At 65.0% G+C, this 56941-nt stretch carries 50 protein-coding genes (1 of these 50 cut by a window edge); 15 read left to right on the forward strand and 35 right to left on the reverse strand.

Annotation, left to right across the window (positions count from 1 at the left end; translation table 11 throughout):
* The first annotated feature begins 600 nt into the window (after nt 1-600).
* On the forward strand, nt 601-1011 hold the full coding sequence (locus tag CKO40_RS14720; RefSeq protein WP_200346986.1) for a hypothetical protein: 411 nt from the start codon (nt 601-603) through the stop codon (nt 1009-1011).
* 50 nt (nt 1012-1061) lie between these two features.
* On the opposite strand, the gene CKO40_RS14725 is transcribed toward CKO40_RS14720, so the two are convergent.
* The 4 genes from CKO40_RS14725 to CKO40_RS14740 form a co-directional block, all read right to left on the reverse strand.
* Nucleotides 1062-2036: a Nudix family hydrolase gene (locus CKO40_RS14725; RefSeq protein ID WP_200346987.1), complete on the reverse strand. Its 975-nt coding sequence runs from the start codon at nt 2034-2036 to the stop codon at nt 1062-1064.
* Between the two features lie 45 nt (nt 2037-2081).
* Nucleotides 2082-3281 carry a bifunctional glutamate N-acetyltransferase/amino-acid acetyltransferase ArgJ gene (argJ, locus tag CKO40_RS14730; RefSeq protein WP_200346988.1) on the reverse strand — a complete coding sequence of 400 codons (1200 nt, stop codon included), beginning with the start codon at nt 3279-3281 and terminating at the stop codon, nt 2082-2084.
* Nucleotides 3282-3302: 21 nt separating this feature from the next.
* A complete protein-coding gene (gene secA / locus CKO40_RS14735; RefSeq protein ID WP_200346989.1) occupies nt 3303-6152 on the reverse strand; it encodes a preprotein translocase subunit SecA in 2850 nt (949 codons plus the stop codon).
* Nucleotides 6153-6571: 419 nt separating this feature from the next.
* Nucleotides 6572-7492, reverse strand: coding sequence for a M23 family metallopeptidase (locus tag CKO40_RS14740; RefSeq protein ID WP_200346990.1), 921 nt, complete (start codon nt 7490-7492; stop codon nt 6572-6574).
* A gap of 305 nt (nt 7493-7797) precedes the next feature.
* Here CKO40_RS14740 and CKO40_RS14745 point away from each other — a divergent pair, with 305 nt between their 5' ends.
* Entirely contained in the window at nt 7798-8238 is a 441-nt protein-coding gene (locus CKO40_RS14745) for a DciA family protein (RefSeq protein ID WP_200346991.1), read from the forward strand.
* A 38-nt stretch (nt 8239-8276) separates the two neighbouring features.
* On the opposite strand, the gene lpxC is transcribed toward CKO40_RS14745, so the two are convergent.
* The 17 genes from lpxC to CKO40_RS14830 form a co-directional block, all read right to left on the reverse strand.
* Entirely contained in the window at nt 8277-9188 is a 912-nt protein-coding gene (gene lpxC, locus CKO40_RS14750; RefSeq protein WP_242477066.1) for a UDP-3-O-acyl-N-acetylglucosamine deacetylase, read from the reverse strand.
* 226 nt (nt 9189-9414) lie between these two features.
* On the reverse strand, nt 9415-10569 hold the full coding sequence (gene ftsZ, locus CKO40_RS14755) for a cell division protein FtsZ (RefSeq protein ID WP_338074183.1): 1155 nt from the start codon (nt 10567-10569) through the stop codon (nt 9415-9417).
* A gap of 106 nt (nt 10570-10675) precedes the next feature.
* Nucleotides 10676-11896, reverse strand: a complete 1221-nt coding sequence (gene ftsA / locus CKO40_RS14760; RefSeq protein WP_200346994.1) for a cell division protein FtsA — start codon at nt 11894-11896, stop codon at nt 10676-10678.
* Nucleotides 11897-11919: 23 nt separating this feature from the next.
* Entirely contained in the window at nt 11920-12705 is a 786-nt protein-coding gene (locus CKO40_RS14765) for a cell division protein FtsQ/DivIB (protein ID WP_200346995.1), read from the reverse strand.
* Entirely contained in the window at nt 12698-13663 is a 966-nt protein-coding gene (locus CKO40_RS14770; RefSeq protein WP_200346996.1) for a D-alanine--D-alanine ligase, read from the reverse strand. The genes CKO40_RS14765 and CKO40_RS14770 overlap by 8 nt, the downstream gene beginning before the upstream one ends.
* Complete coding sequence (gene murB, locus CKO40_RS14775) at nt 13660-14547, reverse strand: UDP-N-acetylmuramate dehydrogenase (protein ID WP_200346997.1); 888 nt, start codon at nt 14545-14547, stop codon at nt 13660-13662. The genes CKO40_RS14770 and murB overlap by 4 nt, the downstream gene beginning before the upstream one ends.
* The gene (murC, locus tag CKO40_RS14780) at nt 14544-15977 is read right to left on the reverse strand and encodes a UDP-N-acetylmuramate--L-alanine ligase (protein ID WP_200346998.1); all 1434 of its coding nucleotides are present in this window, start codon (nt 15975-15977) and stop codon (nt 14544-14546) included. The genes murB and murC overlap by 4 nt, the downstream gene beginning before the upstream one ends.
* A complete protein-coding gene (murG, locus tag CKO40_RS14785) occupies nt 15974-17050 on the reverse strand; it encodes an undecaprenyldiphospho-muramoylpentapeptide beta-N-acetylglucosaminyltransferase (protein WP_200346999.1) in 1077 nt (358 codons plus the stop codon). Before murG ends, murC begins: the two co-directional genes overlap by 4 nt.
* On the reverse strand, nt 17035-18300 hold the full coding sequence (ftsW, locus tag CKO40_RS14790; protein ID WP_200347000.1) for a putative lipid II flippase FtsW: 1266 nt from the start codon (nt 18298-18300) through the stop codon (nt 17035-17037). The genes murG and ftsW overlap by 16 nt, the downstream gene beginning before the upstream one ends.
* On the reverse strand, nt 18297-19685 hold the full coding sequence (gene murD / locus CKO40_RS14795; protein ID WP_338074184.1) for a UDP-N-acetylmuramoyl-L-alanine--D-glutamate ligase: 1389 nt from the start codon (nt 19683-19685) through the stop codon (nt 18297-18299). The genes ftsW and murD overlap by 4 nt, the downstream gene beginning before the upstream one ends.
* The gene (gene mraY / locus CKO40_RS14800; RefSeq protein WP_200347002.1) at nt 19685-20767 is read right to left on the reverse strand and encodes a phospho-N-acetylmuramoyl-pentapeptide-transferase; all 1083 of its coding nucleotides are present in this window, start codon (nt 20765-20767) and stop codon (nt 19685-19687) included. Before mraY ends, murD begins: the two co-directional genes overlap by 1 nt.
* A gap of 2 nt (nt 20768-20769) precedes the next feature.
* The gene (locus CKO40_RS14805) at nt 20770-22197 is read right to left on the reverse strand and encodes a UDP-N-acetylmuramoyl-tripeptide--D-alanyl-D-alanine ligase (RefSeq protein ID WP_338074185.1); all 1428 of its coding nucleotides are present in this window, start codon (nt 22195-22197) and stop codon (nt 20770-20772) included.
* Nucleotides 22198-22309: 112 nt separating this feature from the next.
* A complete protein-coding gene (locus CKO40_RS14810; RefSeq protein WP_200347003.1) occupies nt 22310-24085 on the reverse strand; it encodes a peptidoglycan D,D-transpeptidase FtsI family protein in 1776 nt (591 codons plus the stop codon).
* Nucleotides 24078-24377 (reverse strand): cell division protein FtsL, encoded by a 300-nt coding sequence (gene ftsL, locus CKO40_RS14815; protein WP_200347004.1) that lies wholly within the window; start codon nt 24375-24377, stop codon nt 24078-24080. The genes CKO40_RS14810 and ftsL overlap by 8 nt, the downstream gene beginning before the upstream one ends.
* Nucleotides 24374-25306 carry a 16S rRNA (cytosine(1402)-N(4))-methyltransferase RsmH gene (rsmH, locus tag CKO40_RS14820; RefSeq protein WP_200347005.1) on the reverse strand — a complete coding sequence of 311 codons (933 nt, stop codon included), beginning with the start codon at nt 25304-25306 and terminating at the stop codon, nt 24374-24376. Before rsmH ends, ftsL begins: the two co-directional genes overlap by 4 nt.
* 74 nt (nt 25307-25380) lie before the next feature.
* Nucleotides 25381-25833, reverse strand: a complete 453-nt coding sequence (gene mraZ, locus CKO40_RS14825) for a division/cell wall cluster transcriptional repressor MraZ (protein ID WP_200347006.1) — start codon at nt 25831-25833, stop codon at nt 25381-25383.
* A 602-nt stretch (nt 25834-26435) separates the two neighbouring features.
* Nucleotides 26436-27017, reverse strand: coding sequence for a CIA30 family protein (locus CKO40_RS14830; protein ID WP_200347007.1), 582 nt, complete (start codon nt 27015-27017; stop codon nt 26436-26438).
* A 218-nt stretch (nt 27018-27235) separates the two neighbouring features.
* On the opposite strand from CKO40_RS14830, the gene CKO40_RS14835 reads away from it, so the two are divergent.
* The 3 genes from CKO40_RS14835 to CKO40_RS14845 all read left to right on the forward strand — a co-directional run bounded on the left by CKO40_RS14835 (nt 27236) and on the right by CKO40_RS14845 (nt 31413).
* Complete coding sequence (locus CKO40_RS14835; protein ID WP_200347008.1) at nt 27236-27733, forward strand: methyltransferase family protein; 498 nt, start codon at nt 27236-27238, stop codon at nt 27731-27733.
* A gap of 150 nt (nt 27734-27883) precedes the next feature.
* A complete protein-coding gene (locus CKO40_RS14840) occupies nt 27884-30520 on the forward strand; it encodes a circularly permuted type 2 ATP-grasp protein (protein WP_200347009.1) in 2637 nt (878 codons plus the stop codon).
* On the forward strand, nt 30520-31413 hold the full coding sequence (locus tag CKO40_RS14845; RefSeq protein WP_200347010.1) for a transglutaminase family protein: 894 nt from the start codon (nt 30520-30522) through the stop codon (nt 31411-31413). The genes CKO40_RS14840 and CKO40_RS14845 overlap by 1 nt, the downstream gene beginning before the upstream one ends.
* A gap of 72 nt (nt 31414-31485) precedes the next feature.
* Here the strand turns inward: CKO40_RS14845 and CKO40_RS14850 are convergent, their stop codons facing one another.
* The 8 genes from CKO40_RS14850 to CKO40_RS14885 all read right to left on the reverse strand — a co-directional run bounded on the left by CKO40_RS14850 (nt 31486) and on the right by CKO40_RS14885 (nt 39877).
* Nucleotides 31486-32388 carry an EamA family transporter gene (locus CKO40_RS14850; protein ID WP_200347011.1) on the reverse strand — a complete coding sequence of 301 codons (903 nt, stop codon included), beginning with the start codon at nt 32386-32388 and terminating at the stop codon, nt 31486-31488.
* 3 nt (nt 32389-32391) lie between these two features.
* Nucleotides 32392-33909, reverse strand: coding sequence for a hypothetical protein (locus tag CKO40_RS14855; RefSeq protein WP_200347012.1), 1518 nt, complete (start codon nt 33907-33909; stop codon nt 32392-32394).
* 54 nt (nt 33910-33963) lie between these two features.
* Nucleotides 33964-34644 carry an ABC-type transport auxiliary lipoprotein family protein gene (locus CKO40_RS14860; RefSeq protein ID WP_200347013.1) on the reverse strand — a complete coding sequence of 227 codons (681 nt, stop codon included), beginning with the start codon at nt 34642-34644 and terminating at the stop codon, nt 33964-33966.
* Entirely contained in the window at nt 34629-35747 is a 1119-nt protein-coding gene (locus tag CKO40_RS14865) for an MlaD family protein (RefSeq protein WP_200347014.1), read from the reverse strand. Before CKO40_RS14865 ends, CKO40_RS14860 begins: the two co-directional genes overlap by 16 nt.
* Nucleotides 35748-35762: 15 nt before the next feature.
* Nucleotides 35763-36536 carry an ABC transporter ATP-binding protein gene (locus tag CKO40_RS14870; protein ID WP_338074186.1) on the reverse strand — a complete coding sequence of 258 codons (774 nt, stop codon included), beginning with the start codon at nt 36534-36536 and terminating at the stop codon, nt 35763-35765.
* Between the two features lie 131 nt (nt 36537-36667).
* Nucleotides 36668-37486: an MlaE family ABC transporter permease gene (locus CKO40_RS14875; protein ID WP_338074187.1), complete on the reverse strand. Its 819-nt coding sequence runs from the start codon at nt 37484-37486 to the stop codon at nt 36668-36670.
* Nucleotides 37487-37505: 19 nt separating this feature from the next.
* Nucleotides 37506-39143 carry a bifunctional GNAT family N-acetyltransferase/carbon-nitrogen hydrolase family protein gene (locus CKO40_RS14880; protein ID WP_200347016.1) on the reverse strand — a complete coding sequence of 546 codons (1638 nt, stop codon included), beginning with the start codon at nt 39141-39143 and terminating at the stop codon, nt 37506-37508.
* A gap of 437 nt (nt 39144-39580) precedes the next feature.
* Nucleotides 39581-39877 (reverse strand): hypothetical protein, encoded by a 297-nt coding sequence (locus tag CKO40_RS14885; RefSeq protein WP_242477067.1) that lies wholly within the window; start codon nt 39875-39877, stop codon nt 39581-39583.
* Between the two features lie 239 nt (nt 39878-40116).
* On the opposite strand from CKO40_RS14885, the gene CKO40_RS14890 reads away from it, so the two are divergent.
* Both CKO40_RS14890 and CKO40_RS14895 read left to right on the forward strand, forming a co-directional pair.
* Nucleotides 40117-41223, forward strand: a complete 1107-nt coding sequence (locus CKO40_RS14890) for an HD domain-containing phosphohydrolase (protein ID WP_207173669.1) — start codon at nt 40117-40119, stop codon at nt 41221-41223.
* The gene (locus CKO40_RS14895; protein WP_200347017.1) at nt 41223-43799 is read left to right on the forward strand and encodes an ATP-binding protein; all 2577 of its coding nucleotides are present in this window, start codon (nt 41223-41225) and stop codon (nt 43797-43799) included. Before CKO40_RS14890 ends, CKO40_RS14895 begins: the two co-directional genes overlap by 1 nt.
* Nucleotides 43800-43924: 125 nt before the next feature.
* Here CKO40_RS14895 and CKO40_RS14900 read toward each other — a convergent pair whose 3' ends face one another.
* Together CKO40_RS14900 and CKO40_RS24415 are read right to left on the reverse strand one after the other, a co-directional pair.
* Nucleotides 43925-44794, reverse strand: a complete 870-nt coding sequence (locus tag CKO40_RS14900; protein ID WP_200347018.1) for a crotonase/enoyl-CoA hydratase family protein — start codon at nt 44792-44794, stop codon at nt 43925-43927.
* Between the two features lie 613 nt (nt 44795-45407).
* A complete protein-coding gene (locus CKO40_RS24415) occupies nt 45408-45617 on the reverse strand; it encodes a putative toxin-antitoxin system toxin component, PIN family (protein WP_242477072.1) in 210 nt (69 codons plus the stop codon).
* Here CKO40_RS24415 and CKO40_RS24420 point away from each other — a divergent pair.
* Together CKO40_RS24420 and CKO40_RS14910 are read left to right on the forward strand one after the other, a co-directional pair.
* Complete coding sequence (locus CKO40_RS24420) at nt 45519-45878, forward strand: hypothetical protein (protein ID WP_242477068.1); 360 nt, start codon at nt 45519-45521, stop codon at nt 45876-45878. The two genes, CKO40_RS24415 and CKO40_RS24420, sit on opposite strands and share 99 nt — an antisense overlap.
* A complete protein-coding gene (locus CKO40_RS14910) occupies nt 45865-46143 on the forward strand; it encodes a helix-turn-helix domain-containing protein (RefSeq protein WP_200347020.1) in 279 nt (92 codons plus the stop codon). Before CKO40_RS24420 ends, CKO40_RS14910 begins: the two co-directional genes overlap by 14 nt.
* Before the next feature lie 196 nt (nt 46144-46339).
* Here CKO40_RS14910 and clpB read toward each other — a convergent pair whose 3' ends face one another.
* The 4 genes from clpB to CKO40_RS14930 all read right to left on the reverse strand — a co-directional run bounded on the left by clpB (nt 46340) and on the right by CKO40_RS14930 (nt 52712).
* Complete coding sequence (gene clpB, locus CKO40_RS14915; RefSeq protein ID WP_200347021.1) at nt 46340-48937, reverse strand: ATP-dependent chaperone ClpB; 2598 nt, start codon at nt 48935-48937, stop codon at nt 46340-46342.
* 195 nt (nt 48938-49132) lie between these two features.
* Nucleotides 49133-49522 carry a CBS domain-containing protein gene (locus tag CKO40_RS14920; protein WP_200347028.1) on the reverse strand — a complete coding sequence of 130 codons (390 nt, stop codon included), beginning with the start codon at nt 49520-49522 and terminating at the stop codon, nt 49133-49135.
* A 226-nt stretch (nt 49523-49748) separates the two neighbouring features.
* Nucleotides 49749-51272, reverse strand: a complete 1524-nt coding sequence (locus CKO40_RS14925) for an SDR family oxidoreductase (RefSeq protein ID WP_200347030.1) — start codon at nt 51270-51272, stop codon at nt 49749-49751.
* Between the two features lie 387 nt (nt 51273-51659).
* Nucleotides 51660-52712: an alpha/beta fold hydrolase gene (locus CKO40_RS14930; protein ID WP_200347032.1), complete on the reverse strand. Its 1053-nt coding sequence runs from the start codon at nt 52710-52712 to the stop codon at nt 51660-51662.
* Between the two features lie 238 nt (nt 52713-52950).
* On the opposite strand from CKO40_RS14930, the gene CKO40_RS14935 reads away from it, so the two are divergent.
* From CKO40_RS14935 to CKO40_RS14960, 6 genes are all read left to right on the forward strand, one after another.
* The gene (locus tag CKO40_RS14935) at nt 52951-53466 is read left to right on the forward strand and encodes a L,D-transpeptidase family protein (RefSeq protein WP_242477069.1); all 516 of its coding nucleotides are present in this window, start codon (nt 52951-52953) and stop codon (nt 53464-53466) included.
* Between the two features lie 64 nt (nt 53467-53530).
* A complete protein-coding gene (gene lptM, locus CKO40_RS14940) occupies nt 53531-53761 on the forward strand; it encodes an LPS translocon maturation chaperone LptM (protein WP_200347036.1) in 231 nt (76 codons plus the stop codon).
* Between the two features lie 11 nt (nt 53762-53772).
* Entirely contained in the window at nt 53773-55023 is a 1251-nt protein-coding gene (gene lysA, locus CKO40_RS14945; protein ID WP_200347038.1) for a diaminopimelate decarboxylase, read from the forward strand.
* A complete protein-coding gene (locus tag CKO40_RS14950; protein WP_200347039.1) occupies nt 55020-55691 on the forward strand; it encodes a class I SAM-dependent methyltransferase in 672 nt (223 codons plus the stop codon). The genes lysA and CKO40_RS14950 overlap by 4 nt, the downstream gene beginning before the upstream one ends.
* Nucleotides 55691-56521: a diaminopimelate epimerase gene (gene dapF / locus CKO40_RS14955; RefSeq protein ID WP_200347041.1), complete on the forward strand. Its 831-nt coding sequence runs from the start codon at nt 55691-55693 to the stop codon at nt 56519-56521. Before CKO40_RS14950 ends, dapF begins: the two co-directional genes overlap by 1 nt.
* On the forward strand, nt 56518-56941 hold the 5' portion of the coding sequence (locus CKO40_RS14960; RefSeq protein ID WP_200347043.1) for a DUF484 family protein. The gene runs 278 nt beyond the window's last position; the window shows 424 of its 702 coding nt (coding positions 1-424); the start codon lies at nt 56518-56520; its stop codon lies beyond the right edge, outside the window. Before dapF ends, CKO40_RS14960 begins: the two co-directional genes overlap by 4 nt.

Here is a 56941-nt window from a genome sequence, read left to right on the forward strand (position 1 = left end):
CAGTGGATGAAAGCGCATGGCTATGCCTAAAGCGTCGTGTGCTCCCTTCTTGTGAATCGCCTAGTGCGGACCCGCATGCTAGGTGGTGTGGGGAGGGCGGGCTAAACACCCGCCCTTACCCGATTATTGGTCGCACGGCCGCCACGGTGTCTGCGCAGCGCGACATGGAAACTACCCATTGAGAACCTGCTGGTGTGCGCTATGCTGAGTCTGTAGGCAACAGTTGTGTTGTCTTTTGTACGCACGTCTTCGAGGTTGCAGCCGAGTCATCGACCAAGCATCGCGAGGCGGCGTTGATTTCGCAGTCGGCCGCGCTTAGATCGCGACTGATCTCAGCCATAGAGGCCTCAGTAATGACCCCGAAACAGAGCCATACCTTGTGGCACCTCAGGCGCCAAGGACTCCAATCCGAGGCGGAAGTCGCCGAACGTGCGTGGTCCAAAGGTCGAGAGTACATTCCCGACGAGCGGTCTCCGTTGAAGCGTGATACGCGGGACTTGATCGAACAGTGCAATTGGGAGTTGGTGGCCGCCGTTGCTTGACATGACGTCGCGTGATGCGATCGTGACGATTCCCTAGGCCCGCCTGGCCGCAACGCTGATGCAAGAGGGCTATCTTGTCCTCGAGACTGATCCGGAGCGACCAGGTCTCATCGTCGTCGGGGCGCTGACCAGCGTTCCGCAACGGATTGATGAAGGATGTCGATTCGCCGCCTGGTTCGGTGATCTCGATGCGGCGCTGATGCACCTGCATGAGGCGCTGCGGCGCTCCTTGGCTCAGCTTGAGCCACGCTGCTATCGCGTTGGTCTGATCGACGCGATTGCTGCGGCTGATGCAATCGACCTCGAGCATCGGCGAATCTTCATCGATCCGGAGTTCGCGGAGTCCACGCAGCTCAACGCAAAGATCGATTCGCTGCGACAGCGCCACCAGCGACTTGATCGTTGGCTCAACACGGTCGGGCTCGTTGCGGCCGCCTTGCTCGCGATTTGGGGCCTGCTCCCGCTCTAGAGGCGTGGCGGGCCGTGTCAAGGGGCTGAAAGACCGTTCAACTGCCGATTCTAGGAGGAACGGCTCCAGAATCCGCTGATTCCGGCAACGCCCTGCGCACCATGTCGCCAGGCGATCTGCAGGTCAGGGTCGCCGACGCCTCCGAGGGCGTAGACCGGCAGCGGTGCCGGGTCGACGAGCTCCGCGAACCGTTTCCATCCGAGTGGTTCCGACTCTGGATGACTGCGCGTTGGGCAGACCGGGGAGAGCAGCGCGTAATCGAGGCCGAGCGTGGCCGCTCGTGCCAGCGTGTCCGCATCATGGCAGGAAGCCCCAATCAGGCAGCGGCCGAGATCGGGGCGCTGATCCAATGCAAGCAGCCGTTGCTCGCTCAGGTGTAGCCCGTCCACTGGGAGACGGGTGGCAAGCTCGACCTCGCAGTTCACCAGCAGGAGGGCGCCCATCCGGCGGCAGAGTGCGGCGCAGCGCCGGGCGAGGTCCGCATAGCGGTCGGTGTCGAGCCAAGGGGCACGCAGCTGGACGATTGGCACACCGGTCCGTGCGAGTCTCTGCTCGAGATGCATCAGGAAGGCATCCGGTGCCGCTGGTGCGGCGCCTGTGATCAGGTATCGGCTCGGCAACCGGAGTGCACTGATGACGGGCCTGTCTGCGGCTGGGAAGCGGTCAGCATCCATCTCCTCCGGCGTCAGCCACTCGAGTGGCTGGCCCTCTCGGCCTTGCGGGATACCCTGGTAGTCGAGCACCTGGTGGATATCGAGCAGGACGCGGCGGTCTCGGTAATCATGCGATAGTCGGATCAATGGCCTGGAGACACAGACCTGGATGCCGAGCTCTTCTGCGAGCTCGCGCCGCAGCCCTTGCTCGACCGACTCGCCGGATTCGAGCTTACCGCCGGGAAATTCCCAGAGCCCACCCTGATGTGCAGCCTCCGGGCGCTTAGCGATGAGCACCCGGCCCTTGGTGTCGTTGACGATGCCGGCCGCGACATGGATCACGACCTTGCTTGCGGCGGGCGGGATGCTCATCGGGCGGCCTGGCCTCGGGGAGGCCACTGCGATGATTGAGAACGGTCAGGTCCGGTACTCGGCATTGATGCGGACATAATCATAGGACAGGTCGCAGGTCAGCAGATGCGCGGCGGCGTGACCTCGGCCGAGCCTGACAGCGATCGTGAAACTGTCCCGACCCATGACGGCCCGACCCGCGGCCTCGGTATAGTCGGGGTCACGCCCGCCGTTGGAGACGATGCACAGGTCGTCGAGATCGATCCGCACGCGATCGATATCCAACGCTTGCAGTCCAGCACGGCCGACCGCGGCCAATATCCGCCCCCAGTTGGGGTCGCTTGCGAACAAGGCCGTCTTGACCAGGGGCGAGTGCGCGATGGTATCGGCCACCTGGCGCGCCTCGATGACATCCCGTGCCTCGGTGACCTCGATGCGGACCAGCTTGGTGGCCCCTTCCCCGTCGCGCACGATCGCACTGGCGAGCTCGTCGCAGACCGCATCGAGGGCCTGTTGGAATGCGGCGACCTCGGGCTCGGTTGCGTCCTCGAGCGGGCTATTGCCGAGGGTTCCAGCTGCGACCAGCACACAGGCATCATTGGTCGAGGTGTCGCCGTCGATGCTGATGGCATTGAACGAATGCGCGACGGCCTGGCGCAGGCATCGTTGCAGCACGGCGTTGTCGACGCTGGCATCGGTCGCGATGAAGGCGAGCATGGTCGCCATGTCGGGCCGGATCATCCCAGCGCCCTTGGCGATGCCGGTGATGGTCGCGCGCCGCTCGCCCAGAATGCATTCCCGCGTGACCCGCTTTGGCCGCGTGTCCGTGGTCATGATCGCGCTGGCGGCGCTGTCCCAGTGGGCCTCGTCGAGAGTCGTGACGGCCAGCGACAACGCATCGGTGATGCGCTGGACGGGAAGGTATTCGCCGATTACGCCGGTCGAGAACGGGAGCACCTGCTCGGGTGCGCTGCCGGTGAGCGCGGCCAGCGCATTGCAGCAGGCGCGGGCGTCGTCGAGGCCGCGGCGGCCGGTGCCGGCGTTCGCATTGCCGGCATTGATCAACAGCCAGCGCGGCGGGGCCAGCGCCAGATGCTCGCGCGCAACCACAACCGGGGCGGCGCAGAAGGCGTTGCGGGTGAAGGCCGCGGCGCAGCGGCTGCCTTCCGGTAGCTCGATCAGCACCAGGTCGTCTCGATCCTGATAGCGAATCCCGGCCGGCACCGCGGCGACGCGCACGCCGCCTATCCTGGGGTTATCGGGCATGCTCAAGAACAGCGTGCGGCCTTAGGAGACGCGTCCGCAGCATTGCTTGTACTTCTTGCCGGAGCCACAGGGGCAGGGCTCGTTGCGACCCACCTTGCGTCCGTCACGGACGAACGGCTGCTGGCTCTCGTCGCTGGCCGGGCCGTCCGCGGTCGCCGCCGCACGCGGCTGACGCGCCCTGTCCGCCTCGGGTCGGGGCGCTTGCTTGGCCGCCGCAGGTAGGCCGTCGAAGGTCTCGTGCTTGAACTGGAACTCGGCCGTGCTCGGCCCCTGCGGCAGGATGTCCTCCGGCATCTGCAGCTGCATCCGCGCGAGCGTCTTGACCACGTCCTGCTTGATGCTGGCGAGCATCGCCGAGAACATCTCGAAGGCCTCGCGCTTGTACTCCTGCTTCGGGTTCTTCTGCGCATAGCCGCGCAGATGAATCCCTTGGCGCAGATAGTCCATCTGCGCCAGATGGTCCTTCCACTGGGTGTCGAGCGTCTGCAGCATGACCGCCTTCTCGATCTGGCGCATCGTCGCCGGCCCGACCAGCTTCTCCTTCTCGACCGCATAGCCTTCGAGCTGGGCGGCGATGCGCTGGCGCAGGGTCTCCTCGTGCAGCTCGTCGTCCACATCGAGCCACTGCTGGATCGGCCAGCTACCGCCGAAGGCGTCCTCGAGCGCGGCGCTCAAGCCCGGCACGTCCCATTGCTCTTCGAGGCTTTGTGGCGGGATGTAGGTGCTGATGAGCTCGTTGAGGACGTCGTGGCGCATCGCGCTGATGGTCTCGGAGACGTCATCGCCGTCCATCAGCTCGCGCCGCTGCTGATAGATCACCTTGCGCTGGTCGTTGGCGACGTCGTCGTAGTCGAGCAACTGCTTGCGGATATCGAAGTTGCGGCCCTCGACCTTGCGCTGGGCGTTCTCGATCGCCTTGGTCACCCAAGGATGCTCGATCGCCTCGCCTTCCTGCATGCCGAGGCGCTGCATCATGTTGGCGACGCGCTCGGAGGCGAAGATCCGCATCAGGTTGTCCTGCAGGGACAGGTAGAAGCGGCTCGAGCCCGGGTCGCCCTGGCGCCCGGAGCGCCCGCGCAGCTGATTGTCGATGCGCCGGGATTCGTGCCGCTCGGTGCCGATCACGTGTAGGCCGCCGGCCTTGATGACCTGGGCATGGCGCTTCCTCCAGTCGGCCTTGATGCGTCCGCGCTCCTCGTCGCCGGAGGCCTTCTCGAGCTCGGCGTCGAGGTTGCCGCCGAGCACGATGTCGGTGCCGCGCCCGGCCATGTTGGTGGCGATGGTGACCGCACTGGGCTCGCCGGCGCGGGCGATGATGCCGGCCTCACGCTCGTGCTGCTTGGCGTTGAGGACCTCGTGCGGGATCTTCGCCTCGTGCAATTTCTTCGAGACCAGCTCCGAGGTCTCGATCGACGCGGTGCCGACCAGCACCGGCTGACCACGCTCGACGCAGTCGCGGATGTCCTCGATGATCGACTGGTACTTCTCGTCCTGGGTCAGATAGACCAGATCGCCGCGGTCGTCGCGGACCATCGGCATGTTGGTCGGGATCACCGAGACCTCGAGGCCGTAGATCGACTGGAACTCGAACGCCTCGGTATCGGCGGTGCCGGTCATGCCGGCGAGCTTGGTGTAGAGCCGGAACAGGTTCTGGAAGGTGATCGACGCCAGCGTCTGGTTCTCCTGCTGGATCGGCACGCCTTCCTTGGCTTCGACCGCCTGGTGCAGGCCTTCGGACCAACGCCGGCCGGGCATCGTCCGCCCGGTGAACTCGTCGACGATGATGATCTGGCCGTCGCGGACGATGTAGTCGACGTTCTTCTGGAATAGCGCATGCGCCCGCAGCGCGGCATAGACATGGTGCATCAGCACGATGTTGCCGGCGTCGTAGAGGCTCTCGCCCGCGCCGAGCAGGCCCATCTCGGTGAGGTGGGCCTCGACCTTCTCATGGCCCTCTTCGCTGAGATAGACCTGGCGTGCCTTCTCGTCGACCGAGAAGTCGCCGGGACCGAAGTCGGGCTGGCCTTCCTCGTTGGTGATCGGCTCCTGCCGGGTCAGGCTCGGGATGATCCGGTCGATCTTGGTGTAGAGGTCGGTATTGCCCTCGGACGGCCCGGAGATGATCAGCGGTGTGCGCGCCTCGTCGATCAGGATCGAGTCGACCTCGTCGACGATCGCATAGTACGGGTCACGCTGCACGCGCTGCTCGGGCGTGAACGCCATGTTGTCGCGCAGATAGTCGAAGCCGAACTCGTTGTTCGTGCCGTAGGTGATGTCGGCATGATAGGTCTCGCGGCGCGTGCAGCGGCGCAGGTGGCGGTAGCCTTCCTGCTCGCCGGGCTCGTAGCTCGGGTCGAACAGGAACGAGGCGCTGTCGGGTCCGAGACCGCCGGAGCTGTTGATCACGCCGACGCTCAGGCCGAGGGCGTGGTAGACCTGTCCCATCCAGGCCGCGTCGCGGCGGGCCAGATAGTCGTTGACGGTGACGATATGCACACCCTTCGCGGGCAGTGCGTTGAGGTAGGCAGCCAGGGTCGCGACCAGGGTCTTGCCCTCGCCGGTGCGCATCTCGGCGATCTTGCCCTTGTGCAGGACCATGCCGCCGACGAGCTGGACGTCGAAGTGGCGCATGTCGAGCACGCGCTTGGCGGCCTCGCGAACGACCGCGAAGGCCTCGGGAAGCAGGTCATCGAGCTCGGCGCCTTCGGCGAGCCGCTCGCGGAAGACGCCGGTGCGTGCGCGCAGCTCGTCGTCGGAGAGCTTGGCAAGACCGTCCTCGAGCGCATTGATCTGCTCGGTGGACTTCATCAGCCGCTTGACCAGACGCTCGTTACGGCTGCCGAAGACCTTTCGGAAAAGGCGTAGGGCCATGATTCAGGCTCTTTAAGGTAGTAGGCAGAAGAATTAGCGAAATGATACCGGAGTCCTGGCGCTGTCGCAGATCAGACTGGCGAGTTGGCGCTAAAGCCAAGACGCCGACGGCTCGACAAGCCGAGCCGCCGGCGTCTTCAGGGGCTGTGTCTGAGGCCCGATCCGTCGCAAGCAGATGCTGGTCAACGTCTAAGGCATCCGCTCCCAGTCACAGCCTATCGACCAACCCTGGTGCGCTTTGTTTCCGCACCGTGAGACATTAGGCGATTGCCGGAAAAGCTCGTACCGAATTGCGCAGGATGTTCGTTTGCCTTCGAGGAGCGTCGCCGGGAGCATAGCCGGGCTATGTGACCGGCGGCGCGACGAAGAAGGCGAGCGAAAAGACCAGCAAGGCGGTATGAGCTTTGACAGAAATCGCCTTAGAGGCGGGCCAGCCGGGAAGGCTCGCTTAGGTCGAGATAGCGGATTGGGTCGATGGCCTCGCCGTCCCGGCGGACCTCGAAATGCACGTGCGGACCGGTCGAGCGTCCGGTCGACCCGAGCTTCGCGATGATCTGGCCTTTGGTGACCAGTTCGCCCTCGACGACCAGATTGCGTGAATTGTGCGCGTAGCGCGTCTCCAGGCCATTCGCGTGACGGATCTCGACGATCTTGCCATAGCCGCTCTTGCGGCCCGAGAAGATGACGAGGCCGTCGGCCATCGCAACGATATCGGCACCGTGCTTGCCGGCGATGTCGATGCCCTTGTGCATGCTACGACGGCCGGTGATCGGGTGACGGCGCAGCCCAAACTTCGAGGTGACGACGCCGCCGCTGGCGAGGGGCCAGCCATCGGGGACCACATGCTCCTTGAGGTCGCGTTCCATGATCAGGGTCTCGAGCAAGACCAGCTTGCGCTTGCGGTCTTCGAGCTCGGCCAGGACCTTGGTCAGGTCATGGATCACCTCGTCTGCGCGGTTACCCCTTATGCCGGTCTTCGTGGCGCCGCCACCAGAGGGTGCTGGCTGCCAAAAATCGAATTCTTCGCCGTCGAGGCCGGCCATCTCGACAAGTCGTTGGCCGAGGGCGTTGATTCGGATGATCTCGGCCTGCATCTGCCCAACACGGGCAGCGATACTATCCAGATCGGCCTCGGTCTCCTCGCTCAAGTCGGGACTGCGGTGAGGCTGCGAGGCCAGGTGCGTCAGTACGGTCTCGATGTCGGTTGCGGGTGCTGAGGTGAAGCGATACTTGCCGAGCAAAAAACCGGTGGTGCCGGCGAGGAACGCGATGAGCACCACGGCAAGCATCGCCATCGAGCTGTAACCGGATTGGGAGGAACTCTGTTTGATGCGTGGCATCATTTCTCCGAACAGTGATGGTCAGAGGGGCGAGATAGGGAGGCGCAGAACCCCGCGTCCTTCCCAAATACCGGGCAAGGAAGCGAGGCGCAGGCCCTGTCGCCCGCAGACTGCGCTCCCTGCCTAAGGCGATTTCTGTCAAAGCTCATACCGCCTTGCTGGTCTTTTCGCTCGCCTTCTTCGTCGCGCCGCCGGTCACATAGCCCGGCTATGCTCCCGGCGACGCTCCTCGAAGGCAAACGAAAATCCTGCGCAATTCGGTACGAGCTTTTCCGGCAATCGCCTAAGCGCGTCGGCCTTCGGTCATGGCGAAACAGACGATCCATATTCGACGGCATTTGCGAGCGAGCACCCCGGTCGCCGCGCTGCTTGACGAAATCGAGCAACGCGAACAGCTGCTGCGGATGATTCGCAATCACTTGCCGCGAGAAGTGGGCACACATTGCCGTCAAGTTGCATTGGTTGATGGCGAGCTCACACTCTTCGTGGAATCGCCCATCTGGGTCGATCGCCTTCGCTATCGCTGTGCTGATCTGGTTAGTGGTCTTTTGGCTGACGGCCTCGAGGTCGAGCGTTGTCGAGTTCGGGTACTGCCGGACAGCCGGCCGTCGGTGCCCGTACAGCAGGGGTCATCGCGGGATCTGTACGGGGATGATGAGCCGACAGGGGCGGATCAGCCGAGCTCACCGCTTGCGCGTGCCCTCTTACGACTGGCAAGAACACTTGGCCGAGCGTCGGAGACATGATCAGGGTGCGCGAGCGGGGTTGCGATAGGGCGGTCGGCTCAGAGGGCAGGCGCTGGCTGGCCGTAGCGAATCGGCAGCTGCTGAGCGTCGTCGAAGGTCACCTCTTCCCATGCCGACTGATCGGCCAACAGCGCACGGAGCAGCCGATTGTTCAATGCGTGGCCGGACTTGTGGCCCCGGAACGCGCCGATCAGCGGGTGGCCGAGTAGATAGAGGTCGCCGATGGCGTCCAGAATCTTGTGCTTGACGAATTCGTCCTCATACCGCAGGCCGCCGTCGTTCAAGACGCGAAAGTCGTCGACGACGACCGCGTTGTCGAGGCTGCCTCCAAGCGCGAGGTTCTGTTGTTGCAACGCCTCGATGTCGCGCAAGAAACCAAACGTACGCGCTCGACTGACCTCCTTGACGAATGAGGTTGTCGAGAAATCGATGCTCGCCTGCTGCAGCCGAGACGCAAAGGCCGGATGATCGAAATCGATCGAGAATTCGACCTTGAAACCGTTGAACGGGTCGAAGCGCGCGTATTTGTCACCATCGTTGACGCGCACTGGCTGCTTGATCGAGATAAAGCGCCGCGGACGGTTCTGTTCTTCGATACCGGCTGATTGCAGCAAGAAAACGAAAGGCGCGGCGCTTCCATCCATGATCGGGACCTCGGCCGCACTCAGATCGACATAGGCGTTATCGATCCCGAGGCCGGCAAAGGCCGAGAGCAGATGCTCGACGGTCGAGACACGCACCTCACCATCGGTCAGTGTCGTCGAGAGGCGAGTGTCTCCGACATTGAGCGGCGTGGCCTTGATGTCGACAACCGGGTCGAGATCGGTCCGACGAAAGACGATACCAGTGTCGGCGGCTGCCGGTCGAAGCGTCAGGTAGACCTTGTCGCCGGTGTGCAGACCGACGCCGGTCGCCCGGATCACGTTCTTGAGCGTTCGCTGGCGGATCATTGGCGCTCCTCCGAGCGTTGCGGAAGCCGGCGCTAGAGCGCCGGCCCGCATCGTTTGACGTTCGCTGCAGCACGCCGCCCAAGTCCGTCCTTAGGGCGTTGGCGTCATGCACCTCTTGATACCGGTGCATGTTAGGGTTTTCCCGGATTTTTATCAAGTACTCGCCCTGATTGCAAGTGAACCGTCTGATTTGCATCCAATAATCCACACTAGGGATTGTCCTAGATCAATCCGCCTGCCGGCGCAGAAATGCCGGAATGTCCAGGTAATCGAGATCAGCAGCGGTCGCTTCACCGCCGCCTCCGGCCGCTCGTTTGTTGCGGATGTAGGCAGGCTGATCCATATCCTGGTAATCCGGCGCGGCGCTGTCGCGATGATCGGTTTCGACCAACCGCATCTTGGGCTCGCCGCCGCGCGCTGCGAGCCGTTCCGCTCGGCGGTCTCCGAGGCCGGTGGCGACGACCGTGACGCGCAGTTCCTCCTCCAGATCCGGGTCGATCACGGTCCCGACCACCACCGTCGCATTGTCGTCGGCGAAGTCGCGCACGGTGTTGCCGACCTCGTCGAACTCGCCGATGGTCAGGGTCATGCCGGCCGTGATATTGACGAGGATACCGTTTGCGCCGGAGAGGTCGATGTCTTCCAGCAACGGACTGTTGATGGCCTTCTCGGCGGCCTCTCGAGCACGATTCTCGCCAGTGGCCGAGCCGGTGCCCATCATCGAGACCCCCATGCCCGACATGACGGTCTTGACGTCGGCGAAGTCGACATTGATCAGGCCCGGTCGGGTGATCAGCTCGGCAATGCCCTGGGTCGCATTCAGCAGCACGTCGTTGGCGGCACTGAAGGCGTCGAGCAGTGACATCTGCTTGCCGAGGACCGCGAGCAGCTTGTCGTTCGGGATCGTGATCAACGAATCGACGTGCTTCTCGAGCTCGAGGATGCCGTCGAGCGCAACCTTGGCGCGTTTCCCGCCTTCGAATATGAAAGGCTTGCTGACGACCGCGACGGTCAGGATACCGAGCTCGCGCGCGACCGAGGCCACGATCGGTGCGGCGCCGGTGCCGGTTCCGCCGCCCATGCCCGCGGTGATGAAGACCATGTCGGCGCCCTCGAGCACGTCCTTGATGCGGTCGCGGTCCTCTTCAGCAGCGCGGCGGCCGACATCCGGATCGGCCCCGGCCCCGAGACCTTTGGTGATGCCGGCGCCCAATTGCAGGATGGTCTTGACGGCGACATTGTCCAATGCCTGCGCGTCGGTGTTGGCGCAGATGAAGTCGACCCCTTCGATGTTCGCCGCCGCCATATGATTGACCGCGTTACCGCCGCCGCCGCCGACGCCGACGACCTTGATGACGGCATTCTGGGTTTGTGTATCCATAAGCTCAAAGCTCATATCGGTTACCTCGAGGATTTGCTGTGGTGGTCTGCTGCAACTGCTCGTCATCCCCTCGGGCGGCGGGGACCTGTTTGCCCGTGGGTCATGGTCAGAAACTGCCGCTCAACCAGCCGCGCAGGCGCCCCCAAAGGCCCGCGCGTTGGTGCTCGGCAGCGCCTGAGAAGCGATGCTCTTTGGCGTAGATCAGTAACCCGACCCCGGCGGCATAGACGGGGTCAGCGATGGTGTCTTCCATCCCTGTGACGGACTGGGGAAGGCCGAGTCTTACTGGCATGTGGAAGACCTCCTCGGCCAGATCCACGATGCCCTCCATCTTTGCGCTGCCGCCGGTCAGCACGACGCCGCCGGCGATCAGTTCTTCAAAGCCACTGCGGCGCAGCTCGCTCTGGAGTAGGCTCAGCAGCTCCTCATAACGCGGCTCGATGACCTCTGCGAGGGTCTGACGGGAGAGCTGCCGCGGTGGTCGCTCGCCGATGCTGGGGACCTCGATGTTCTCTTGGGCGACCTGCGAAGGCAGCGCGCAGCCGTGCTGGATCTTGATCGCCTCGGCGTGCTGGGTCGGGGTGCGGAGTGCCACCGCGATGTCATTGGTGACCTGGTCGCCGGCGATCGGGATGACCGAGATGTGGCGGATCGCGCCGTCGGTGAACACCGCGAGGTCAGTGGTGCCGCCACCAATATCGATCATGCAGACCCCGAGCTCCTTCTCGTCGTCCTTGAGCACCGCGAGCGACGAGCTGAGCTGGCCGATCACGAGATTATCGACCTCGAGGCCGCAGCGGCGGATACACTTGACGACGTTCTGCGCCGCGCTGACTGCGCCGGTGACCATGTGCACGCGCGCCTCGAGTCGCACGCCGCTCATCCCGATCGCTTCGCGGATGCCGTCTTGATCGTCGATGATGAATTCCTGCGGCAGGATATGCAGGATCTTCTGATCAGCCGGGATCGCGACCGCGCGCGCTGCGTCGATCACGCGGTCGACGTCGCTCTGGTTGACCTCGTGGTCCTTGATCGCGGTCACGCCGTCGCTGTTGCGGCTGCGGATATGGCTGCCGCCGATGCCGGCATGGACCGAATGGATCTCGCAGCCCGCCATCAGCTCGGCCTCTTCGACGGCGCGCTGGATCGATTGCACGGTCGATTCGATGTCGACGACCACGCCCTTCTTGAGGCCGTGTGTCGGGTGTGTGCCGACACCGATGACCTCGATCGTGTCGTCGGGCCTGATCTCGCCGACCAGAGCGGCGACCTTGGAGGTGCCGATGTCGAGGCCGACGACCAGGTTCTTCTCATTGCGTCTTGCCATGCAGATCCGCTCCGTTTGAATAGTCAGTTGGCCGCAACGCGTTTCGGACCGCCGCCAGTGGCGCCGCTTGGCAGCCAGCGGACCGCCAGCCCGTTGCTGTAGCGCAGATCGAGTCGGGTTGGGATGCCGATCGCCTCGATCTGCCCGTAGGCGGCGATCAAGCGCCCGAGTCGCTGCTCGACGTCGTCGGTGCCGAGCAGGACCTCGGTGCCGCCGAGCAGTTGGATCGACCAGTCGCCGCGTGCGTCGCGATGGACGCCGTCGACGATCAGCCCGAGCTCGAGCAGCCGCGGTCCCCAGTCGAGAAAACGGTTCACGACCTCCGGTGCCATTGCGTCGTTGTTGGCACCGAGACGGGCCAGGCCTGCGGGCAGACGGCCGTCCGTCGGCCTGAACACGATTCCACTCTCGGTTACCAGGCCGGTCTCGCGCCAGCGCGCGATGGCGTTGTGCTCGCGCACGCTGATCTGGATACGATCGGGCCAGAACCGCCTTACTGTCGCCTCGGCGACCCAGGGAAGCGCTCGCACTTGGGTCCGTAAGCTACTCAGGTCCTGGGTCAGGATGCCGCCGGCGATCTCGTCGCTGACCGTCTGCTGAAGGGCCTCGCGTGACAGACCGTGCATCTCGCCCTCGATGCTGACGACCCTGATCGGCAGCAGCAGCGGTTCCCATTGCTTCAGGACCCAGCCTGCGCCGAGGAGGCCACCAATCAGCGTTAGCGCCAGCAATAGGCGGACGAGCAACGCCCCTCTACTCAGCGGTGGCCGCTCAGGCGATGCGGGCATGGTCGTGCTGTGCTCAGTCATCGGCCGCGCTCTCCCGGAGACTGGTCTCGAGGATACGGAGGCAGAGCTGTTCGAAGTCGATACCGGCGGCGCTTGCAGCCATGGGTACGAGACTGTGGTCGGTCATGCCCGGGATGGTGTTGACCTCCAGCAGTTTGGGTGCTCCGGCTTCGTCGAGCATGAAGTCGACCCGTCCCCAGCCGCTTGCTCCAACACTGCGAAACGCCTGCAGACAGAGGCGTTGATACTCGGCCTCGAGCGCCTGCGGTAGCCCGCAGGGGCATCGATAGGAGGTGCTATCGGCCTGGTACTTCGCCTCGAAGTCATAGAAGCTGCGAGGCGTTTCCAGCCGGATCAGCGGCAGCGCCTGCTCGCCGAGGATGGCGCAGGTGTACTCGGCGCCGCTCAGCCAGCGCTCGGCGATCACGACGGCATCGAGCTCGCTAGCCGCGGACCAGGCGCTGGCTAGCTCGTCCGGGCCATCGGCGCGCGCCATCCCGAGACTGGAGCCCTCATGCGCAGGCTTGACCATCAGTGGGAAACCGAGTGCGGCGGCTCGCTTCAGGTCGGTCTCGCCGTGGATCAGTGCAAACTCGGCCGTCGGCAGGCCGGCGCCTCTCCAGACCAGCTTGGAGCGATACTTGTCCATGCCGATGGCCGAGCCGAGCACCCCCGAACCGGTGTAGGGCAGCCCAAGGCCTTCCAGGGCGCCCTGGATCTGGCCGTCCTCGCCGCCGCGACCATGCAGGATGACGAAGGCGCGATCGAAGCGCGCCGGGTCAAGGGCCTCGAAACAGGCGCTGCCGGGCACCTCGGCCGGATCGACAGGAGTGACGTCGAGGCCGAGGCGCTCGAGCGCCGCGAGGACCGCATGGCCGCTCTTGAGCGAGATCGCCCGCTCGGCCGAGGTGCCGCCAAGGATCAGGGCAATGCGGCCATAGCGGGATGGATCGACTGCGAATGCGTCCGCAGATGTCATTGGAATGCCCCCATCCGGCGGACTTCGGTTCGCAAACGGATACCGCTGCGGCGCTCGACCTCCACCTGGACCAGATCAATCAGTCCAGCGATGTCCGTCGCGCTGGCATCGCCGAGATTGACGATGAAGTTGGCATGCTTGCTCGAGACCTCGGCGCCACCGAGCCGGCGACCCTTCAGTCCGGCCGCCTCGATCAACCGCGCGGCATGATCGCCGGGCGGGTTGCGGAAGACCGAGCCGCAGCTCGGCAGGCCCGTGGGCTGAGTTGCGGCGCGGCGGTCCAGCAGCGCGCGAATGCGTGCCTGTGCGGCGTCGGTGTCACCCGGGCTGAGCAGGAGGTCGGCGTCGATGAACCACTCGTTCGGCGGTCCCTCGACCTCGCGGTAACCAAACCGGAACTCGGAATGACCTCGCGTTCGAATCTGTCCTGCGCGATCGATCGTGCGCACCTGTTGCACGAGCGGCCAGGTCTCTCCGCCCCAAGCGCCGGCGTTCATCGCCAAGGCGCCGCCCATCGTCCCTGGAATGCCGGCCAAGAACTCGGCACCGACCAGCCCTTGACGGGCCGCGAAGCGGGCGACCTTGGCGCAGCTAGCGCCGGCGCCGATCCGCAGGCCGTTCGGGGGCCGGGCGGCGATCGTGCTCAGACAGCCCTGGGTATGGATCACGGTCCCGCGCACACCGGCATCGCCAATCAGCAGGTTGCTGCCGAGGCCCAGCCAGAACAGCGGCTCACCGCGCTCAAGGCCCGCCAGGAAGGCGGCAAGGTCGGCCTCGTCAGCCGGACGATAGAGACGGTCGGCCGGACCGCCGACCCGCCAGCTCGTGTACCGGGCCAGCGGCTCGTTCAGACGCAGTTCACCGCGCAGGCTGGACGCCGTCATCGCCTCACCTCGCTGAGCAGCGCTGGCAGCTTGGCTGCGAACTGCCCGATGTCACCGGCGCCGGAGATGAGCAATAGGTCCTCGGGCGCGAGCAACCCGCCGAGCAACGCGGGGATGTCGTGCAGCGCCTGCACGAACACCGGCTCAACCTGGCCGCGCGAGCGCACCGCGCGACTCAGACTGCGTCCATCGGCACCGGCGATGGGCTGCTCGCCGGCTGGATAGACCTCGCAGAGCACCAGCACGTCGACCTCGGAGAGGACCTGCACGAAGTCCTCGAACTGCTCCTGCGTCCGTGAATAGCGGTGGGGCTGGAATACCAGTACCAAGCGCCGATTCGGCCAGCCGCCGCGCGCGGCCTCGATGGTCGCCGCGAGCTCGCGCGGATGATGCCCGTAGTCGTCGATCAGCGTGATCGCGCAGCCGTCACCAAGGGTGCAATCGCGGACTACGAAACGTCGTCCGACGCCGGCAAAGGCAGCCAAGGCCTGCTGGATGGCGGTCTCCTCGACCCCGATCTCGAGCGCGACCGCGATCGCCGCGAGCGCATTGCGCACGTTGTGGATGCCGGGGAGATTGAGCTCGACTGGAAAGCTCAGCTCGGCCTCGGCGTGCTGGACCTCAAAGCGCATGCGCAGCCCGTCCTGCTGCACGCCCAGGGCGCGGACATCGGCATCGGCATGGGTGCCGTAGGTCAGCACCGGACGCGAGATCGATGGGATCAGCCCGGCGACTTCAGGGTCGTCGATGCAGAGGACCGCCAAGCCGTAGAACGGCAGATGGTGGATGAAGGCCCTGAAGGTGCTGCGCAGGCGATCGAAATCGTTGTCATAGGTGCGCATGTGGTCGGCGTCGATATTGGTGACGACCGCCAACATCGGTTGCAGGTAGAGGAACGAGGCGTCGCTCTCGTCGGCCTCAGCGATCAGATACTTGCTGCTGCCCAGGCGGGCATTGGCGCCAGCGCTATTGAGCAGGCCGCCGATCACGAAGGTCGGGTCCAGATTGGCCTCGGCCAGCACGCTGGCGATCAGGCTCGTCGTCGTGGTCTTGCCGTGGGTGCCGGCGACGGCGACGCCGAAATAGAAGCGCATCAGCTCCGCGAGCATCTCGGCCCGACGCACAATCGGCGTCCGCGCCGCACGCGCTGCTTCGATCTCGGGGTTGTGCTCGTCGATCGCGGTCGAGACCACGACGGCGTCAACGTCGCGGATCTGCTCGGCGCGATGGCCCAGATAGCACTGCACGCCGAGTCCCTTGAGGCGGCGCACGCCCTCGTTCTCGCGCAGATCCGAGCCCTGGACCTCATAGCCCAGGTTGGCCATCAGCTCCGCGATCCCGCTCATCCCGGCGCCGCCGACCCCGATGAAATGCAGTCGGCGCATGCGGCCCATCTGGGTGGCGCTATGGATCAGGTGCGCGGCATTCATCGCGCCACCTCCAGGCAGGCATCGGCAATCTGTCCAGCGGCGTCCGGCATCGCCTTGGCGCGCGCGGCCTCGGCCATCTGCAGCCGCCGTTGCGGATCAGCGAGCAGCGGCTCCAGCAGCGCCTCGAGGCGCTCGGCGGTCATCTCGCGCTGCAACAGCACCTCTGCCGCACCGGCGTCACTGAGCCAGCGGGCGTTGCCGACCTGATGATCATCGACCGCATGCGGGTAGGGGATGAAGATCGCTGGCAGTCCGACCGCCGCGAGCTCGGAGACCGTCAGCGCACCGCTGCGGCAGATGACCAGGTCGGCCCAGGCATAGGCGTCCGCCATGTCGGCGATGAACGCTGTCACCTCGGCCTCGATGCCGGCAGCGCGATAGGCCGCTTGTGCCACCTCGAGGGTGCGCTCGCCGGCTTGGTGGCGGACCTGCGGGCGGAGCGGCTCAGGGAGCAGCGCAATGGCCTTCGCGACGGTCTCATTCAATGCCAGCGCGCCCAGCGAGCCGCCGACCACGAGCAGGCGCGCTGGCGCGCGGCGGTTGGCAAAGCGCTCGGCAGGTGAGGGGAGCGCCGCGATCTCGGTCCGCACCGGGTTGCCTGTCGTGATGGCACGGCGCGCTGCCGGGAAGCTGTTCGGGAAGGCCTGGAAGACGCGGTCAGCGATCCGGGCGAGCCATTGGTTGGTCAGACCAGGGACACTGTTCTGCTCCTGGATCACCAGCGGACGCCGCTGCAGCCGCGCCATCAGGCCTCCGGGTCCAGAGACGAAGCCGCCCATGCCGAGCACCGCGGCCGGATTGCGCCGGCTGAGGATGCCTGCGGCCTCGCCAAGCGCTCCGGCGAGACGCAACGGGGCCATGATCAGGGTCCGCAGGCCTTTGCCCCGCAGACCGGCGACCGACAGCCACTCGATCGCGAAGCCATGCTCTGGGACCAGGCGCGCCTCGATCCCGGCGCGGGTGCCGATCCAGACCACATCGGCCCCTCGCATGCGCAGGGCCTCGGCCACCGCGAGCGCCGGGAACACGTGACCGCCGGTGCCGCCGGCCATGATCGCTATGGTCGGCGCCATCGCAGGCCTCCGGGCGGTAGCATGCTGCGGCCGACCCCAGCCTCGGGCAGCGGTTGCACCGCCTTGCGTCTCAGCTCGAAGTCGATCCGCAGCAGAACGGCCGCCGCAATGACGGACACGATCAGCGCATTGCTCCCGTAGCTGATGAAGGGCAGGGTCAAGCCCTTGGTGGGCAGGAGCCCGGTATTCACGCCGGCATTGATCAGCGCCTGCATCCCGAGCAGCAGTCCAATGCCGTGTGCGACATGGGCGGAGAACTGCTCGCCGAGCGCATGCGCCCTGCTCCCGATCGCAAAGGCGCGCCAGGTGATGAATGCGAATGCGGCGATCACCAGCAGGACCCCGACCACCCCGAGCTCTTCGCCGATCACCGCGAGCAGGAAGTCGGTATGCGCTTCAGGCAGATAGAACTGCTTCTGGATGCCGTTGCCGAGACCGACCCCAAACCATTCGCCACGCCCCATTGCGATCAGGGCATGGCTGAGCTGATAGTCGGTGTTGAAGGGGTCGTCGAACGGGTTGATGAACGAGGTCACCCGTTGGAGCCGATAGGGCTCGATCCAGATCAGGAGCGCCAAGCCGCCTGCGATACCGATGAACAGCAACGCAAACGGCCACCAAGCGGCACCTCCGAGCCACAGCAGCCCCATCACGGTCGCCAGCAGCACAGCGGTCGTGCCGAAGTCCGGCTGCACCATGATCAGGCTGGCGGCAAAGCCGATCAGCAGCATCGGCCTGACGAAGCCAAGCAGCGAGGTGCTGACCTCGAGCTGCCGCCTTACCAGGTAGCCCGAGACGTAGATGATCGCGAAGAACTTGATCAGCTCCGATGGCTGCAGGTTGAATGGGCCGAGCGGTATCCAGCGGGTGGCGCCATTCGCGGTGCGGCCGATGCCTGGAATCAGCACGAGCAGCAACAATGCGCAGCTGAGCAGCATCAGCCAGATACCGGAGCGCTCCCAGACCTGCACCGGGATGGCGAAGCAGATCAGGCCAAACAGCAGCGCCAGGCAGAGCGCAATGCCGTGTCGGAGCACGAAGAAGAACGGCTCGCTGTAATCGCGCGCCGCGATCGGCAGCGACGCGGATGCGACCATCACGAAGCCCAGTCCCAGCAGCGCGAGTACCGCGACCAATAACAGCCTGTCGAGCGATGCCTCGTCGAGATCGCGGCGGCGCTGGCGTCCGCGGGCTGCCGACGCATGGGTCCGAGCGAGGGCCGAACTGAGGGTGGCGCCCGGGCTGTTCATGGCTCCAGCTCCTCGACCGCGGCGGCGAAGATGCGGCCACGCTGCTGAAAATCATCGAACATATCGAAGCTGGCGCAGGCGGGTGAGAGCAGGACTGCGTCGCCGGGCTGGGCGAGCTCGGCAGCGACCTGCACGGCCTGCTCCATGCTGCTGGCATGGTGCAGCGGCACTGTTTCGGCCAAGGCGCGCTCGAGGAGCGGCGCATCGCAGCCGATCAGCACCACAGCGCGGGCGCAGTCGCGCACGATTGGCGCCAGCGCCGAGAAGTCCGCCCCCTTGCCGTCACCGCCGGCGATCAGCACCGCGCGGGCATTGCGAGTTGAACGCTCGTCCGACGCGACGATGCCGGCAAGCGCGGCCGTGGTCGCGCCGGGGTTGGTGCCCTTGGAGTCGTTGATCCAGCGCACGCCGCGGCGCTCGGCTACCAGTTCGCTGCGATGCGGAAGCCCGGTGAAGACACGCAACGCCTCGCAGGCCGACGCGGGGTCGACGCCCGCGGTTTCCGCCAGCGCGAGTGCGGCCAAGCCGTTGGCAAGGTTATGTCGACCCGGCATCCGGACCTCGGCGGCCGGCATCAATAGGCGCCCACCGCGCGCGATCCAGGCCTCACTGTCCTGCTCGACGAGGCCGTAGTCCTGATCTCTGGCCGGTGGCGATAGCGAGAAGCCGATCCTGTCAGCGATCCCATCGGCGAGGGCGGCCGCGACCGGGTCATCACGATTGATGACGGCGTGCTCGGCATGGGCGAAGATGCGCCTCTTGGCCGCTGCATAGGCGCCGAGGCTCGGATAGCGGTCGAGATGGTCTGGCGAGAGGTTGAGCACCGTGGCCGCGCGCAGGTGCAGCGACGCGGTGGTCTCGAGCTGGAAGCTCGAGAGCTCGAGCACGAGCCAGTCTGCATCAGCATCCAACAGGTCGAGCACGGGGAGACCGAGATTGCCGCCGACCGCTGCCTGGATGCCGGCCTGCCGCAGCATCTGGCCAACCAGGGTGGTGACGGTGCTCTTGCCGTTGGAGCCAGTGATCGCGATCGCGGGTCTGTTTGATGTGCGGGCGAACAGCTCGACGTCCCCGATGAGAGGGATGCCACGCTCAGCGGCGCGCTGCAATGCGGGCGTGCTGATCGGGACGCCCGGGCTGACCACGATCTCGTCGGCGGAGGTCAACAGGGTGTCGTCGAAGCCGCCGAGCATCACGGCCACGTCCGGGAGCTCCTGCTGCAATCGCCCCAACGCCGGCGGCTGGTTCCGGGAATCCAAGACCGCGACCTCAGTCCCTTGCCGGTGCAGCCAGCGCGCGCACGAAAGACCGGTGGCCCCGAGTCCGACGACGACCGTCTTGCGTTTGACGGCGCGGCTGCCGTCCGCTTCTGGTGCCGGGGTCATCATCGGATCTTAAGGCTCGCAAGACCCAACAGGACCAGCACCACGGTGATGATCCAGAAACGCACGATCACCCGCGGCTCTGGCCATCCCTTGAGCTCGTAGTGGTGATGCAGCGGCGCCATCCGGAAGATGCGCTTACCGGTCAGCTTGAACGAGGCGACCTGCAGCATCACCGACAGCGTCTCGAGCACGAAGAGACCGCCCATGATGAAGAGCACGATCTCTTGCTTGGCGACCACCGCGACCGCGCCGAGCGCGGCCCCAAGCGCGAGTGCGCCGACGTCGCCCATGAAGACCTGAGCGGGATAGGTGTTGAACCAGAGGAAGCCCAGTCCAGCCCCGGCCAAGGTGCCGCAGAAGATCACGACCTCTCCGACGTCCGGGACATACGGGATCTTGAGATAGGTCGCGATCTCGATGTTGCCGGCGGCATAGACCATGATGCCGAGTCCGCCGGCGACCATCACCGAGGGCAGCACGGCGAGGCCATCGAGCCCGTCGGTGAGGTTCACCGCATTGCTGGAGCCGACGATCACCAGATAGGCAAACAGGACGAACCAAGGCCCGAGCTGGATGCTGACCTCCTTGAGATAGGGCACCAGCAGCGCCGTCTCGCCGGCCGTTGAAGCGCTCAAGTAGAGATAGAAGGCCGCTGCGAGTCCGGCCACGGTCTGCCAGAGATACTTCCACCGGGCCGCCAGGCCTTTCGGGTCGCGCAACACCAGCTTGCGGTAGTCGTCCAGGAGCCCGATTGCACCGAAGGCCATCGTGGTCAGCAGCACCACCCAAACGAAGCGGTTGTTCAGGTCCGCCCAGAGCAGCGTGCTCACCGCGATCGAGACCAGGATCAGGGTCCCGCCCATGGTCGGTGTGCCCGCCTTCGAGAAATGGCTCTCGGGACCATCGCTGCGAACGGTTTGCCCGACCTTGTAGGTGCTCAGCCAACGGATGAGTGGGCGGCCGATCAACAGCGAGATCGCCAAGGCGGTGAGCGCGCCGAGGATGGCCCGCAGCGTCAGGTAGCGGAAGACGGTGAAGCCGCTCTCGAATTGGCTCAGCCAGTCGGTCAGTAACAACAGCATGCTCAGGCGCCCTCCATGCGCGAGGGATGCGTGCACAGCGCGTCGGCGACCCGGTCCATCGCCGAGGCGCGCGACCCTTTGACCAGCAGGAGGTCCTGCTCGCTGGTCTCGGCAAGCAGGGTCTCGATCAACGCATCCTGATTCGCGAAGTGGCGGCCCTGGTCGCCGAAGCCCTCGGCGGCGTGCCGACTCAACGGGCCGACTGCGTAGAGCGCATCGATGCCTTCAGCGCGGGCGTTGGCGCCCATCTCGCGGTGCACGGCCGCGCTGTCCGGGCCGAGCTCGCCGAAGTCGCCGAGCACCAGCAGATGGCGACCGCCGTCACCTGCCTCGATTGCGGTCAGCACACTGACAGCGGCCAGGAGCGAGTCGGGGTTGGCGTTGTAGCTGTCGTCGATCAGTCGCGCGTTCGCGCTTGTGCGTCGCGGTTGCAGCCGGCGCGGAACCGGCACCAGCTGCTCGAGGCCGCTGCGGATCAGTACCGGGTCGATGCCGAGCGCGGTGGTGCCGGCGATCGCGGCGAGCGCGTTGCGCACATTGTGCGCTCCGGCCAATTGCAGGCCGATCTCGAGCGGGGCGCCGTCGATCGATGCAGTAAAGCGGGTGCGAAAGCCCTTCTCATCCCAGATCTGCGTGATGGCCTGCTCATCGGCCCGCACTTGGGCAGTTGGTCCGGTGCCGAAGGTGAGCAAGGGCCGCCCCTCGGCCAACTCCTCCCAGAGCGGGGTCCAGGGCACATCGGCCATGACCACGAAGGTGCCGTTCGCGGGCAGTCCGCGCGCGATCTCGCCCTTGGCGTGGGCAACCCCCTCGACACTGCCGAAGCCCTCGAGATGCGCGCGGCCGGCGTTGGTGATCAGTGCCACATCGGGGCGGGCGATATCGGTGAGGTAGCCGATCTCGCCATGATGGTTGGCGCCCATCTCGAGGATCAGGTAACGCTCATCGCGCGCCGCGAGCAATGTCAGCGGCATGCCGATATCGTTGTTGAGATTGCCTTGGGTGGCTCGAGTCGGCCCAGCTTGCGCCAGGATCGCCGCGGTCATCTCCTTGACGGTGGTCTTGCCGTTGCTGCCGGTGATTGCGATCAGCCGGGCATCGATCCGGTCACGCCAGGCTGCGGCGAGCTGGCCGAGCCCGAGGCGGGTGTCGTCGACGAGCAGCTGTGGAAGCCTGCCGTCGACGCGCCGCTCGACCATCGCCCCCACGGCTCCGTTGGCTGCTGCGTCGGCCAGGTAGTCATGGCCGTCGAAGCGCTCGCCGCGAAGGGCGATGAACAGCTGGCCACGACAGTCGCCCCGGCTGTCCGTGGTGACCCCTTCGAACGGCAGATCATCGCCAAGGAGCTGCCCCCCGATCGCCTGTGCCGACTCGCCGATCGTCCACATCGCCGTTCTGGTGGTCTGTTCTTGATCCGTACTTTGGGTCATTCGGACCGCCCTCGCGCCACTGCGCGGATCAGCCATTGCGCCTGTGCACGCCCTGCAAGGGCCTGCAGCCGCGCTTGAAGAGGGCCTCCGCCCGGCGCTGTCATCGACGCCTTCATCGCCCCGTCTCCGCGCTAGAGGTCAGGATCAGCGGATGCTTGGGGTCGTCAGGCGGTATGCTGTAAAGACGCAACGCAGCCGGCATCACATTGGCAAAGGTGGGTGCCGCGACCAGACCTCCGTAGTAATCCTCTCCGCCTGGCTCGTCGATCATCACCACCATGACGAAACGCGGCTGGCTGACTGGAGCCATGCCGACGAAGACCGATTGGTATTTGCCGTCGACATAGCCCTGCGGGGTTGCCTTCTTCGCGGTGCCGGTCTTGCCCGCGACCCGGTAGCCGGGGATCGCCGCTCGGCGGGCCGTGCCGTCCTGAGACACCACGGCCTCCAGCATGAGCCTGACGCTCTTGGCTGTTTCCGCCGCGAAGACGCGCTCACCCTCCGGGACGCGGTCCCGTCTGAACAGGGTGATCGGGCGACTGATGCCATCCGCTGCGAGGATGGCGTAGGCCTGGGCCAGCTGCAGAGTGGTGACGTTCAGACCGTAGCCGAAGGCAAGGGTCGCGTGCTCAAAGTCTGACCAGCCATCGTAGTGCGGGAGAAAGCCGGTCCGTTCGCCTGGGAAGCCGGCCTCCGTCTTTGACCCGAAGCCAATACGCCGATACAGATGCCAAAGGACCGATTGATCCATCTGTTGGGCGATCTTGACGATGCCGACATTGCTCGACTTGGCGATGATGCTGGTGGTATCGAGTTGGCCAAGGTTGCGGTAATCGCGCACGCGGTTGCGACCTACGCGCAAGAAGCCCGGGTCGGTGTCGATCCGGGTGTGCGGATGCACGACGCCGCGCTCGAGGGCGGCGGCGACCACGAAGGGTTTGATCGTCGAGCCGGGCTCAAGCACATCGGTCAGCGCGCGGTTGCGGCGCTGCTCGGCTGACTCGCGCCGGGGCTGGTTGGGGTTGAACGAGGGTTGGTTGACCAGTGCGAGGATCTCGCCGGTACGCACGTCCAGCAGCACTGCCGAGCCGCCGACGGCCCGATGCGTCTCGACGGCGCGCTTGAGCTCGCGGTAGGCGAGAAACTGTAGGCGCTGATCGACGCTGAGCACGATGTCCTCGCCGTGGGCGGGTGCGCGCAACTGCTCGACCTCTTCGACGATGCGTCGATGGCCATCCTGGATCACACGCCGTTTGCCGGGAGTGGCCTGGAGCTCGTCGTTGCGCATCAGCTCGATGCCTTCCTGCCCTTGATCATCGATCCCGGTGAACCCGATGAGCTGGGCAAAGATCTCGCCGCCCGGATAGAAACGGCGATATTCGGTCTCCATGCCGATGCCGCCGAGCCGATAGGTTTCGACGACGTCCTCGACAGCGCGCGCGCAATAGGGCTCGACCCGGCGCTTCAGGTACATGTAACGGCGCCCTTTCTCGGCGTCATCGCGAATCCTGGCTGCGACCTCGGCCTGCGGCTCCTCGAGCGCACGCGCGAGCGATGCGAGGGCGTCAGGGCGCTCGATCAGCAACTGCGGATCGGCCCAGATGGTCGAGACCGCGGTGCTCATTGCCAGCGGCTCGTTGTGGCGGTCCATGATGACGCCCCGTCTGGCCGGGATCTCGCGGTCGCGTAGGAAACGCTTCGCTCCTTGATTCTTGAGGAAGTCGGTCTCGACGACTTGGCGATAGAAGGCGCTTGCCGTGACGGACGCGAACGCCGTCAAGAGCAGCAGTCCCACGACCAGGCGTCTGCGGGTAAAACGCGGTGCCCGAGCGGTCGCACGGTCGGTTGGCCGGGCGTGAGAGGTGCGTTGGAAGTCAGCCCTAGTCATTGGCGGTGACCTCAACCACACGGAGCTCGCCGGCACGCGGGAGGTGCATCTTCAACGAGCGTCTTGCGGTCTGCTCCACGCGTGTGTGGGTACTCATTGCGGCCTCCTCGATACGCAGTCGGCCCCATTCGACGTCGAGCGCGTCACGCGCAGCGCGCACCGCCTGCAGGTCGACGAATTCGCTCCGCGTCAGATACTTGACATAGACGACGGCCGTTGCGCTGGCGACGACCGCCAGGCCGAGTAGGCCGATCCCGAGGAGTTGCGCGACGCCCCAACCGCTCGTGTTCATGGGCAGCGCTCCGCGACGCGCATGACCGCGCTTCGGGCACGCGGGTTCAGTGCGATCTCGGATGCATCCGGATGGATGGCGCGGCCGAGCACGCGCAACCGGCGGGGCAGCTCGTTGTCGCGCACCGGCACCCCTTTGGGTATCGCCGTCCCTTGCGCCTGCTCGCGGATGAAGCGCTTAACGATCCGATCTTCGAGCGAGTGAAAGCTGATCACGACGAGCCGGCCGCCGCCAGCGAGCAGGTCACAGACCTCGGCCAGGAAGGCGCGCAGCTCATCGAGCTCGTTGTTGATCCTGATTCGGATGGCCTGAAAGCTGCGTGTGGCCGGATGCTTGCCCGGCTCGCGCGTTGGCACGCTGCGCTCGATCAGTGCGGCGAGCTGGCCGGTCCTGGTGATGGCGTCCGCCGAGCGCGCCGCGACGATGGCGCGTGCAATTCGGCGCGCGAAACGCTCTTCGCCAAGCTCTTTTAAGACCTGCGCGATCTCCTGCTCGCCCGCTGCTGCAAGCCAGGCCGCGGCGGTGGGTCCAGCGCCGGGGTCCATGCGCATATCGAGCGGTGCGTCCTGATTGAAGCTGAAGCCGCGCTCGGCGGCGTCGAGCTGTGGCGATGAGACACCGAGATCGAGCAGGACGCCGCTGATGCGGCCCGCCCAGCCGCGCGCACGCGCAAGGCTGGGCAGCGCTGTGTAGCGCGCTTGTTCCAATTCAAACCGCGAGTCGTTCTGGGCGAGCACCGCGCCAGCATCGACGGCCTCAGGATCACGGTCCACAGCCAAGAGCCGCCCAGCGGTGCCAAGTCGGTCTAACACCGCGCGCGCATGACCGCCGCGGCCGAAGGTACCGTCGAGATAGATGCCATCTGCTTTGACTGCCAACGCTTGCATGCTCTCTGCCAATAGAACCGGTTTGTGCTCGTGCGACGTCATTGCTTGCGTAGTTCCCTCGCGCGGCGGCGTGGGCATGGTCTTCCGCGGGGAGACCGTTGGTTTCGTTTTGTCCGCTAGAACGAGAACGACGCTGTCTCCGGGTTTTCAGCCAGGCGCGAGAGGTCGACCTCCTCGGCTTCCTTGATCGTGGCCTGCCAAGCGGCCTCATCCCAGACCTCGAAGCGGTTGACCATGCCGACCAGGGCGACGCGCTTATCCAACGACGCGTATTCGCGCTGCGCTGGCGTCAGCAGCACCCGCCCCTGTGCATCCATCTCCACATCGTTGGCGTAGCCGATGAGTAAACGCTGCAATGCAGTGGTTTCCTTGAGGTGTGCCGGCATTGCGTTGAGCTTGCGTTCGAGCTCGGCGAAACCGGGCTCCGGATAGATCAGTAGGCAGCGCTGCGGGTGGGCGGTGATCACGAGGTGGGAATCACAGAGATGCGCAAGCCGTTCGCGCTGGCGCGACGGGATCGCGAGACGCCCTTTGGCGTCGAGGTTGAGAAATTGTGTCCCCCGAAACATGACCGGCCCCCCTCAGGCGGTCATCCCCCCTAAAACTCCACCTTCCCCCACTTTTTTCCAATGTTAAGAGGGGGGGCTGCTGCGGTCAAGCCGCTGACTCAGATTTTTTCTTTGCATGACAAGGCAATTAGGAGACTTTTCAAACGTTGTTTTTAACCTGCGATTAACCTTGTTTTTCTGAGACCTAGCGCGCTTCGTTCAATCAGGCGCTGACATACCGGCCCTACTGGCTTGGATGAAAGGGGCCGAAGGAGAGTCTTTGGCGCGAGGAGAGGCAACCGAATTCCCTTATGAGAGAACCGGTTGCGGCGGACTCTTTGAGTGGTGCCTATAATCGGCCGGAAGGAGGCAGCGCGGAATCCAGTCGCCGATCTGGGACTGCTCTTAGGCGATTTCTGTCAAAGCTCATACCGCCTTGCTGGTCTTTTCGCTCGCCTTCTTCGTCGCGCCGCCGGTCACATAGCCCGGCTATGCTCCCGGCGACGCTCCTCGAAGGCAAACGAACATCCTGCACAATTCGGTACGAGCTTTTCCGGCAATCGCCTTAGCGCCCCCTGTTACCGGCCACTGCTATGGCAGTGGCCGAACAGAGGCCTGTCGGCCTACTGTGCAGGTGGGTCTTGGTAGAAACCGATCTCGGCGATGCAGATGTCGGCGGACATCGCGCGTCCGATGGCGACGATGCCGAGGCGTTTGAGCCGCGCCGGATCGAGTGCCGGCACGAGCCGATGAGGATGGAAGGAGGCGAACGGCAGTCGATGCTCCTGCCACGCTGGTCCGGCCGTCATTGTCGCGCGGTAGGATTGCCAAGGAAGTCGCGTCGCGGGGGTCTTCAGGTGGACGTTGTACTCGGCATCGTTACCGCGCGCAACGAGGCGCACGCCATCGAATGCGCTGGCGTCGAGCAGGCCGGACCGACTGAGATCGAGATTGATCTGTACGAAGCCGCCGTTGTTCTCGAGACTGACGGCTCCACTCAGACAGAGTGCTCGTTGGCCGTCGACACTGCGGCGCTGCATCCGTGCATCGGAGACGCCGCCCATCACGCGATCGGTGACGAGGCGCCAATCGGTGCCGAGCCGCGAGGATGACGACTCGTCGTTGAAGTCGTCGATGAGGCCGTCGTTGTTGCCGGTCAGTGGGGCAGAGATCACGAGGAGGACGAGGGCGGCTAACTTGCGCATGACCACAGTTTGCGCAACTCGGCTGGATTGGTCCAGCGCCTGGTGAGCGTCAGCGAGTCGAGTCCTGCTGATGCGCGTCCCGAGGGGGCCGGGCAGGCCGCGGGCCGGGCCGGATCCTGACCGTTTCGTGGTCGGGGTGATAAATGGATGCGGGCGTGCTGTTCCGGCCGATGCGATACTGCGCCGATACGCTTGATGATCCGATAATGGAGCCCTTCATGAACGAACCCCGTGAGCAGCCGGGCCTCGGCCGGCGCGGTGAGATGCTCGTCGCGATCCAGTTCGTGCTGATGATCGTCTTTGCAGCGACCCCGGTCTGGCAGCCGGTTCTGTCATCATCACTGCTGTCCGATCTTTGGCTGATGCGGGTGATCCTCGCGACACCCTTTGCGCTGATCGCGCTGGCGCTCGGAGCGATGGGCTCCCACCACATCCGCGACTACCTGACGCCGCTGCCGTATCCGGTCGATCACAATCAGCTGATCCAGCATGGCGTCTACGGGATCGTGCGCCATCCCCTCTACTCCAGCCTGCTGAGTGCAGCCTTGGCCTGGATACTGTACTCGTTGAGTCTGTCCCACCTGCTGCTTCTGATCATTGGCTTCCTGTTCTTCGATTTGAAGGCGCGCAAAGAGGAGGCCTGGCTGACGGAGCGGCATCCTGAGTATCGCGAGTACGCCCAACGTGTCGCCAAGTTCATCCCCTATCTCTACTAGCCTCTCTCCTAGTCGGAGGGCCGCTGCGGGTTGCGCCGCACGCGCGCTGGACTGGGCTGGCATGGTCGAGTGCAGCGTCGCGTCATTCCGATTCGAGGCGGGACGGAGCCCCAGGACGCTGCCGCCCGTTGAGCGGCTACGGATAGGCTGATGGGACCCTCGCGTATCCAGGCGTCCGAGACCCGGCCACTGGTGGACGGCTATCGGCCTGCCGCCGGTCAGTTCGATGAGATGCGGACCAGTGATGGCGGGCTGCGCCCGCACTGGCAGTACCTGATCGATGCCCTGCGCGCGCTCGGTGCTGACGGGATCGACGGCCGCTGGCAGGAGGCGCGGCGGCTGGTGCGCGATAATGGCGTGACCTACAATGTCCATGGCGATCCCCAGGGTATGTCGCGGCCTTGGGAGCTGGACCCGCTGCCGCTGCTGATTCGCGGCGATGAATGGGCCAGCCTCGAGCGCGGACTGATCCAGCGCGCCGAGCTGCTGAACGCTGTGCTGTGCGACCTCTACGGCGCGCGCTCGCTGATCAAGAAGGGCGTACTGCCGCCGGAGCTGGTCGACGGGTTTCCCGGTTATCTCCTGCCCTGCTACGGCGCCCCGATGACCGATGATCGGCCGTTGGTGCTCTACGGCGCTGATCTGACCCGCGATGCGACCGGGGCCTGGCGTGTGATCGGGGATCGCACCCAGAGCCCGTCCGGCAGCGGCTATGCGCTCGAGAATCGGATCGTGCTCTCGCGCGTGATGCCGAGCGTCTTCCGCGACAGCCATGTGCACCGGCTGGCCGGTTTCTATCGTTCGGTGCGGCGCGCGATGGGCCGAATCGCGCCGGGGCAGGATGATCACGCCCGGATCGCAGTGTTGACCCCCGGGCCGCGCAACGAGGCCTATTTCGAGCACGCCTATCTGGCCAACTATCTCGGTTTCAGCCTGGTGCAAGGCAGCGATCTCTCGGTCCGCGACGGGGCCTTGTGGCTGCGCACCCTCGGGCGCTTGGAGCGGATCGATGCGCTGCTGCGCCGTGTGGACGATGGCCGCTGCGATCCGCTCGAGCTCAACGAGGACTCGCTGCTTGGCGTGCCCGGGATGCTGCAGGCCGTGCGCACCGGTAACCTGGCAGTCGCGAACGCGCTCGGCAGCGGGGTGCTCGAGCATCCGGGCCTGACCGCCTTCCTGCCGGCGCTGTGCGAGCATCTCCTCGGCGAGTCGCTGCTGCTGCCGAACCTCCAGACCTGGTGGTGCGGTCGACGCGAGGCACGTGATTTCGTGATCGCGAACCTGGATAGCTTGGTGATCAAGCCCGCCGACGGACCGGTGGGGCAGCGCTGTCTGTTCGGTGCCAAGCTCGACCGGGCGCAACGCGCCGAGCTGGTCGCGGCAATCCGACGCGAGCCGCATCGCTACGTCGCGCAGGAGCAGGTCCAGCCGTCGACGGCGCCGGCCTATATCGACGGGGCGTTGGCGCCGCGTCCCTTTGTCCTGCGCAGCTTCCTGGTCAGCGAGCAGGAGGGCTACGCGGTGATGCCGGGCGGTCTGAGCCGGATCGCGCTCGACCCCGAGACGCCGATGATCTCGAGCCAGCTCGGCGGGCTCGGCAAGGATACCTGGGTGCTCGCGAGCGAGCCCGAGCGTCAGGAGACCCTGATCGTCGCCCCGGATGCCAATGCCCCAACCAGTTTCCCGGCGGTGGTGCAGGAGAGCGAGGTCTCGTCCCGTGTGGCCGACAACCTATTCTGGATCGGCCGTTACGCCGAGCGCGCCGAAGGTCTGGTGCGGCTGCTGCGCATCCTGATCATCCAGCTCACCGAGCGCCCCATTGTAGCCGACGAGGGAGATGCCAGCTCCTGCCTGCGTCTGTTGTTGGCGGCGCTGACCCACCAGAGCCAGACCTACCCCGGCTTCATCGGCGAGGGCGCTGAAGCGCTGTTGCAGCAGCCGGTGCCAGAGGTCCTGTCGCTGATCAGCGATCAGCGGCGAGCCGGCGCGTTGCCTCAAACCCTGCAGGCCTTGGGGCAGGCGGCTTGGTCGGTGCGTGAGCGTCTGTCCAATGACACCTGGCGGGTGACGAACGATATCGAGCGCCGGCAGCGTCTGCTGACCCAAGTACCGCCGCGCGGTCTCGGCCGGGCGCTCGATCTGCTGGACCCGCTGATCACCTCGCTGGTCGCCTTTGCGGCGCTGACGCAGGAGAACATGACCCATAACGAGGGTTGGCATTTTCTCGAGACCGGCCGGCGCTTGGAACGCGCCTCGCATACGGCGTCGCTGCTGCGTGCGACGCTCGTCAGCGTGACGCCGGAGCCCGGCGAGTCGATCCTGATCGAGTCGGTTCTCGGGGTGACCGACAGTCTGATCACCTATCGTCGCCGGTATCAGGCCGGTACCCGGGTCGGGGCCATGTTGGACCTGGTGTTGCAGGATGAGGCGAACCCGCGCTCGGTTGCCTACCAGGTTGCGCGGTTGGCAACCTTGGTCGACGAGATGCCGAGAGACAGTCTGTCCGGGCGGCGAACACCGGCCCAACGGACGTTGCTGCGCCTGCTGACCGAGCTGCGACTGGCGGAGCTGGATCACTTGGCGCGCCCGAGCGAGGGCAGCACGCTGCGCGATGCGCTCGATGGCTTATTGGCCAATGTCGGGTCTTCGATCAGTGCGCTCTCGAATGCGATTACGGCCCAGTATTTCCGCCACGAGGAGCAACCACACCACCTGATCGGGCAGCGTCCGGAGGCGTGCGCGGCTGCGGCGCATGGATGCCGCGCAGACGAGGCAGGAGGGGGCTGATGAGGTATCAGGTCAAGCACGTGACCCGCTACGGCTATGGAGGGCCGGTCTCGCTTTGCCACAGCATTGCTCACCTGAAGCCGCGCGAGACCCTCTACCAGCGGTGCGTGGCGGCCAATCTGCGGATCAATCCCTGGCCTTCGGTGGTCCGTGAGCACCGCGATTTCTTCGGCAACCGGGTCAATTATTTCTCGGTACAGCAATCCCACCTGGAGCTCGAGGTGACTGCGACGGCCGAGGTCGATGTGCAGTCACCGCGCTGGCCGGTCGCCAAAGAAACCTTGCCCTGGGACCGGGTACGTAGTCAGCTGCAAAGCACGAGCTCCGCTGAAGGTCTGACCGCGCGGCTGTTCGCACTGCCTTCACCGGCTATCGTGCTCGATCCGGCAGCGGCCGATTACGCGCGTGAATCGTTTCCGCGAGGCCGGCCTTTGCTCGAAGCGGCCTTGGATCTGGTCCGCCGTATCCACCAGGACTTCGATTACGACCCGACCTCGACGACGGTCGTCACACCGCTCTCCGAGGTGCTCGCATCGCGGCGCGGTGTCTGTCAGGACTTCGCGCATCTGGCGATCTCGGCACTGCGGGGTCTCGGGCTCGCGGCCCGCTACGTCAGTGGTTACCTGGAGACCTTGCCGCCGCCGGGGCAACCCAAGCTGCGCGGCGCCGATGCCTCCCATGCGTGGCTGGCGGTCTATCTACCCGATGCAGCGCAAGGGGGCTCCTGGATCGATCTCGACCCGACCAACGACTGTCTGATCAGCGATCAGTACATCACCACCGCGATTGGCCGCGACTATCAGGATGTGACCCCAGTGCGCGGCGTCTTCTATGGTGGCGGTGAGCATAGCCTCGCCGTTTCGGTCGATGTCGATCGGGTCGATCCGGGTTGACCGACGCGGTGCCGATCTGGCATCGATGTCCCCTCACGCAGCGGTTCCCCGCAGCGTGCTGCGTGCTCGGGGCTACAGCTGGGTCAGCACGAACAACCCCAGCAGCATAATGGCGCTGCCGGCCAGTTTGACGCGGGTGCTGCCTTCGTTGAAGTACCAGCGTCCGATCAGGACCGAGAATAGGCCTGCGGTGCGCTTGACCGCCATCGCATAGCTGGCAAGCGTCATGCTCAGCGCGATCTGGTCGGCTAGGCGCATCAAAGCGAACAGGACGCCGAGCAGCAGCAGCGGTTTCACCTGGCGGATGAGCTGGGGCGGCAGCACCTCGCGATAGAAGCGGCGGTCCTGGATGCTGAACAGTGTCAAGAGCACGATCGGGTTGACGACGGCCACCACGACAGCGAACGAGAGGGGGTCGGAGCGTTCGATGCCGATCCGCCCGAGCGTCGAGGCCGTGGCGAAGCAGATCGTCGCCATCAGCGTGAAGAGACTGCCCGGGTTGGTGAAGAGCCGGACCAACGGTCGGTGCCAGTCTTCGTCGCTGGTGCCGAGCGCCAGCACATAACTGCCGGCGATCAACAGCCCGATCCCGGTGAAGCCGAGTGCGCCGGGCAGCGCATCGGTCAACAGCCACTCGATGATGATCACGAAGGCGGGTGTCAGGGTCAGGATCGGGCCGACCAGCGAGACCTCGCTGCGCTTGATCGCGATGTTCAGCGACCAGCCGCCGAGACCGGAGACCAGGCCGCCGATGAGCACGACGAGCAGATAGATCGGATCAGCGACTGGAAAATCATGGTGCCAGATCACCAGCGGTAGCGTGACCAGCAGGCTGGCCAAGTTGACATAGAGCGTCAATGCCCGCGCCGACAGGCTCAGGCTGAGGTGCTTGGTGACAGCGAGGCGCGACGCATGGAAGAACGCCGACAGCAGCGAGAACAGGAGCCACAGATGCGCGTAGGCGGCAAGCTCCATCGGCTAATCCGTCCAGCCGGTGCCCCGATCTCGGAAATGCCTGATCGGGCCGGGGCGCAGGCCTCCGTGACGGCCGGCGGCTGTGCCCAGCGCAGCGCTGTTGTAGCAAGCAAAGGCCCGTTGGAAATGCGCCCGCCGGTGCCAATCCCGCGTTGTGAAACGCCCTTGACCACGGACGACGCGCACGCTCGGCACCCCAGGCAGCGACAGCAGTCCGGCGCCGCCGATCCCGGAGAACAGCCGTGGTTGGATGCCGAGCAGCGGAGGCGTCTCGCCGGCCATCTCCGAACCCACGCCGTCAGCTCGGGCCGGGGCGAGCGGGAATGGGGCGAGGGTCAGGCTATAGCAGGGCTGGTTCAGCGTCATGCAGTGCTGACGCTGGGATGGCGTGGCGCGCTCCAGCCGCTGCATGGAGCGCTCGCCCAGGTTGCGCAGCGTGCTTGCCAGCTGGAGCAGATCCGCCTTCGAGGCCGCGCTGAGCTCGAGCGCCTCGAGGTTCGCCGCGATCTGCGGCAACGGCAGCAGCCGGTGTCGGTGCCACCGAGCCGGCGGCAGCGCGCTGCCGGTCATCGCGGACTGCAGCGCCTGCGCAATGTGGCCGATGCGGCCATGCAGCCGGCGGATCAGCTGCTCGAACGCCGGGTGCGCGAGCTGTTCCCAGCTTGGTAGGCGCAACAGGGCGCCGAGCGGAAGCTGACCGGAACAGACGGCGTTGGCATCCGGATGCAGCCAATCGCCGCCGAGCGCGCGCACCGCAATACCTAACGCGTCATCGCCGAGCTTGCCATCGGAAGTGTCCAGCCCGTCGTCGACGCGCGTGCGGTTGGCAGGACTCGGCCATGCGCTGTCGAGCACAGCATCCATCGCATGCAGCCCCTCGCCGAGCAGCCGCATGCCGATAAAACTCACGGGGTCGATGCATTGGCGGGCTAGAGAGCGGTCGGTCTGGTCGCCGAACCGGTGCGGCTTGCGCAGCGGTGCGAGCTCCGAGGCCCGCCAATAGATCAGATGGAGGTGGAAGCGCTTGAGGGCCTGGACGCTCTCACGATCTTGAGTGAAGGGGTCACAGTTCAGGGCCAGATGCAGTGTGCCGTCGGTGAGTCCGAACGCTTGACGGATTGCGGGCGTGCTGACGAAGCGGTGGAAGTTCGCCGCAGTTTGCCAGAGCAGGCGGGCCGTTTCGGCGGCCACTGTGCCCGGGTCTGCGCTGACGGGACTGCCGGCGGCCGGCGGCGAGACCTCGGTGAGCATCAGATCGAAGAGGGCATGCGGCGAGGCCTTATCGATCAGGGCGAGCTGCGCGGTTTCGTGCCCCCAGTCGGGCGCGGCGCGCTCGGCTGGCGTACCGCTGTCGTCTGCTGGCAACGCGGAGAGGTCCAGTCGCTGGATCGTGCGCCGCGCGAAGCGTTCTTCCAGGGTCGGTGCCGTTTTTTCGGCTAGTGTCAGCTCGAGCTCTGGCGGTGGACCCGGGATCTGCAACCGGTGCCAGGCGACGGGCATCTGCGCGAGCGCGGCGGGCATCAGGTGGGCGAATGGGTCAGCGGCGCGGGGCGAGGGCAATGGGTGGAAGGCGTCTCAGCGCATGTTCAGGGGTCTTGATGCGACCCGCTGTAGGTCGCGGCCGGCCGCGGTCAGCAGCCGTCCGGCCAGGCGATTAAAGGCCCGTACCATCGCATCGGGCGTGCTTGCGCCGACGGGCTCGGTGCCATCATAGGTCTTCGAGAAACGCGTCTGCCGGTCGTTGCCGACCAGGGTCAGGTTGAATGCGGCCGCGACCTGAGGCGGATCGGCGGTCGGCAGGTGCTCGAAACGGCTGAGCGTGCCGTTGAGCAGCAGGTCCGCCTCGGCGCGGTCCGCGATCGCGACCACGAACTCGAAGGCCCGGGCGTTGCGTAATGCGGCGATCAACGCCTCGGCCATCGCCCGTCCTGGTGGTTGCTCCCAAAGCAGGTTGTCGTAGCGTTGGATCTGCAGCGGCGCGTCGGCAGTGCGATAGACGATCTGGGTGCCGCCCAGGAATCCACGAGCCGCCAAGGGCGTCACCAACAGCGTGCCGGGAAGCACTCGCTGACTCGGTGGCAGGTCGACCTCGGGCTCCAGCGTATAGAAGCGCTCGGGCACCACAGGCCCCGAGCTTCCGCAGGCGGTCAGCAGGAACAGGAGCGACAGGCCGAGGAGCAGCACCGCAGGGCGAGACCGATCCCAGGACGGATCAGGTCGCTGACTGGCGTGCTGTTGGTTCAGCGCTCGAACCATGGCGTCGGGTCCTCCTCTTCATGGCCGCGCAGCAACGAGACCGGGTCCTCGCGCAGCTCGCGCGACAGGGCCGAGAGATTGCGCGAGGCGTCCTCGACATTGGTCAGGATCGGTGCCAGTGCCGCGGCGAGCTCCTGCAATGCATAGCGCGCGTCATTGAGCGAGCCCTGCAGGCTTGGACGGGCCGCCTCGACCGTCGCACTGAGCTGGTCGGCCAGCGCACCGTACTGACCGACGGCGGCCTGGATGTCGGCACTGCGTGACGGCAGGGTCTCCGAGACCACGGCGAGATTCTCCGACAGGGTCTGCACGGCTGTGAGGATGGCCTGGATCTGCTCGGGATCGACGCTTTGCTCGATATCGCGGCTGAGCTGGGTCAGGTTCGTGACCACCGCGGTCAGATCCCGGGCGACCTCGCTGCCTGCACCGCCCGCAATGCCGTCCGCGCCCTCCTCATCGGTCTCTGCATCGTCGCGGAACAGTGCCAGCAGGCCTTGGATGCGGTCCTGAATCCGGGTCAAGGTCGGCCGGATCGTCTTGTCGAGGGTCTGCTGCGCCTGAACGAGCGTCGACTGGACCTGGGTCACCAGATCCGGCGCTCGGGGGACCGTCGCGAGCGGGCTGCCCGGCGCGAGGGTTTCGGGCTGGGTGCCGGGGATGATCCGCAGCACATTGCCCCGCAGCAGACCGGCCGATGCGAGCTGCACGACGCTGCCCGCCGGCAGCGACCAGTCCGGCTGCAGGCTCAGGGTCGCCCGGAAGCAGGGCAGCGTCGGTGCCCTGGGGTCGGTCGGTTGCGGGCACTGGCCGCGATCGGGGTCGCCCACGAAGACCGGCTCGAGCGCACGCACGCGGCCGATCACATAGCCCTCCAGCATCACGTCCATGCCGCTGTCGAGGCCGTCGGCCTCCAGGAAATAGGCCCGGAACGGATGGCCGATGAGCAGTCCGGGCGCCAGCAGCGTCATCACGCCAACCACGACGGCGGCCATTGCCAATACGAACAGGCCGGCGAGCGCCAGATCGCGGCGCCGGCCGTGGGCCGCGCGCTTGCCAGGAGCGCTCAGCTCGGGTGGCGAATAGAGACGGTTCAACCTGGACATCGTGGGCTCGGGTGCTCAGGGATGGCCCTCGAGGAGGGTCCGCAGCTCGAGGTCGGCTGCCTTGCGTCCCTCGAGATCGGTTCGGGTGCCATCGAACAACAGTCGACCGCGGTCGAGCACCGCAACCCGGTCGCCGGGTGCGATCAGCTCGAGCAAGTTGTTCTCGGTCGCGATCAGGGTCAAGCCCTGGGCCTCGCGCTGAACCCGGAGGATCGCCAGGATATCGCGCAGCGCCGGTTGATCGAGTCCGTCGCTCAAGCCATCGCAGATCAGGAGCTCGGGCCGGTTGATCAGGGCGCGGGCGAGCTCGGCGCGACGGCGCTGGCCGAGCGAGAGCGCGCGCGGATAGCGGTGCTCCATGCCGTCGAGCTGCAGCTGGGTGATCACCAGCCTGGCCGCACGCGCGAGGTCTCCGGGGCTGTGTGGCCGTGCCCGCAGCGGCAGCAGCATGTTCTCGAGCACGCTGAGCTCGTCCAACAAGGAGCCGCCCTGGAGCAGCGCGCCGACGCGCCCCCGCAGCCGGTTGAGGCGGGCATCGTCGAGTCGGGTCAATTCTTTGCCGAACAGCCGGATACGCCCGGCCGAGGGTTGGTCCAATCCGAGCATCAGGCGAAGGCTGAGGCTCTTACCGGCGCCATTAGGGCCGAGCAGGAGTAGGGCTTCGCCCTGCTCGACGCGGAGCGTGAGGCCATCGAGTGCGCAGCGGCCGTTCACATGCTGGAAGACGCGCTCGAATTCGATGAGCGCGCCCCGGCCGGCGCCGGTTTTTACCTCCGTTTGCGGGTCCACTTGAGCCTCCATTCGAGCGCCTGTTCGACTCTTTCTTCGAGTGAAGCGATGTCGTCGTCCGTCGGCAGGTTCGGCTGGTGCATCACTGCGGGCATGGTCGCAGCGGTGAAGCAGGCCTCGGGCGAGCGCGTTCATGACCAGGGTGCCAGCACGAAGGCGAGGTCGATTAACAGGATTGCGGTGACGGCCGCGATCATGGTGTCGGTCGCCGCTTGCCCGACCCCGCTCGCATCGCGACCGGCCGCACTGCCGTTAGCGGTCGCGATCAACGCGATCACCACCGCAAAGAGGAGCGGCTTGCTCAGGGCCTCGAGCAGATCGAGCGGGTCGAGCGCTTGGCGCAGGGCCTCCTGAAACAGATACAGCGGCACATCGGCGACCACGGCCAGCCAGAGCAACGCGGCGCCGAGGGCGACCAGACTACCCCAGACCGTGAGCGCGAACGACATCGCCAGCATGGCCGGCAGCACGGCCCCGGTCGTGAATTGGATCGGGTTGAGGCCGCTGACCAGCAGACCGTCGATCTGGCCGCTCGAGACCAGACTGGCCTGGCGCGTCGCGAGCGCGACCCCGGCCCGGCCGGCCACCAGCACGCCGACCAGCAATGGGGTCAGCTCCACCACCACGGCGTAGATGATCGGCACCAGGACGAGCTCGGGCAGGTTGACCCAGCCTAGCGTCTGTGCGGCCTGTTGGCCGAGGATGATGCCGACGGCCGCGGCGACCAGGCTCAGGGCCGGAAGCACCGAGAGGCCAGCTTGTCGCAGGGCCGCGGCGAATGCTGGCAGATCGAATTGCGCCCGGCCGATCAGGATCGCGAGGTAGAGCTGGGCGCAGAGCTTCAGCGTCATGGCCGCCAGGCCGAGCCGCTCGAGCCCGTTTAGCTTGACGCGAGGGGTGATTGGCCCGGGTCCCCCGGTCGGGCCACGGCCGAAGACGGTCAGGTTCACGTTGCAGGTTGGGCTCGGGCTAGCCTTCGCGCCAGATCGTGGTGTAGAGGTCGTGGCGGCGGTCCTTCAGGTTCTGCACGGTGCCGGCATTGCGCGCCTCGCGCAGCGCCTTGAGCCCGAGATCGGCGAAAGCGACGGTCTCGACGTTCGGGCTGGTGTCGGCGGCGATCCCGTCGCGGGCGAACGGGAAGTCGCAGGGGGTCAGGATGCAGCTCTGCGCGTACTGGATATCCATGTTGGCGACGTTCGGCAGATTCCCGCAGTTGCCGGAGAGCACGACGTAGCATTGATTCTCGACCGCCCGCGCCTGGCTGCAATAGCGAACGCGCAGATAGGACTGGCGCTCGTCGGTGCAGAACGGCACGAAGATGATGTTGGCGCCTTGGTCGACGAGGTGCCGGGCGAGCTCGGGGAACTCGGCGTCATAACAGATCAGCACACCGATCGGGCCACAGTCGGTATTGATCGCGGCGAGCTCATTACCGCCCTCGATGTTCCACCAGTAGACCTCGTTCGGCGTCGGGTGGATCTTGGCCTGCTCATGGACCTCGCCATCGCGCAGGCAGATGTAGCAGATGTTCTCGACCCGTCCGTTGTCCATCTTGGTCGGATGCGAGCCGCCGATGATGTTGATGTTGTAGCGCATCGCCATCTCGCGCAGCGCGTCCTTGATCGGATCGGTATAGCGGGTCAGTGCCTCGATGGCCTCGGCCGGCGAGAGCTCCTGGTCCTCCATCGACAGCAGTTGCAACGAGAACAGCTCCGGGAAGACACAGAAATCGGCGCGATAGTCAGCGGTGACATCGACGAAGTAGCGCAGCATGTCGAGGAACTCGTCGAACGAGCGCACCCGACGCTGCTGATACTGCACCGTTGCGACCCGCACCGTGTCCATGATCCGGCCGCCGTAGTGCTTCGCGCGGGCCTCTTCTTCCTCGTCCGGCGCGTGCGGGTTGCGCCAGAGCAGATGGACGCCATAGCCGCGCGACTGCTTGTCCTCGGGCCAGTACCCCGGCATCAGCCCGATCACATGGAAATCGTTGCGCAACTGGAAGGTCAGCACCGGATCGCGCTCGCGGCCCTCGACCACCGCATCGACATAGGCTTGCGCGTTTTCGTACCGATTCTCATCGCGCGTCAGTGCATCATCCAGGCTCGGCAGGCGTCCACCGTAGATGATCCCCTTCAGCGCCAGTGACTGCACGAGCTTCTTGCGCTCGTCGTAGAGGCGTTGGCCAATGCGCAGGCCGCGGAAGTCTGGGTCGACGCAGACCTCCATCCCGTAGAGGTAGTCGCCGTCGGGGTCGTGCCGTGACGCATAGCCGCCGCCGGTGATCCAATTCCAGTCGTGCGGCTTCAGTGCCGCATTGCCGCTGATCAGGAAGCTCGAGCAAAAGCCGATGATGCGGCCGCCTTCTCCTTCCTGGTACTCGGCGACGAACTGGCCTTCGGCGAACTTGTTGATCTGGCCGCGCAGCATCGATGCGGTGTAGCTCGTGACACCGCTGCCGGCATAGGCGCGCGCAAATAAGGCGCGGATCGCGGGCACATCGCGCGGGGTCGCGTTGCGGACCGTGAGCTGAGCGAGACCATCGATCGCTGGGTCGGACAGATCCGAGGTGGTCGTGAAGGGGTCTGTTCGGGGCGGGGAGTGCATAAAGGAACCCGTGTTGTCCGGTAGTCGTCGAGCTGTCTAGCATACGCATTGCGCTTGATGCGAGCCTCTTGAATCGGAGCCCAGCAATCCTATGAGCTGATCGGGCCGACCGCGTTTAGGATGATACGGTCCCAAGCGCATCATCCGCTTCGATGAGCATCGCCACGACCGCCGGTCAGACCAGCTGCTCGTGATCTCGCCGATGATCGATGCGCGCGGCCAAGGTCGCGGAGAGGCTTGGGATCGAGGACCTTGATCATCGCCTGATCCCATACCCTAGCATAGCGACCAATAATGAAGTATTTAAGGCTGCAGAATCAGAGGCTTGCCTTGTTGCCTTGTTGCCTTGTTGCCTTTGCCCTGAGTCCAGCCGCTGCAGCTGGACCAAGGCGTGATCAAGGCCGAGCGGAGATCACGAGGATCTGCAGGGTTGACTGCTAGCCCGCACGATCCTGCGGTATCAGGCCGTTCCTCTTGAGCGCCACATGGACCTTGCGGCTCGTGTTGCCTAGGCGCGAGAGGTCGCCGAAGTGCGGTGTCTCGCCGGCCTCCAGGCGCTGCTCCCAGGCGCTGAGCTCGCCGTCGAGGTACTCGAGCAATTTCATTGCGCAGCCATTGCATTCGCCGCTGCAGACCTGGCTCGCTGGTGCATCGAACGGGATCGCTGCGCGCACCTCGGCGATCAGCTGATGCATCGCGGTGCGGGTGTCGGGTTTGCGCGAGTCGAGACTCATACTCGTTAGGCCCCTCTTTGATGACCCCAAACCGTCAAGAGAATGCAAGGTGTCAGCGTCTGCGAATATAAGCGCCAGTTGATGCGATTGCGCTGGCGGTGCAACGACGTCAGCTTGAGCAACATCACCTATAATCACCAACCACGAGTGTCCCACAGCGCCATGACATTAACCGCCCGCCGCGACAATCGCGCTATCGTTCACTTATCTGGTATCGCTGACCGCAGCCGGAGGCATCAATGCCGCTAATTACCCCGACGATCGTAGGGCAAAGGACCTCAGTCGTCGTGGTCGATGACCAAACAGCCGGTCGCAAGATCCTTGCGCGTTTGATACGCAGCATTGATGAGACGATCGACGTCTCGACCTTCAGCGATGCCTCGACAGCGCTAAGGTTTATTCAAGCGACGATCCCGGACCTCATCATCACCGACTACTTGATGCCCGAGATCAATGGGGTCTCCCTGATTCGCCGTGTGCGTTCGCTGCCACGCTGTACCGATATTCCGATCATCGTGGTCACGGTCGTCGAAGATCGACAAGTCCGCTACGAGGCCCTCGATGCCGGCGCGACCGACTTTCTTAACCGCCCGATCGACCAGCACGAGTGCCGTGCGCGCTGCCGCAACTTGCTGACGCTGCGACGCCAACAACGCATTATTACTAACCGCGCCAAATGGCTGGAAGAACAGGTTTCGATCGCGACCGGAAAGATCGCGGAACGGGAGCAAGAGACACTGCTGCGCTTGGCGCGGGCCGGTGAATACCGTGACGAGAACACCGGGAACCATGTCGAGCGTATGGCCAGGTACTGCAGCCTGATCGCGCACAGACTGGGTCTCAGTCCGGGTGAATGCGAGGCGATCGAGCGCGCGGCGCCAATGCATGACATCGGCAAGATCGGAATCCCCGATCACATTTTGCTTAAACCTGGCCGCCTGACACGGGAAGAGTTCTCGGTCATGCAGCAGCACTCACAGCTCGGCTACGAGATCCTGCGCGGCAGTCCGTCGTTCTACCTGCAGCTTGGCGCGACCATCGCCCTCAACCACCACGAGAAGTTCGACGGTAGCGGTTACCCATCGAGTCTCGCGGGTGACGCGATCCCTCAGTCTGCACGAATCGTCGCCGTCGCCGATGTGTTCGATGCGCTGACCACCGTCAGGCCCTACAAACGCGCCTGGTCCATCGATCAGGCCACCGAGTACATCAAGGGCCTGGCTGGAAAACACTTCGACCCCGACTGCGTGCAAGCGTTTTCGGACTGTCTGCCTCAGATCGAGACAGTCCGGGAACAGCTCGCCGACGAATGTGACACCGTCCACCAACAACAGGCCGGCGCTTGATGGACAGCAGCCGATGGCGTGGCAGGCTGATTCGTCGCGCCCTCACCGGTTGGCGTCACTTGCGTCCGCCAGCAACGCGTAAAGGGACCAGCGATACGAGGGCCGATTTCGAGCAGGCCATCATTCGCGTCGTGATCGGCGCATCGGTGATCATCTACCTGTTGGCGACCCTCGCATTGGATTCGCTTCCGGGCGCCAGCCGGGTCCTGTTTTGGGGCGCCACGGGTTTCTTTGTATCAGCCACTGCTATCTTGTTGCTGTTGTTGCGCGGCGCAGGCCCATCGCGGTGGCGTCGCTATTTCGGTATCTGTATCGATATCAGTGGTATCTCGGTTTCGATGCTATTGGCGGGCGAGTCCGGTGCACCATTACTCGCTCTCTATCTTTGGGTCATTCTCGGCAACGGATTCCGCTACGGTGTGCACTACCTTGCCGTCGCAACGCTCGCAAGCTTGATCGGGTTCTCAGCGATCGCGTTCTATTCTGAGTATTGGTCAGTACACCCATTCTTGAGCGCGAGTCATCTTCTCGTGCTGGTGCTGATCCCCGGATACGTCTCGGTACTGCTTGCTAAACTGCAGCGGGCTATGCGCCAGGCCAATGCGGCGAACGCCGCAAAGAGCCAGTTCCTTGCCAAAATGAGCCATGAGCTGCGTACTCCGCTCAACGGGGTCATCGGCATGAGCGACTTGTTGGCCGACTCCGATTTGGGGCCGCAAGAGCGGGAGTTCGCGCGCACAATTCACAGCTCCGGCGAAATCCTGCTCGGCATCATCAACAACATCCTCGATTTTTCGAAGATCGAGTCCGGCCGTTTGCCCATCGAGCACGCCGAGTTCGATCTCTATCAACTCCTCGGCGAAACCGTCGCCATGTTCATGCCGCAAGCGCAGAAAAAAGGTCTCGCGCTAAAGAAACGTATTGACCCACAGGTACCAAGTCGTCTGCTTGGCGACGCGTTCCATATCCGTCAAGTGCTGACGAACCTTCTCGGCAATGCAATCAAGTTCACCGAGGTCGGGTCGGTCGAGGTCAAGTTGTGGTGCACCGGTGAGCAGGATGCGAGCGACCGCGTGCGTCTGCGCTTCGAGATCAACGACACCGGCATCGGCATCCCATCCGACCAGCAAGGGGCAATCTTCGAGAGTTTTCGCCAGGCAGACCCGCGAATCGCTCAGCGCTACGGCGGCACGGGGCTCGGCACGTCCATTGCCAAAGAGTTGACGCACCTCATGGGGGGCCGCATCGGCTTCACCAGTACCGAAGGAGAAGGCTCGCTGTTCTGGTTCGAGCTCCCTTTGGACAAGGCTCTAGCACCCCGCAATGAGGGTGAGCTGGCGGGTCAGCACGCGCTCATCGTCGGGCGGACCCGTTCGGCGAAACCGATTGCCGATGCGCTGGTGGCGATGGGCATTGAGGCGACCACTGTCCGTTCTCCGTCTGAAGTCGAGCGGAGCGTCAGCGAGGGCGTCGCATCGGCTCGCGCGACCGACATCCTGCTCGTGAACGAAGCAGACTTCGAAACGGCCGAGCTCCACGAGATCGCCTCCATTGCGACTAAGCAGCCGAACCTCGTCTGCTTGCTGCTTCGCCCAGACGAGAAGACGGAGCCCGAGCCTTTTGCTCATCCTGAATTCGAAACCGTCCTCCGTCTTCCTTTGGTCAATCAAGAGCTTGCGAATGCGGTGCTGGCGTCACGCAGCATGGCCGCAATGCCCGAGAACGTGGTTTCTCTGGCGGAGCACTATCGGCGCGTCTCAACGCAAGACCAGGGGCCGTTGTGCATCCTCGTTGCCGAAGACAACGAGACGAATCAGCGCGTATTGCGTGCGATCCTCGAGCGTGCCGGGCACTCCCTGACACTGGTTGAGGATGGGGAAGCTGCGCTCGACAAGCTGCAGCAGGGCGATGAGCAATTCGATCTCCTGTTGCTCGACCGTAATCTGCCCGGGCGCAACGGTCTCGACGTCTACCGCGCGCATCGGTTCATGCGACCGAGTGGCAAGATCCCAACCATCATGCTCTCCGCCGATGCGACCGAGCGATCGATCAGCGAATCGCTCGCCGCCGGTATCGACGCCTATCTCACGAAACCGGTCGAGAGCCGGAAGCTTCTTGATACCATCGCGCGACTCACGGACAGGCCGGCGGCGGATGACCAACAGCCTCGGCCGCGACCTCCCTCGGCGCTCAGCCCGGAAACGAACCCTCCCCTCCTTGATCAAGGCACAATTGCGACCCTCCGCGAGCTCGACGAGGACGGCGAGTTCTACTCCGACCTGATCGCCGGCTTCAGCCATGACGCAGAGAATGCGCTGAGCGAGATTGCGTCTGCACTCGAGGACGGGGACTATCCTCAGCTACGCCGAGCACTTCATGCCCTTGACGGAAGTGCAAGAGAGCTTGGGGCCTTGCGTCTCGTTGCAATCTCGGCGGAGCTCAAGACGCTGAAGCCGTTCGAACTCTCATCGCCGAACGCAAGAGAGTTGCTGACAAGGCTGATGAACGCAAAGAACGAGACCTTAGAAAGCCTTTATCAGCGGGACGCGGCACTTCAAGACGATCAGGTGACATGAGGGTCGCAGGGTATTTGGACAGAAATGCGCGCAGTGAAGTCGCGATCCCTCCGCGAACCGGGAAGACGGCGGCGCGGCCGGAAGATAAATGCTGCCAGCCACTCCGCCTTCTGCACTGACTCTCTTTAGGCTACCTTCTCTGTTTCTCGGCTGCCGCGAGCTTGCCGAGCCACTAAACGATCCATCATCTTGAGATCGCGCGCTTCCAGCCTAAGCGCTGCATCCACCCATATCCGTACGATCTTATCGAGCTCCTCGTACGTAATCGGGTTGATGCTATCCCGAGCCTGACGTAACGCGGTGAACCCGTTTCGCGCGCGGTTCTCCCGCTTGATGTAGTCGTAGACAGCCAACTCACCTTCGCCATCATCTGCGATAACGTCGACGACGCCCATCGCGTGCAATTCTTCAGCCTCATAGACCTTGCCGCTCAGGATCAGCCGTTGGGCAAGACTCGTCCCGATCCGGCGTGATAGAAGGCTGAACGCGCCCATACCTGGGAAAAGATTGAATAAAATCTCTGGAAAACCGAACCGAGAGTGCCGCTCAGCGATCAAGACCTCACTTGACAAGGCCGCCTCAAAGCCACCGCCGAGCGCCTCACCTTGGATCAGACTAATGGTCGTCACATCACTGTCGAAGCCCGTCATGTTCGCGTACAGCACATCAATACAGCGCCGGGCATAGGCATACAATCGCTCGGCGTCACCTGCGAAGATCAGTTTACGAAAAACATCGAGATCACCGCCCAGGTTAAAGACGCCGGGGGTCAATGACGCCGTGACGTGATAACGTAGCTTCTTTTCAGGTGCCTGGCACCGCAGATGGCTTGCCCAACGGTTCAGTTCTTCAAGGAGCTCCGGCGTGAAGCAAGGGCGCGGTGCTGCATGCATGTAGCACCAGACGATAGCGTTCTTGGCATCTTGATGCAGGGTGAGATGCTGATATTCAGCCGAGCGGTTGCTTTCCGGAAACTTGCGGACGGCTTGGTTCATCGATGACATAGTATTCATTGGAGACTTCACTGCAGCAGAACGTTTTACAAACCCAGAACCTTTCGCATCAGGACAGTTCCGGATCGATCATGAACTGCAGCACGAATGACCCGAGGCCGCTAGGAACCCGGCAGCCCTGTGCGTTGTAGCCCTAGTGAATGTTTCCTCCCGCTCACCGAAACCACCTGATGCGGGCCATCCCAAGCCTCAAAACATTGTAGTACTGCGTCTCGTTTCGATACGTGCGCCATTCCGCTCTTATCGAAATGCTCTCAACAATGCCCGCGAATTGCGTAAGCGATTTCAACGCCTCGCGCCAATGGCGCATCGAGCTGGACGCGGCCGTTGATCGAGGATTATGCGGTGATGAACCTGGAGACCTGGAATCGGTCTCTGCCGCACCTGCCGATTTTCCGGTTGCGCGCGGAGAGACTGTCCCAGGTTTTCTTGGCGAGGAGCAGCTTCTCGTCAAGGGACCAGGCGGCGGGCTTCGTTGATCAGATGTCTGGCCTGCATGACGGGGCTCCATGGATTGGTGCGGTGCGGAACAGGTGCCCAGTGGAGGGAACCAGTGGAAGGATCCAGTGAAGAGCTGAAGGCGATCGCAGCGAATCTATCGACGACGCATCAATGTTTCGGTGAAGCGCCTTGGGCTCAGGATCGGAATGCCCTCGAAGGGATGTAGCGCCAACAGGTCGGGGTCGCCTGCGACGATGGCTGTTGCTTGGCCTGCAACGGCAAGCTCCAGTATGGCGTTGTCGTTTGGGTCCCGGCAGACGGCGAGGTCCATGTCTGGCTCAACCAGCTCCACACGGTCAGCCAGTGCCGCGAGGAATTGCTCCCGCTCCGGCCAAGTGAGATACCGGTCCAGCTCTTGGGGCGGCCTCCCGGCAGCGGCGGTTGCCGCAAGGTCCGCTGGACACGCGCCGGGACGGGTAAGCGAAGCGGGGTTCGGGTGATCTACTACAACCAACTGGACAACGGTTTGATCTACCTACTGGTGATCTATGCCAAGGTAGTACGCGGCAACATTCCCGCGCACATCCTCAAGGCCATTCGGGAGACGCTCGATGTCGAATCATGACGATGTAATCACAGGCGATGAGCTGGGTGAGAAGCTCCTCGAGTCCGTGCGCCAGATGAAGGCAGAGCAAGGAACGGTGGTCTACCCACCAGCCTTGGCGGCGCGCGAACGCACGGGGCTGTCGCAAGCGCGCTTTGCCGAGCTGTTGGGGGTCTCGGTGCGTACCTTGCAGGAGTGGGAACAAGGGCGACGCCAACCGAGCGGCGCGGCGCGCACCTTGTTCAAGGTCGCCGAACGTCATCCCGAGGTTCTGCGCGAGTTGTGATAGCGCGGAGGATGCGGTGAACGAGAGCGAACCGCATGATTGATTTCGGCGACCTGAGGTGGACCCCACTCTTTGGACCACTGATCGGCTCTAAGAAATCAAGTCGGGCGGGAGAACCTCGGGGGTTTGCCTGGACCCGGTTGGCTTGATCTAGTGCGGCAACGGCACGCCCGCGTTCCCTCGCGGGCGCTAGGCATCACTCGACCAACTCGCCCTCGACCACGCTTTCGAACACCAGCTCGCCGTCGCGGGCGTCGACCTCGATGGTGTCGCCCGGGCGGAACTTGCCGGCGAGGATCTCCTGCGCCAGCGGGTTCTCGAGCTGGGCGCGGATCGCGCGCTTGAGCGGGCGGGCGCCGTAGACCGGGTCGAAGCCGGCCTCGCCGAGCCGATCGAGCGCGGCGTCGCTGAGGGTGATGGCCATCTCGCGGTCGGCGAGCCGCGCCTTGAGATAGTCGATCTGGATCGCTGCGATCGCCCGGATCTGGGCCTCGTCGAGCGGATGGAAGACCACGATCTCATCCAGCCGATTGATGAACTCGGGCCGAAACGCCTGGCGCACGATCTCCATCACCGCGTCCTTCATCTCGCCGTAGTTCGCTTCGCCGGCCTGCTGTTGGATGACGTCCGAGCCGAGGTTCGAGGTCATCACGATCACCGCATTGCGGAAGTCGACCGTGCGGCCCTGGCCGTCGGTGAGGCGCCCATCATCGAGCACCTGCAGCAGGATGTTGAACACATCCGGGTGCGCCTTCTCGACCTCGTCCATCAGGATCACCGCATAGGGCCGGCGGCGGATCGCCTCGGTCAGGTAACCGCCCTCCTCATAGCCGACATAGCCGGGCGGGGCACCGATCAGCCGCGCGACCGAGTGCTTCTCCATGAACTCGGACATGTCGATGCGCACCATCGCCTCCTCGGTGTCGAAGAGGAATTCGGCGAGGGTCTTGCAGAGCTCGGTCTTGCCGACCCCGGTCGGTCCTAAGAACAGGAACGAGCCGATCGGGCGGTTCGGGTCCGAGAGCCCGGCGCGGGAACGACGGATCGCATCGGAGACGGCGCTGACCGCCTCGCCCTGACCAATCACGCGCCGCGCGAGCTCGTCTTCCATGCGCAGCAGCTTGTCGCGCTCGCCCTCGAGCATCTTGCTGACCGGGATGCCGGTCCATTTGGAGACGATCTGCGCGACCTCCTCGGCGCCGACCTTGTTGCGCAGCAGCTGGGTCTCGTTGCTCTCGGCCTCGGCGGCGGACTCGAGGCGCTTCTCGAGCTCCGGGATGCGCCCGTACTGCAGCTCGGACATGCGGGTCAGGTCGCCGGCGCGGCGCGCGGTCTCCATCTCGACCCGGGCGCGGTCGAGCTCCTCCTTGATGTGCGCGGTGCCCTGGACCGCGGCCTTCTCGGACTTCCAGATCTCGTCGAGGTCCGAGAACTCGCGCTCGAGCTTGCCGATCTGCTCCTCGAGGTCGCCGAGGCGCTTCTTCGATGCCTCGTCGGACTCCTTCTTCAGCGCCTCGCGCTCGATCTTGAGCTGGATCAGCCGCCGGTCGAGCTTGTCCATCTCCTCGGGCATCGAGTCGATCTCCATCCGGATCTGCGACGCGGCCTCGTCGATCAGGTCGATCGCCTTGTCCGGGAGCTGGCGATCGGTGATGTAGCGGTGCGAGAGGGTGGCCGCGGCGACGATCGCCGGGTCGGTGATCTCGACCGCGTGATGGACCTCGTAGCGCTCCTTGAGCCCGCGCAGGATCGCGACCGTGTCCTCGACGTTCGGCTCGTCGACCAGGACCTTCTGGAAGCGTCGCTCGAGCGCCGCGTCCTTCTCGACGTACTTGCGGTATTCATCGAGCGTGGTCGCGCCGATGCAGTGCAGTTCGCCACGCGCGAGCGCCGGCTTGAGCATGTTGCCGGCGTCCATCGCGCCCTCGGCCTTGCCGGCACCGACCATGGTGTGCAGCTCGTCGATGAACAGCACCACGTTGCCTTCCTGCTTGGCGATGTCGTTGAGCACCGCCTTGAGCCGCTCCTCGAACTCGCCGCGGAACTTGGCGCCGGCGATCAGCCCGGCCATGTCCAATGCAAGCAGGCGCTTGGACTTGAGCCCCTCCGGGACCTCGCCGTTGACGATGCGCTGCGCCAGCCCCTCGACGATCGCGGTCTTGCCGACACCGGGCTCGCCGATCAGCACCGGGTTGTTCTTGGTGCGGCGCGCGAGCACTTGGATGGTGCGGCGGATCTCATCGTCGCGGCCGATCACCGGATCGAGCTTGCCCTGCTCGGCGCGCTCGGTCAGGTCGATGGTGTACTTCTCGAGCGCCTGGCGCTGCTCCTCGGCGTTCGGGTCGTTGACCGCCTCGCCGCCGCGCAGGCTCTCGATCGCCTTCTCGAGCGCGCCCTTGCTGGCGCCGGCCTCGCGCAGCAGTTTGCCGAGCTCGCCCTTGTCCTCGAGCGCGGCCAGCACGAACAGCTCGGAGCTGATGTACTGGTCGTTGCGCGATTGGGCGAGCTTATCGGTCAGGTTGAGCAGCTTGCCCAACGCATTGGAGACGGTGACATCGCCGCCGGTGCCCGAGACCTGCGGCAGGCGCTCGAGCGCCTCGCCGAGCATCGAGCGCAGCCGGTTGACGTTGACATCGGCCTGGGCCAGCAGGTGGCGCACGGTGCCGCCGTCCTGATCGAGCAGGGCCACCATCAGGTGCACCGGCTCGATGAATTGATTGTCGCGCCCGACCGCGAGGCTTTGCGCATCGGCCAGGGCCATCTGGAACTTGCTTGTCAGCTTGTCCATTCTCATTTCGCGTATCTCCGACAAACACTAGGGTTATTGCCGAATTGCGGCGGGTTTACCGAGAATTCAAGCAGTTGTTTGCGCTTTCGCCAAGCGGGCCGGGAGCTAAGGCTCCCGCAGTCAGTTGCGTGCGAGCTCACTGCCTAGCAGGCAGGCCGAACGGTCGTAGGACTCAGCCTAGACCCTGGGAACGAGCGGGGCTTAGCGCTCCGCGAGCAGCGTCGCAAGGGCACGCAGCAGGTCGCTCTCGGTGATGATCCCGACCAGGTGGCGACCGCCGTCCTCGGAGACGGGCAGGCAGCCGATCCGGTCGCGGCGCATGCACTCGACGGCCTCAGCAAGATCGGTATCCGCGGCGATGGTCGTGACCGGGGTGTGCATCACTTCGCGCACCTCGACCGGCGCCTCCTTGAAGCAGCGCGCCGCAAGCTGCAGGTCGCGCCGTGTCAGGATGCCGGCGACGCAGTCACTGGCGTCGACGACCGGCAGATGGTGTAGGTCGTGCTGCTCCATGATCTCGAACGCCTGCTGATAATCGGCACTGGCTGGAATGGTCGTCGGGGCGGCGGTCATATAGTCGCTGACGTGCATCTTAGCTCTCCTTCGGTGGTTGTTCGGGCAGGACGGCACTAGGCCGCGACCAATTATGCGCCGTATCGTACCAAGCTCGGGGAACACGTCGATGCGGCTTGAACACCTTTGCCGACCTTTGCGGACGTTTGCGCAAGCAAGCGCCATGTTGTTTGGCCATGTTGTTTGAAGGCCGGATGAACGCTGCTGGAGAGCGCGACATTGACGGCTGATGCGATGCGGCGAATCACGGCGAATCGCGCCGAGGCTCGGCGCGCTGCTCGGCGCGGCGGCCGATCTCGCGGGCGGTGCCGGTGAAGATGAAGCGATGGATCGGCTGGAACGCGTACCAGTAGCTGAGCCCCCAGACCCCGGCCGGATGCCAATAGGCGGTGATCGTCAGGCGGGTGCCGCCATCGGCGCGCGGCTCGAGCTCGAACTCGAGCATCCCGGCGCCGGGCGCGCGCATGCCGAAGGCGAGGCTGAGCCGGCGCTCGGGCTCGAGGCCGAGCACGGTCCAGGAGCCGATGCGGTCGCCGACGCGCAGGTCGCTCGGGTGACGACGACCATGCTGGCCGCCGGGGCCGCCGGCGAGACGGTCCATCAGGTCGCGCAGCTGCCATAGGCCGTTCATGTAGTACCAGCCCTCGCTGCCGCCGATCCCGGAGACCAGTTCCCAGACCCTGCTTGGCGGGGCCGAGGTCTCGGCGCTGCCGCTGGCGCGCTTGGCATAGTAGGCATAGTCGATTCGGTGCTGACGCACGGCAAAGGCTCCTTCGATCCAGCGGGCAGGCACCGGCTCGTCCTCGCGCTCGGCCGCGAACACGGCCTCAACGGCCTCGCGGAAGCCCAACAGCTGTTGGGGCACCAAGCGCCGAAGCTCGGCGTCATCGGCGGAAAAATCGTGCTTGAGGCCCTCGATCAGGGCTCGGGCAATATTGGTCGGCACCGCGGTGACGAAGCGCAGCCAATAGGCCGAAAGCCTTGGCGTCAGCAGTGGCACCGGGATGATCAGGGGCTGACGCTTGCCGCCGACCTCGGCCAGGATACGCATCATCTCCAGATAGTTCAGCGTTTCCGGTCCGCCGGCGTCGAAGGTGCGGCCTTGAGCGGCCTCGATCTGCGGTAGCCTGACCAGATACATCAGCAGGTTGTCGAGCGCCAGCGGCGGCGACTTCGCCTGCACCCAGCGCGGCGTGATCATCACCGGCAGGTGGTAGACCAGATCACGCATCACCTCGAACGCGGCCGAGCCGGGGCCGACGATGATCCCGGCGCGCAGCTCGGTCACCGGCACCCGGCCGCGGCGCAGCACGTCGCCGGTGTCGCGGCGCGAGACGATGTGCTCGCTGTCGGCATCGTCCGGCACCAACCCGCCGAGGTAGACGATGCGGCTGACCCCGGCGCGCTCGGCGGCGGCCGCGAAGTTGGCCGCCGCCTCGAGATCGAGCCGCCCGAAATCCTTGCCGGCGGCCATCGAGTGGACCAGGTAATAGGCGATCTCGATACCGTCGAGCGCCCGGTCGAGGCTGGCCGGGTCGAGCGCGTCGGCGGCGACGAGCTCGACCTCGTCCCAGCCGCGGGCCTCGAGCACGGCCCGATTGCGGCTGCTCGCGCGCACCGGGATGCCTTCGTGGACGAGCCGCGGCACCAGATGGCTGCCGATATAACCGCTGGCCCCAAAGACCAGGCAGCGGTGTATCGGTTGTGCGGACGACCTGCCATCACCGGTTCCCGTTGTCTGCGATGAGTTGTCGCCATTGGTGATCATCGCAACCTTCTCCGCCTCTGGTGTCGGTTTACGCGCATGCTGCTGCCTCAGTTGGCCTTTCTACATCGCAATATCGGGTCGAGCGCGTGCGCGTGCAAAACCCGATCTCAGATCTCGGTGGGATCGCGCGGCTGATTCGGCGGTTCGGCGCGTCAGGGGAGACGCAGGGGCGTCGAGTCAGCCTGCCCGACGCGCTGCACCGACAAGCTGCACTGGCAAGCTGCGCCGGCAAGCTGCGCCGGCAAGCTGCGCCGGCAAGCTGCACTGGCAAGCTGCGCCGGCGTGCTGAACCGGCGTACTGAGCTGGCGTGACCCAATGGCCGCGTTCTGGGTGCTCCGAGCAAGCGGTGACCGTGCCGCGCTGAGCTTGGGATTGGCGCCAGTGCTTCAGGGTGCCAGAGCGCCTTCCTGCGCGTCGAGCCAGGCTGCGATGGCGCTCGTGACCTGCTGCGGGCATTCCTCCTGCGGTAGATGGCCGCAGCCTTGCAGCACAGCAAAGCTCGCATTGGGCAGTGCGGTTGCGGTGGCCTCGGTGTCGGCCGGCGGGACCACCTGATCGTTGTCGCCGGTCAAGACCAGTGCGGGCTGGTTGATCTCGTCGAGGTGCTCAGCGATCTCGACCGGGTCGGTGAGGGAGCGCTGCAGCAGCGCTCCCCAAGCCAGGTCCCATCCCGCCATCAGCCGATGCGCTCCGGTCAGCGCGCGCCTCGATTCGTCGATCTTGGACGGATCAGCGTAAGAGTAGGCCAACAGCGGACTGCCCGTCCCGAGATAGCGGGCCAACGCGAGCGTCAGCCGCTCGACCTGAGGCAACGCGACCAACCAGGATGGCAGGATCGGGCGCTTGGAATGGACCCAGGGCGCAATCAGCACCAACCCCGCGATGCGCTCGGGCTGGGCGAGTGCCGCCTCCAGCGCGAGCGTGCCACCCGATGAATTGCCGACCAGGATCGCGCGCTGGATATCCAGAGCATCGAGCACGCGGAACAGGCGTTCCAGCGCGGCCGATTTGCTGTAGAGGTCGACGCCGGTCGTATCGGGGGATACCGGCTTCGCGCTGAGGCCGTAAGGTATCTGATCGTAGGCCAGGACCGGCGCATCGCTGGCGAGCGGCCCGAGGATCTGGGTCCAAGTGAAGGCATTGAAGGTGAAGCCGTGCAGGAGCACGAATGGGGGGATAGCCGTCTCCGTCTCCGATGAGCCCGTGGGCGCCTCGGACGCGGCTGGGCCGGGCTGGGTGAGATAATGGATCTCGAGCGGTATCTCGCCAGCCGCACCGATGTTGATGAAACGGCTATCCGGCGCCGCGACGGAGCCTGCATCGGCAATGCCCGGCGCCGCGTTCGGGCTGATCAAGAACGGCCCGAGGGTGGCGGCCAGAAGCCCAAGCACAACGATCAATAACAGCAGGCTCAGCAGGATGCGCAGCAGGCTTCGCATGGGATGGTGATGCGGTATCGCGACTCGTGACGATGTCAAAACTGTGCGGATGCTAGCACAGGCGCTCGGCATCCCCTGGCGGCTGATCAAAATCCAGCGCATCGGACCAGCGACTAGGTTAGAATCCACATGAGATTGAGCCCGCAACGTTTCGCTTATACTCGCTACTATGCACGATTGCTGCCCCCTGATTCGGAACCTGGACCGTTGTCGTCCCGGTGCGCCGAGCGGTTGGCTGATGATCTGGGGCGTGCTCGTCCTGGCCCTGGCCGCAACCGTTCTGGCGGGTTGTGCCTCCGAGCCGGAATCCCCGACGAGCCCTTACGTTGATCGTGTGCTGGTCAGGAAGGGCGAGCGGCGGCTTGAGTTGCACAAAGACGGTTCGGTCTATCGTTCTTATCGGATCTCGCTCGGTGATCGCCCAAAGGGGCACAAAGTGCAAGAAGGTGATGAACGCACACCGGAGGGGAACTACGTGCTTGACTGGCGCAATCCCAATAGCGCCTTCCACAAGTCGATCCATGTCTCTTACCCGAACGAGCTGGACCGCACGGTCGCGCGCTCGCTGGGGGTCTCACCGGGCGGGATGATCATGATCCACGGCCTTCCGAACTGGCTTTCATCACCCAGACTGGCGGAGGAATACCGCCGCCTGGACTGGACCGACGGCTGCATCGCGGTTGGCAGTAACGACGAGATGGACGAGATCTGGCGGTTGGTCCGCGACGGGACACCGATCACGATCCTACCTTGAGCGGAGCGGCCGGCGCCGTTACCGTTCCCTTGCTCGACGGCGCTCGATCCGACACTATTGCTTTATGCACTGCTGGGCACGCTATCTCTTCCTGCTGCTGGTCGCCGGTCTCGCGTTCGGCCAGATGCTCCCTGCCTGCGGCCAGAAGGGACCCTTGTATCGGCCGGAGCCGTCTGCTGACGCCGAAGCCCGCCCGGAGACGGCGCCGACGTCCGGCGGCGGCGCGGAACAGGGCGGTGAAGGGACTGAGGATGTCCCGGAAGCTCCTCCGCCCGCCGCTGCGACGACGAACTGACGCTGGAGGCCATGGACCACTTCAATTACGAGGGTGATCAGCTCGTTGCCGAGCAGGTGCCGCTGAGCGCGATCGCCGACCGTTTCGGTACCCCTTGCTATGTCTATTCGCGGGCGACGCTGACCCGGCATTGGCGCGCGTTCGACGAGGCGCTGGGTGCTCAGGCGCATCTGATCTGCTTCGCGGTCAAGGCCAATTCCAACCTGGCGGTGCTCGATGTGCTGGCGCGGCTCGGCGCCGGATTCGACATCGTCTCGGTCGGCGAGCTGGAGCGCGTGCTCGCGGCCGGTGGCGATCCGGCCAAGGTGATCTTCTCCGGCGTTGGCAAGCGGGCAGACGAGATCCGGCGCGCCCTCGAGGTCGGCATCCGCTGCTTCAATGTCGAATCGGAGCCCGAGCTGTTGCGCATTGGCGAGATCGCCGGCGCGCTCGGTTGCTTGGCGCCGGTCTCGCTGCGCGTCAACCCGGATGTCGATGCCCAGTCGCACCCCTACATCTCGACTGGGCTCAAAGAGAACAAATTCGGCATCGATATCCAGTCGGCCGATGCCCTCTATCGGCAGGCCGCGAGGCATCCACACCTGCGCGTGCTCGGGATCGACTGCCATATCGGCTCTCAGCTGACGAGCCTCGGCCCCTTTCTGGATGCGATCGATCGCGTGCTGGCGCTGGCCGATCGGCTTGCGGCGGAAGGGATCGAGGTGGAGCATCTCGATCTCGGGGGTGGTCTGGGCATCCGCTATACCAACGAGATGCCGCCGCTCCCGGATGCCTATGCTGCTGCGCTCGCTGAGCGGCTCGGGGAACGGCGCTACGAGATCATCCTCGAGCCCGGACGGTCGATCGCCGGTAACGCCGGCGTGTTGCTGACCCGGGTCGAGTATCTGAAGCGCACGCCGGCGCACCAGTTCGCGATCGTCGACGCGGCGATGAACGATCTATTGCGCCCGGCCCTCTACGATGCCGAGCAGGAGATCGTCCCGGTGTGTCGCCCGGACCCCGACGCGCCCACGGACCTGTTCGAGATCGTCGGTCCGGTCTGCGAGACCGGCGATTTCCTCGGCCGACAGCGCCGTCTCGCGCTGGCCGAGGGGGACTTGCTGGCGGTTCGCAGCAGCGGTGCCTACGGCTTCTCGATGAGCTCGAATTACAATAGCCGACCGCGCGCACCCGAGGTCATGGTCGACGGCGATCAGGCCTATCTGGTGCGCTCGCGCGAGTCGGTCGACGCGCTGTTCGCTGGTGAAAGGAGACTGCCATGAGGCGTCGCCCCGAGCCGGAGCTGATGGATACGGCCGAGCAGGCTCATGCCTATGCCGAGACCGATTTCACCGAGCCGAATGAGCTCTTCCTGCATCTGTTGGCCGAGCGGCATCCGGGTGAGCTCGATGGTGCCCGTGCCCTCGATCTGGGCTGTGGACCGGCCGACATCGTCTTGCGGTTCTTGCGTCGGTATCCGCGGGCGACCTGCGATGCGCTCGATGGCAGCCAGCCGATGCTCGATCTGGCGCAGGCCGATCTCGAGCGCGAGCCGGACCTGGCGCGCCGGGCGCGGCTGATCTGCGACAAACTGCCATCGCCGCGGCTCGAGACCAATGCCTATGACCTGATCCTGTCCAACAGCCTGTTGCATCATCTTCATGACCCGCAGGTGCTCTGGCGTAGCCTGCCAACACTCGGCCGATCCGGTGCGACCGTGCTGATCATGGACCTGGCCCGGCCAGCGTCTTCAGCGGCGGTCGCCGAGCTCGTCGAACGTTATGCGCAGGGCGCCTCGGCAGTGCTGCGCCAAGACTTTCACAATTCGCTGTTCGCGGCGTTCGAACCGGCCGAGGTCGCCCAGCAGCTGCGCGAAGCGGGTCTCGACGCGGTGCTGTCGGTCGAGATGGTCAGCGATCGGCACCTGGCGGTCTGGGGTCGGCTCTGCTGATGCGACTGCGCTTCACCAAGATGCACGGCTTGGGCAACGACTTCGTCGTGATCGATGCAGTGCGCCAGCGTCTGACGCTGAATGCCGAGCAGATCCGCTATTTGGCGGACCGCCATTTCGGCGTCGGCTGCGATCAGGTCCTGCTCGTGGAAGCTCCACGGATCGATGGGACCGATTTCCATTATCGGATCTTCAACGCCGACGGTGGTGAGGTCGAACAATGCGGTAATGGTGCGCGCTGCTTTGCGCGCTACGTTCGCGACGAAGGGTTGACGCAAGCGGATCAGATCCGCGTCGGCACCGCCGCTGGGGCGATCGTGCTGCAGGTGCGGGCTGATGGTCAGGTCAGTGTGGAGATGGGGATACCGCGCTTTAATCCGACTGAGATTCCGCTGCAAGTGCGCAATCGTGCGCCGGCCTACGATCTCGGCTCGGGCTGTGAAGCGATGCGCATCGGGGCCGTGTCGATGGGGAATCCGCACGCTGTGCTCGCCGTGGGCAATGTCGATGAGGCGCCGGTTGGCGAGCTCGGACCACGAATCGAACGCAAGTCCCTCTTCCCGCACGGGGCCAATGTCGGCTTCATGGAGCGCCGAGCCAGCGATCTCATCCGGTTACGGGTTTGGGAGCGCGGTGTGGGTGAGACCCTTGCCTGCGGCACGGGCGCTTGCGCGGCGGCTGTCATCGGCCGCCTCTGGGGCGAGCTGGGCGAATCCGTGCAGGTGCAATTGCCCGGCGGAACCCTGCTGATCGACTGGCGCGGGGAGGGTGAGCCGGTGATGATGACGGGTCCCGCTACCAGGGTGTTTGACGGGGAGATCGACCTATGAACAGCCGACCCGGAGAGCCGATACCCGAGGACGATCAGCCGGCCGTCGGGGATCGGTCCGTTGCCGACTGGCTGATGCGGCATCCTGACTTCCTGCTGCGGCATCCGGAGGTGCTGGCCAAGCTCAATGTGCCGCATGGAAGTGGCAGTGCCGTCTCACTGATCGAGCGGCAGGTTATGGTGCTGCGCGAGCAGCTCGCCAATGAACGCGGACGGCTCAATCACGTCGTCGCACGCGCCCGGGAATACGAGGTATTGCTGCAGCGTCTCCATGAACTGACGTTGCGATTGATCCTGGCGCCCGATCTCGAGCACGCTTGCAGCGCACTGGAAACGGCGTTGCGCAACCAGTTCGAGGCTGATGCCGTCGCGCTGAAGCTCTTCCCGGTTTCGGCGGCGGAGCACGAAGCGGACCCGCTCG

This window comes from Halochromatium glycolicum (assembly GCF_016584085.1).
GTDB classification, from domain to species: Bacteria; Pseudomonadota; Gammaproteobacteria; order Chromatiales; family Chromatiaceae; genus Lamprobacter; species Lamprobacter glycolicus.

Coding starts and splice junctions, on each gene's coding strand:
- lptM (WP_200347036.1), top strand. CDS start 53,531: ATGCACTGCTGGGCACGCTATCTCTTCCTGCTGCTGGTCGCCGGTCTC.
- lysA (WP_200347038.1), top strand. CDS start 53,773: ATGGACCACTTCAATTACGAGGGTGATCAGCTCGTTGCCGAGCAGGTG.
- CKO40_RS14910 (WP_200347020.1), top strand. CDS start 45,865: ATGTCGAATCATGACGATGTAATCACAGGCGATGAGCTGGGTGAGAAG.
- CKO40_RS14885 (WP_242477067.1), bottom strand. CDS start 39,877: ATGAGTCTCGACTCGCGCAAACCCGACACCCGCACCGCGATGCATCAG.
- CKO40_RS14900 (WP_200347018.1), bottom strand. CDS start 44,794: ATGAACCAAGCCGTCCGCAAGTTTCCGGAAAGCAACCGCTCGGCTGAA.
- dapF (WP_200347041.1), top strand. CDS start 55,691: ATGCGACTGCGCTTCACCAAGATGCACGGCTTGGGCAACGACTTCGTC.
- ftsZ (WP_338074183.1), bottom strand. CDS start 10,569: ATGGATACACAAACCCAGAATGCCGTCATCAAGGTCGTCGGCGTCGGC.
- CKO40_RS14740 (WP_200346990.1), bottom strand. CDS start 7,492: ATGCCACGCATCAAACAGAGTTCCTCCCAATCCGGTTACAGCTCGATG.
- ftsL (WP_200347004.1), bottom strand. CDS start 24,377: ATGAACACGAGCGGTTGGGGCGTCGCGCAACTCCTCGGGATCGGCCTA.
- CKO40_RS14845 (WP_200347010.1), top strand. CDS start 30,520: ATGAGGTATCAGGTCAAGCACGTGACCCGCTACGGCTATGGAGGGCCG.
- CKO40_RS14950 (WP_200347039.1), top strand. CDS start 55,020: ATGAGGCGTCGCCCCGAGCCGGAGCTGATGGATACGGCCGAGCAGGCT.
- CKO40_RS14860 (WP_200347013.1), bottom strand. CDS start 34,644: ATGGTTCGAGCGCTGAACCAACAGCACGCCAGTCAGCGACCTGATCCG.
- clpB (WP_200347021.1), bottom strand. CDS start 48,937: ATGAGAATGGACAAGCTGACAAGCAAGTTCCAGATGGCCCTGGCCGAT.
- ftsW (WP_200347000.1), bottom strand. CDS start 18,300: ATGAACAGCCCGGGCGCCACCCTCAGTTCGGCCCTCGCTCGGACCCAT.
- CKO40_RS14855 (WP_200347012.1), bottom strand. CDS start 33,909: ATGCCCGCCGCGCTCGCGCAGATGCCCGTCGCCTGGCACCGGTTGCAG.
- CKO40_RS14865 (WP_200347014.1), bottom strand. CDS start 35,747: ATGTCCAGGTTGAACCGTCTCTATTCGCCACCCGAGCTGAGCGCTCCT.
- CKO40_RS14925 (WP_200347030.1), bottom strand. CDS start 51,272: ATGATCACCAATGGCGACAACTCATCGCAGACAACGGGAACCGGTGAT.
- CKO40_RS14880 (WP_200347016.1), bottom strand. CDS start 39,143: ATGCACTCCCCGCCCCGAACAGACCCCTTCACGACCACCTCGGATCTG.
- CKO40_RS14830 (WP_200347007.1), bottom strand. CDS start 27,017: ATGCGCAAGTTAGCCGCCCTCGTCCTCCTCGTGATCTCTGCCCCACTG.
- CKO40_RS14745 (WP_200346991.1), top strand. CDS start 7,798: ATGGCGAAACAGACGATCCATATTCGACGGCATTTGCGAGCGAGCACC.
- CKO40_RS14805 (WP_338074185.1), bottom strand. CDS start 22,197: ATGACCCAAAGTACGGATCAAGAACAGACCACCAGAACGGCGATGTGG.
- mraZ (WP_200347006.1), bottom strand. CDS start 25,833: ATGTTTCGGGGGACACAATTTCTCAACCTCGACGCCAAAGGGCGTCTC.
- murD (WP_338074184.1), bottom strand. CDS start 19,685: ATGACCCCGGCACCAGAAGCGGACGGCAGCCGCGCCGTCAAACGCAAG.
- murC (WP_200346998.1), bottom strand. CDS start 15,977: ATGAATGCCGCGCACCTGATCCATAGCGCCACCCAGATGGGCCGCATG.
- CKO40_RS14890 (WP_207173669.1), top strand. CDS start 40,117: ATGCCGCTAATTACCCCGACGATCGTAGGGCAAAGGACCTCAGTCGTC.
- argJ (WP_200346988.1), bottom strand. CDS start 3,281: ATGCCCGATAACCCCAGGATAGGCGGCGTGCGCGTCGCCGCGGTGCCG.
- lpxC (WP_242477066.1), bottom strand. CDS start 9,188: ATGATCCGCCAGCGAACGCTCAAGAACGTGATCCGGGCGACCGGCGTC.
- CKO40_RS14835 (WP_200347008.1), top strand. CDS start 27,236: ATGAACGAACCCCGTGAGCAGCCGGGCCTCGGCCGGCGCGGTGAGATG.
- CKO40_RS14935 (WP_242477069.1), top strand. CDS start 52,951: ATGATCTGGGGCGTGCTCGTCCTGGCCCTGGCCGCAACCGTTCTGGCG.
- murB (WP_200346997.1), bottom strand. CDS start 14,547: ATGACGGCGTCCAGCCTGCGCGGTGAACTGCGTCTGAACGAGCCGCTG.
- rsmH (WP_200347005.1), bottom strand. CDS start 25,306: ATGACGTCGCACGAGCACAAACCGGTTCTATTGGCAGAGAGCATGCAA.
- ftsA (WP_200346994.1), bottom strand. CDS start 11,896: ATGGCAAGACGCAATGAGAAGAACCTGGTCGTCGGCCTCGACATCGGC.
- CKO40_RS14810 (WP_200347003.1), bottom strand. CDS start 24,085: ATGACTAGGGCTGACTTCCAACGCACCTCTCACGCCCGGCCAACCGAC.
- CKO40_RS14765 (WP_200346995.1), bottom strand. CDS start 12,705: ATGACTGAGCACAGCACGACCATGCCCGCATCGCCTGAGCGGCCACCG.
- CKO40_RS14720 (WP_200346986.1), top strand. CDS start 601: ATGCAAGAGGGCTATCTTGTCCTCGAGACTGATCCGGAGCGACCAGGT.
- CKO40_RS14770 (WP_200346996.1), bottom strand. CDS start 13,663: ATGACATCTGCGGACGCATTCGCAGTCGATCCATCCCGCTATGGCCGC.
- mraY (WP_200347002.1), bottom strand. CDS start 20,767: ATGCTGTTGTTACTGACCGACTGGCTGAGCCAATTCGAGAGCGGCTTC.
- murG (WP_200346999.1), bottom strand. CDS start 17,050: ATGGCGCCGACCATAGCGATCATGGCCGGCGGCACCGGCGGTCACGTG.
- secA (WP_200346989.1), bottom strand. CDS start 6,152: ATGGCCCTACGCCTTTTCCGAAAGGTCTTCGGCAGCCGTAACGAGCGT.
- CKO40_RS14920 (WP_200347028.1), bottom strand. CDS start 49,522: ATGCACGTCAGCGACTATATGACCGCCGCCCCGACGACCATTCCAGCC.
- CKO40_RS14895 (WP_200347017.1), top strand. CDS start 41,223: ATGGACAGCAGCCGATGGCGTGGCAGGCTGATTCGTCGCGCCCTCACC.
- CKO40_RS14840 (WP_200347009.1), top strand. CDS start 27,884: ATGGGACCCTCGCGTATCCAGGCGTCCGAGACCCGGCCACTGGTGGAC.
- CKO40_RS14725 (WP_200346987.1), bottom strand. CDS start 2,036: ATGAGCATCCCGCCCGCCGCAAGCAAGGTCGTGATCCATGTCGCGGCC.
- CKO40_RS14930 (WP_200347032.1), bottom strand. CDS start 52,712: ATGCGAAGCCTGCTGCGCATCCTGCTGAGCCTGCTGTTATTGATCGTT.
- CKO40_RS14850 (WP_200347011.1), bottom strand. CDS start 32,388: ATGGAGCTTGCCGCCTACGCGCATCTGTGGCTCCTGTTCTCGCTGCTG.